The sequence below is a fragment of the Leisingera sp. G5_S3_59_S7 genome, assembly GCF_054968485.1.
In genome coordinates this window covers 165082-220280 of the sequence record NZ_JBQKUH010000002.1, presented here as the reverse complement: position 1 = coordinate 220280, position 55199 = coordinate 165082, and the positions used below count along the sequence as shown (strand labels likewise).

The 55199-nt window shown below is 61.4% G+C and carries 58 protein-coding genes and 1 tRNA gene (2 of these 59 only partly in view); 30 read left to right on the top strand and 29 right to left on the bottom strand.

What is annotated here, in order from left to right; genetic code table 11:
* Positions 1 to 335, bottom strand: partial view of a DUF1801 domain-containing protein gene (locus ACTRWG_RS02390; RefSeq protein ID WP_027235764.1) — the 5' portion only. Its footprint begins 88 nt before the window's first position; the window shows 335 of its 423 coding nt (coding positions 1–335); its start codon is at positions 333 to 335; its stop codon lies beyond the left edge, outside the window.
* On the bottom strand, positions 332 to 1030 hold the full coding sequence (locus ACTRWG_RS02385; RefSeq protein WP_027235765.1) for a glutathione S-transferase family protein: 699 nt from the start codon (positions 1028 to 1030) through the stop codon (positions 332 to 334). The genes ACTRWG_RS02390 and ACTRWG_RS02385 overlap by 4 nt, the downstream gene beginning before the upstream one ends.
* A gap of 84 nt (positions 1031 to 1114) precedes the next feature.
* Between ACTRWG_RS02385 and ACTRWG_RS02380 the strand changes: the two genes are divergently transcribed.
* Entirely contained in the window at positions 1115 to 1828 is a 714-nt protein-coding gene (locus ACTRWG_RS02380) for a helix-turn-helix transcriptional regulator (RefSeq protein ID WP_027235766.1), read from the top strand.
* 62 nt (positions 1829 to 1890) lie between these two features.
* Positions 1891 to 3222 carry a lytic murein transglycosylase gene (locus ACTRWG_RS02375; protein WP_027235767.1) on the top strand — a complete coding sequence of 444 codons (1332 nt, stop codon included), beginning with the start codon at positions 1891 to 1893 and terminating at the stop codon, positions 3220 to 3222.
* Positions 3223 to 3354: 132 nt separating this feature from the next.
* On the opposite strand, the gene ACTRWG_RS02370 is transcribed toward ACTRWG_RS02375, so the two are convergent.
* The 6 genes from ACTRWG_RS02370 to ACTRWG_RS02345 form a co-directional block, all read right to left on the bottom strand.
* On the bottom strand, positions 3355 to 4530 hold the full coding sequence (locus ACTRWG_RS02370; protein ID WP_027235768.1) for an ABC transporter permease: 1176 nt from the start codon (positions 4528 to 4530) through the stop codon (positions 3355 to 3357).
* Between the two features lie 5 nt (positions 4531 to 4535).
* Positions 4536 to 6164 (bottom strand): ABC transporter permease, encoded by a 1629-nt coding sequence (locus ACTRWG_RS02365; protein WP_462828888.1) that lies wholly within the window; start codon positions 6162 to 6164, stop codon positions 4536 to 4538.
* Between the two features lie 84 nt (positions 6165 to 6248).
* Positions 6249 to 7349 (bottom strand): extracellular solute-binding protein, encoded by a 1101-nt coding sequence (locus ACTRWG_RS02360; protein ID WP_027235770.1) that lies wholly within the window; start codon positions 7347 to 7349, stop codon positions 6249 to 6251.
* A gap of 77 nt (positions 7350 to 7426) precedes the next feature.
* Positions 7427 to 8527: an ABC transporter ATP-binding protein gene (locus tag ACTRWG_RS02355; protein ID WP_027235771.1), complete on the bottom strand. Its 1101-nt coding sequence runs from the start codon at positions 8525 to 8527 to the stop codon at positions 7427 to 7429.
* Positions 8528 to 8893: 366 nt separating this feature from the next.
* Positions 8894 to 10288, bottom strand: a complete 1395-nt coding sequence (locus ACTRWG_RS02350; protein ID WP_027235772.1) for an aspartate aminotransferase family protein — start codon at positions 10286 to 10288, stop codon at positions 8894 to 8896.
* A gap of 66 nt (positions 10289 to 10354) precedes the next feature.
* On the bottom strand, positions 10355 to 11041 hold the full coding sequence (locus ACTRWG_RS02345) for a GntR family transcriptional regulator (protein ID WP_027235773.1): 687 nt from the start codon (positions 11039 to 11041) through the stop codon (positions 10355 to 10357).
* A gap of 142 nt (positions 11042 to 11183) precedes the next feature.
* Here ACTRWG_RS02345 and ACTRWG_RS02340 point away from each other — a divergent pair, with 142 nt between their 5' ends.
* From ACTRWG_RS02340 to ACTRWG_RS02320, 5 genes are all read left to right on the top strand, one after another.
* Positions 11184 to 12272, top strand: coding sequence for a polyamine ABC transporter substrate-binding protein (locus ACTRWG_RS02340; RefSeq protein WP_027235774.1), 1089 nt, complete (start codon positions 11184 to 11186; stop codon positions 12270 to 12272).
* A gap of 116 nt (positions 12273 to 12388) precedes the next feature.
* Entirely contained in the window at positions 12389 to 13516 is a 1128-nt protein-coding gene (locus ACTRWG_RS02335) for an ABC transporter ATP-binding protein (RefSeq protein ID WP_027235775.1), read from the top strand.
* Positions 13516 to 14397: an ABC transporter permease subunit gene (locus ACTRWG_RS02330; RefSeq protein WP_027235776.1), complete on the top strand. Its 882-nt coding sequence runs from the start codon at positions 13516 to 13518 to the stop codon at positions 14395 to 14397. The genes ACTRWG_RS02335 and ACTRWG_RS02330 overlap by 1 nt, the downstream gene beginning before the upstream one ends.
* A complete protein-coding gene (locus ACTRWG_RS02325; RefSeq protein ID WP_027235777.1) occupies positions 14394 to 15209 on the top strand; it encodes an ABC transporter permease in 816 nt (271 codons plus the stop codon). Before ACTRWG_RS02330 ends, ACTRWG_RS02325 begins: the two co-directional genes overlap by 4 nt.
* Entirely contained in the window at positions 15209 to 16528 is a 1320-nt protein-coding gene (locus tag ACTRWG_RS02320; RefSeq protein ID WP_027235778.1) for an NAD(P)/FAD-dependent oxidoreductase, read from the top strand. The genes ACTRWG_RS02325 and ACTRWG_RS02320 overlap by 1 nt, the downstream gene beginning before the upstream one ends.
* Here ACTRWG_RS02320 and ACTRWG_RS02315 read toward each other — a convergent pair.
* From ACTRWG_RS02315 to fliK, 3 genes are all read right to left on the bottom strand, one after another.
* Complete coding sequence (locus tag ACTRWG_RS02315; RefSeq protein ID WP_084299532.1) at positions 16501 to 17277, bottom strand: aminoglycoside phosphotransferase family protein; 777 nt, start codon at positions 17275 to 17277, stop codon at positions 16501 to 16503. The genes ACTRWG_RS02320 and ACTRWG_RS02315 overlap by 28 nt on opposite strands.
* A gap of 148 nt (positions 17278 to 17425) precedes the next feature.
* Positions 17426 to 18103: a flagellar hook capping FlgD N-terminal domain-containing protein gene (locus ACTRWG_RS02310; protein WP_027235780.1), complete on the bottom strand. Its 678-nt coding sequence runs from the start codon at positions 18101 to 18103 to the stop codon at positions 17426 to 17428.
* Between the two features lie 4 nt (positions 18104 to 18107).
* A complete protein-coding gene (gene fliK, locus ACTRWG_RS02305) occupies positions 18108 to 20078 on the bottom strand; it encodes a flagellar hook-length control protein FliK (RefSeq protein WP_084299534.1) in 1971 nt (656 codons plus the stop codon).
* A gap of 127 nt (positions 20079 to 20205) precedes the next feature.
* Between fliK and ACTRWG_RS02300 the strand changes: the two genes are divergently transcribed.
* The 7 genes from ACTRWG_RS02300 to ACTRWG_RS02270 all read left to right on the top strand — a co-directional run bounded on the left by ACTRWG_RS02300 (position 20206) and on the right by ACTRWG_RS02270 (position 23550).
* Positions 20206 to 20499, top strand: coding sequence for a rod-binding protein (locus ACTRWG_RS02300; protein ID WP_027235783.1), 294 nt, complete (start codon positions 20206 to 20208; stop codon positions 20497 to 20499).
* Positions 20492 to 20851 carry a flagellar biosynthesis protein FlgN gene (locus ACTRWG_RS02295; protein ID WP_027235784.1) on the top strand — a complete coding sequence of 120 codons (360 nt, stop codon included), beginning with the start codon at positions 20492 to 20494 and terminating at the stop codon, positions 20849 to 20851. The genes ACTRWG_RS02300 and ACTRWG_RS02295 overlap by 8 nt, the downstream gene beginning before the upstream one ends.
* A gap of 202 nt (positions 20852 to 21053) precedes the next feature.
* Positions 21054 to 21863 (top strand): flagellin, encoded by an 810-nt coding sequence (locus tag ACTRWG_RS02290; RefSeq protein ID WP_027235785.1) that lies wholly within the window; start codon positions 21054 to 21056, stop codon positions 21861 to 21863.
* A 77-nt stretch (positions 21864 to 21940) separates the two neighbouring features.
* Entirely contained in the window at positions 21941 to 22312 is a 372-nt protein-coding gene (flaF, locus tag ACTRWG_RS02285; RefSeq protein ID WP_027235786.1) for a flagellar biosynthesis regulator FlaF, read from the top strand.
* Positions 22313 to 22314: 2 nt separating this feature from the next.
* Complete coding sequence (gene flbT / locus ACTRWG_RS02280) at positions 22315 to 22719, top strand: flagellar biosynthesis repressor FlbT (RefSeq protein ID WP_027235787.1); 405 nt, start codon at positions 22315 to 22317, stop codon at positions 22717 to 22719.
* A gap of 236 nt (positions 22720 to 22955) precedes the next feature.
* On the top strand, positions 22956 to 23378 hold the full coding sequence (locus ACTRWG_RS02275; protein ID WP_154667775.1) for a DUF1217 domain-containing protein: 423 nt from the start codon (positions 22956 to 22958) through the stop codon (positions 23376 to 23378).
* Positions 23379 to 23406: 28 nt separating this feature from the next.
* On the top strand, positions 23407 to 23550 hold the full coding sequence (locus tag ACTRWG_RS02270) for a hypothetical protein (RefSeq protein WP_154667776.1): 144 nt from the start codon (positions 23407 to 23409) through the stop codon (positions 23548 to 23550).
* Between the two features lie 49 nt (positions 23551 to 23599).
* Here ACTRWG_RS02270 and ACTRWG_RS02265 read toward each other — a convergent pair whose 3' ends face one another.
* Entirely contained in the window at positions 23600 to 24928 is a 1329-nt protein-coding gene (locus ACTRWG_RS02265) for a FliI/YscN family ATPase (protein WP_027235788.1), read from the bottom strand.
* A gap of 88 nt (positions 24929 to 25016) precedes the next feature.
* On the opposite strand from ACTRWG_RS02265, the gene ACTRWG_RS02260 reads away from it, so the two are divergent.
* From ACTRWG_RS02260 to ACTRWG_RS02220, 9 genes are read left to right on the top strand one after another with little or no spacing between them, the layout of a single operon-like run.
* Complete coding sequence (locus ACTRWG_RS02260) at positions 25017 to 25406, top strand: FlgB family protein (protein ID WP_027235789.1); 390 nt, start codon at positions 25017 to 25019, stop codon at positions 25404 to 25406.
* Between the two features lie 13 nt (positions 25407 to 25419).
* On the top strand, positions 25420 to 25812 hold the full coding sequence (gene flgC / locus ACTRWG_RS02255) for a flagellar basal body rod protein FlgC (protein WP_027235790.1): 393 nt from the start codon (positions 25420 to 25422) through the stop codon (positions 25810 to 25812).
* A gap of 22 nt (positions 25813 to 25834) precedes the next feature.
* Positions 25835 to 26131, top strand: coding sequence for a flagellar hook-basal body complex protein FliE (gene fliE, locus ACTRWG_RS02250; RefSeq protein ID WP_027235791.1), 297 nt, complete (start codon positions 25835 to 25837; stop codon positions 26129 to 26131).
* Positions 26132 to 26134: 3 nt separating this feature from the next.
* A complete protein-coding gene (locus ACTRWG_RS02245; protein WP_027235792.1) occupies positions 26135 to 26407 on the top strand; it encodes a flagellar biosynthetic protein FliQ in 273 nt (90 codons plus the stop codon).
* On the top strand, positions 26407 to 27123 hold the full coding sequence (locus ACTRWG_RS02240) for a flagellar hook-basal body complex protein (protein ID WP_027235793.1): 717 nt from the start codon (positions 26407 to 26409) through the stop codon (positions 27121 to 27123). The genes ACTRWG_RS02245 and ACTRWG_RS02240 overlap by 1 nt, the downstream gene beginning before the upstream one ends.
* Before the next feature lie 10 nt (positions 27124 to 27133).
* Complete coding sequence (gene flgG / locus ACTRWG_RS02235) at positions 27134 to 27919, top strand: flagellar basal-body rod protein FlgG (protein ID WP_027235794.1); 786 nt, start codon at positions 27134 to 27136, stop codon at positions 27917 to 27919.
* Positions 27919 to 28341 carry a flagellar basal body P-ring formation chaperone FlgA gene (gene flgA, locus ACTRWG_RS02230; RefSeq protein ID WP_027235795.1) on the top strand — a complete coding sequence of 141 codons (423 nt, stop codon included), beginning with the start codon at positions 27919 to 27921 and terminating at the stop codon, positions 28339 to 28341. The genes flgG and flgA overlap by 1 nt, the downstream gene beginning before the upstream one ends.
* The gene (gene flgH, locus ACTRWG_RS02225; protein ID WP_027235796.1) at positions 28341 to 29081 is read left to right on the top strand and encodes a flagellar basal body L-ring protein FlgH; all 741 of its coding nucleotides are present in this window, start codon (positions 28341 to 28343) and stop codon (positions 29079 to 29081) included. The genes flgA and flgH overlap by 1 nt, the downstream gene beginning before the upstream one ends.
* Before the next feature lie 8 nt (positions 29082 to 29089).
* On the top strand, positions 29090 to 29587 hold the full coding sequence (locus ACTRWG_RS02220) for a flagellar basal body-associated FliL family protein (protein ID WP_027235797.1): 498 nt from the start codon (positions 29090 to 29092) through the stop codon (positions 29585 to 29587).
* A gap of 78 nt (positions 29588 to 29665) precedes the next feature.
* Here the strand turns inward: ACTRWG_RS02220 and ACTRWG_RS02215 are convergent, their stop codons facing one another.
* From ACTRWG_RS02215 to ACTRWG_RS02175, 9 genes are all read right to left on the bottom strand, one after another.
* Positions 29666 to 30064 (bottom strand): hypothetical protein, encoded by a 399-nt coding sequence (locus ACTRWG_RS02215; protein ID WP_027235798.1) that lies wholly within the window; start codon positions 30062 to 30064, stop codon positions 29666 to 29668.
* The gene (locus ACTRWG_RS02210) at positions 30061 to 31149 is read right to left on the bottom strand and encodes an EscU/YscU/HrcU family type III secretion system export apparatus switch protein (RefSeq protein WP_027235799.1); all 1089 of its coding nucleotides are present in this window, start codon (positions 31147 to 31149) and stop codon (positions 30061 to 30063) included. Before ACTRWG_RS02210 ends, ACTRWG_RS02215 begins: the two co-directional genes overlap by 4 nt.
* Complete coding sequence (locus ACTRWG_RS02205; protein WP_027235800.1) at positions 31146 to 31925, bottom strand: flagellar biosynthetic protein FliR; 780 nt, start codon at positions 31923 to 31925, stop codon at positions 31146 to 31148. The genes ACTRWG_RS02210 and ACTRWG_RS02205 overlap by 4 nt, the downstream gene beginning before the upstream one ends.
* Positions 31922 to 34042: a flagellar biosynthesis protein FlhA gene (flhA, locus tag ACTRWG_RS02200; protein ID WP_462828887.1), complete on the bottom strand. Its 2121-nt coding sequence runs from the start codon at positions 34040 to 34042 to the stop codon at positions 31922 to 31924. Before flhA ends, ACTRWG_RS02205 begins: the two co-directional genes overlap by 4 nt.
* Before the next feature lie 407 nt (positions 34043 to 34449).
* Positions 34450 to 36906, bottom strand: a complete 2457-nt coding sequence (locus ACTRWG_RS02195; RefSeq protein ID WP_027235803.1) for a hypothetical protein — start codon at positions 36904 to 36906, stop codon at positions 34450 to 34452.
* Positions 36903 to 37772: a flagellar motor stator protein MotA gene (motA, locus tag ACTRWG_RS02190; RefSeq protein ID WP_008553318.1), complete on the bottom strand. Its 870-nt coding sequence runs from the start codon at positions 37770 to 37772 to the stop codon at positions 36903 to 36905. Before motA ends, ACTRWG_RS02195 begins: the two co-directional genes overlap by 4 nt.
* A gap of 78 nt (positions 37773 to 37850) precedes the next feature.
* On the bottom strand, positions 37851 to 38465 hold the full coding sequence (locus tag ACTRWG_RS02185; RefSeq protein WP_027235804.1) for a MotE family protein: 615 nt from the start codon (positions 38463 to 38465) through the stop codon (positions 37851 to 37853).
* Complete coding sequence (locus tag ACTRWG_RS02180) at positions 38465 to 38911, bottom strand: hypothetical protein (RefSeq protein ID WP_027235805.1); 447 nt, start codon at positions 38909 to 38911, stop codon at positions 38465 to 38467. Before ACTRWG_RS02180 ends, ACTRWG_RS02185 begins: the two co-directional genes overlap by 1 nt.
* 9 nt (positions 38912 to 38920) lie before the next feature.
* Positions 38921 to 39445 carry a flagellar basal body-associated FliL family protein gene (locus ACTRWG_RS02175; RefSeq protein ID WP_027235806.1) on the bottom strand — a complete coding sequence of 175 codons (525 nt, stop codon included), beginning with the start codon at positions 39443 to 39445 and terminating at the stop codon, positions 38921 to 38923.
* A 119-nt stretch (positions 39446 to 39564) separates the two neighbouring features.
* Here ACTRWG_RS02175 and fliF point away from each other — a divergent pair, with 119 nt between their 5' ends.
* Genes fliF through fliP form a run of 4 tightly spaced genes read left to right on the top strand, consistent with a single transcriptional unit; the run spans position 39565 to position 42863 of the window.
* Positions 39565 to 41235 carry a flagellar basal-body MS-ring/collar protein FliF gene (gene fliF / locus ACTRWG_RS02170; RefSeq protein WP_027235807.1) on the top strand — a complete coding sequence of 557 codons (1671 nt, stop codon included), beginning with the start codon at positions 39565 to 39567 and terminating at the stop codon, positions 41233 to 41235.
* Positions 41235 to 41834 carry a FliH/SctL family protein gene (locus ACTRWG_RS02165; protein ID WP_027235808.1) on the top strand — a complete coding sequence of 200 codons (600 nt, stop codon included), beginning with the start codon at positions 41235 to 41237 and terminating at the stop codon, positions 41832 to 41834. The genes fliF and ACTRWG_RS02165 overlap by 1 nt, the downstream gene beginning before the upstream one ends.
* Positions 41827 to 42123, top strand: a complete 297-nt coding sequence (locus ACTRWG_RS02160; RefSeq protein ID WP_027235809.1) for a FliM/FliN family flagellar motor switch protein — start codon at positions 41827 to 41829, stop codon at positions 42121 to 42123. Before ACTRWG_RS02165 ends, ACTRWG_RS02160 begins: the two co-directional genes overlap by 8 nt.
* Positions 42120 to 42863 carry a flagellar type III secretion system pore protein FliP gene (gene fliP / locus ACTRWG_RS02155; protein ID WP_027235810.1) on the top strand — a complete coding sequence of 248 codons (744 nt, stop codon included), beginning with the start codon at positions 42120 to 42122 and terminating at the stop codon, positions 42861 to 42863. Before ACTRWG_RS02160 ends, fliP begins: the two co-directional genes overlap by 4 nt.
* Positions 42864 to 43333: 470 nt before the next feature.
* Here the strand turns inward: fliP and ACTRWG_RS02150 are convergent, their stop codons facing one another.
* The 5 genes from ACTRWG_RS02150 to ACTRWG_RS02130 all read right to left on the bottom strand — a co-directional run bounded on the left by ACTRWG_RS02150 (position 43334) and on the right by ACTRWG_RS02130 (position 49211).
* On the bottom strand, positions 43334 to 44440 hold the full coding sequence (locus ACTRWG_RS02150) for a flagellar basal body P-ring protein FlgI (RefSeq protein ID WP_027235811.1): 1107 nt from the start codon (positions 44438 to 44440) through the stop codon (positions 43334 to 43336).
* Positions 44437 to 45444 (bottom strand): flagellin, encoded by a 1008-nt coding sequence (locus ACTRWG_RS02145; RefSeq protein WP_027235812.1) that lies wholly within the window; start codon positions 45442 to 45444, stop codon positions 44437 to 44439. The genes ACTRWG_RS02150 and ACTRWG_RS02145 overlap by 4 nt, the downstream gene beginning before the upstream one ends.
* A gap of 3 nt (positions 45445 to 45447) precedes the next feature.
* A complete protein-coding gene (gene flgK / locus ACTRWG_RS02140; RefSeq protein ID WP_027235813.1) occupies positions 45448 to 46896 on the bottom strand; it encodes a flagellar hook-associated protein FlgK in 1449 nt (482 codons plus the stop codon).
* Positions 46897 to 46942: 46 nt separating this feature from the next.
* A complete protein-coding gene (locus ACTRWG_RS02135; RefSeq protein ID WP_027235814.1) occupies positions 46943 to 48250 on the bottom strand; it encodes a flagellar hook protein FlgE in 1308 nt (435 codons plus the stop codon).
* A 124-nt stretch (positions 48251 to 48374) separates the two neighbouring features.
* Complete coding sequence (locus tag ACTRWG_RS02130) at positions 48375 to 49211, bottom strand: flagellar motor protein MotB (protein WP_462828886.1); 837 nt, start codon at positions 49209 to 49211, stop codon at positions 48375 to 48377.
* A gap of 259 nt (positions 49212 to 49470) precedes the next feature.
* Between ACTRWG_RS02130 and nirK the strand changes: the two genes are divergently transcribed.
* Together nirK and ACTRWG_RS02120 are read left to right on the top strand one after the other, a co-directional pair.
* A complete protein-coding gene (nirK, locus tag ACTRWG_RS02125) occupies positions 49471 to 50595 on the top strand; it encodes a copper-containing nitrite reductase (protein ID WP_027235816.1) in 1125 nt (374 codons plus the stop codon).
* A 76-nt stretch (positions 50596 to 50671) separates the two neighbouring features.
* The gene (locus ACTRWG_RS02120; RefSeq protein WP_259971371.1) at positions 50672 to 51466 is read left to right on the top strand and encodes a formylglycine-generating enzyme family protein; all 795 of its coding nucleotides are present in this window, start codon (positions 50672 to 50674) and stop codon (positions 51464 to 51466) included.
* Between the two features lie 336 nt (positions 51467 to 51802).
* On the opposite strand, the gene hemN is transcribed toward ACTRWG_RS02120, so the two are convergent.
* On the bottom strand, positions 51803 to 53158 hold the full coding sequence (hemN, locus tag ACTRWG_RS02115; protein ID WP_462828885.1) for an oxygen-independent coproporphyrinogen III oxidase: 1356 nt from the start codon (positions 53156 to 53158) through the stop codon (positions 51803 to 51805).
* A 217-nt stretch (positions 53159 to 53375) separates the two neighbouring features.
* On the opposite strand from hemN, the gene ACTRWG_RS02110 reads away from it, so the two are divergent.
* Positions 53376 to 53462, top strand: a tRNA-Leu gene (locus tag ACTRWG_RS02110).
* A 97-nt stretch (positions 53463 to 53559) separates the two neighbouring features.
* On the opposite strand, the gene ACTRWG_RS02105 is transcribed toward ACTRWG_RS02110, so the two are convergent.
* Positions 53560 to 55047 (bottom strand): flavin-containing monooxygenase, encoded by a 1488-nt coding sequence (locus tag ACTRWG_RS02105; protein ID WP_027235819.1) that lies wholly within the window; start codon positions 55045 to 55047, stop codon positions 53560 to 53562.
* Positions 55048 to 55058: 11 nt separating this feature from the next.
* Positions 55059 to 55199 carry the end of a cupin domain-containing protein gene (locus ACTRWG_RS02100; RefSeq protein ID WP_027235820.1) on the bottom strand. The gene runs 303 nt beyond the window's last position, so only the last 141 of its 444 coding nucleotides appear in the window; its start codon lies off the right edge, out of view; its stop codon occupies positions 55059 to 55061.

Sequence of the window (55199 nt, the reverse complement as noted above, 5' to 3'; positions counted from 1 at the left end):
GGGTGGTTGAAGAGTACTGCGCGGGTGCCCTCGAACCGGTCCCAGGCCGGGAAAGCCGCAGCGAATTCCGGGATCAGCCGGCTTTGGCAATGCACAAACAGGGCAAAGCGCGCGCCCTTGGGTATACCCAGCCGGATCGTGGAGCCGGCCTTGGTTTCCGGTGTGAGGTAAGAAGGCTGGCCCCAGCGCAAGGCTTCTTCGATCCTCCCGGCCTCCGGCGTTTGCGCGGCGGTGTCAAAGATCAGTTGCCGCAGCACCAGCAGGCCAACCCGGGCCTGACTGTCCGGCACATCAAACGCGGCTTCGATTTCGGGACTGGCAAAGGGCGGGATCATGGCAGCGGCACCGTTTCAAACACGCGTTTAACATAAGGCTTGAGCACCGTATCGTCGAGAATGCGGGCCACCAGATCTGTGCGGACCGGGGTTGTCCCCATCGCCTGCAGCATTGAGGCGACGCTGAAATCGGCGCTGGAGATCTGCGGCCCGAACAGGAAGTCCTGCCCCTTCAGCAAAGCGGTGATAGCCTGCAGGTCCTGTTCAACACGCTGGTTCCGCTCGTCCTCGCTGAACCGCGCGGTGCCCTGGAACACCAGACCGTTATGCACCGAGCGGCGGATGGCGCCGGTGACCGGGCGGCGGATCAGGGCGGGAATTTCATGGAAGTACTTGTCGCGAATCGTGGGCCAGACCGCGTCATTGTCCCAGCGGTCGCGCACCACGTGGAAATAGAGCGTGTCCTCCGCCATCCGGATCAGCATCTGGGCCTGCGCCCGGTCCCGCGCACCGAGGGCGGCGTCAAAGTCGGTGCCCTGCTGCTCCAGCCAGGCGCGGATGGCGCTGCTGTCCGGCACCAGCCCGCCGGGCGTGCGCAGCACCGGCAGCTTGCGGTGCGGCATCCCGCGGGGGTCATTCAGGTCTTCACGGGTCCAGTTTTTGCCGGAGAATGTCAGCAACAAAGCCGCTTTGACGCAAAACGGGCTGAGGCTGAAAACGGCGCCGTTGCGGGGATAGGTCAGTAGGGTCAGCATGGGAGGCTCCTGTCGTGTCGGGTTGCGGGCAGACTAGATCCGCATGGTGACAAAAACTGTCATCAGGCGTAGAGAGAATAGGCTATGTCCCGCACTCACCGCCTCTTTCAGCTGATGCAGGCCCTGCGCCTGGGCCCCGGTCCGCATACCGCCGCGGAACTGGGCCGCGACCTGGGCGTTTCGGCCCGCAGCATACACCGCGACATTGCCACGCTGCGCGAGATGGGGGCGGTGATTGATGGCGAGGCGGGCTATGGCTTTACCCTGATCGAGGACAATGCGCTGCCGCCGATGGGCTTTCGCGACACTGAGCTGGAGGCGCTGGTGCTGGGACTGCGCGAGGTGGAGCTGATCGGCGATCCGGAACTGGCGACCGCGGCCTCGGAAGCATTGCGCAAGCTGCAGGCGCGGCTGCCGCCCCGGCAGGCGCACCGGCTGCGCCATGCGGTGCTGGCACCCTACCGGTTCGAGCGCCCGGTGCCGCCGGCGATTTCGGCACAGGACCTGCGGCAGGCGGCCTGGGACGAGGTGGAGGTGCGCTTTGGCTATACCGATGGCTATGGTGCGGTGACCGAGCGGCAGGTGAAACCGCTGAGCGTGGTCTATTTCGACCGCTCCACCGTGCTGATTGCCTGGTGCGGCCTGCGCGACGCCGTGCGGGTGTTCCGGCTGGACCGGATGCGGGAGCTGGAAGTGACAGACCAGAGCTTCCGCCCGCACCGGGTGCCCATGCTGCGGGATGCACTGGAGCAAATGCGCGAGGAACGGCAGGCGGCAGCCCGCACATGCAAGGACTGACCTCTTTACCCGGGCCCCGCCGCCGCTAGACTGGAGGCGAGCAGTGTATAATGAGGTGCATCATGCGCAGATGGGTTGCAGCGTCCCTGGTGGCAGGCGGAGCAATGGCGGCAGAAGCCGCGCCGGACAATTCCCTTAGGCCCGCTCAGCGGCCGGAAGCGGTCAAACAGGAGGCGCAGGATGAGAGCTATCAGCTTGCATCGGCGGCCACGGCCATGAGGCCCGCGGCGCGACCAGCGGCCCCCAAAGCGGTGCAGCCGGAGCCGGCTGCGGCAGAGCTGAACTTCCAAGGCTGGATCAATGGGTTCCACGACCGCGCCCTGGCCCAGGGCATCAGCGCGCCGGTGCTGGAGAGCGCCTTTTCCGGGGTCCGCTATGATCCGGAAGTGATCCGGCGTGATCGCAACCAGTCGGAATTCACCAAAACGATCTGGGAATACCTGGACAGCGCAGCCTCTGAGCTGCGGGTGAAGAACGGCAAGGCGGCGCTGCGGCAGCACCAGGCGCGGCTTGAACAGATCGAGGCCAAGTACGGTGTCGAGAAAGAGATCGTAGTGGCGGTTTGGGGGCTGGAGAGCAGCTATGGCACCTTCCGCGGCAAGATGGATGTGATCCGCTCGCTGGCGACTTTGGCCTTTGACGGGCGGCGCGGCGCGTTTTTCGAGAGCCAGCTGGTGGCAGCGCTGAAGATCCTGCAGGCGGGCGACGTTGCCGCCCGCAAGATGACCGGCAGTTGGGCCGGGGCCATGGGGCACACCCAGTTTATCCCGACGTCCTACCTGGATTACGCGGTGGACTTCACCGGCGACGGCAAGCGCGACATCTGGTCGGACAACCCGGCGGATGCGCTGGCCTCAACCGCGGCATACCTCAAGCAGTTCGGCTGGGTGAAGGGCCAGCCCTGGGGCGTGGAGGTGGCGCTGCCCAAGGGGTTTGACTACACCCTTGCCGACAGGGACATCGAGAAACTGCCCTCCGAATGGGCGGCCCTTGGCATCAAGGGACTGGACGGGCGCGCGGTGCGCGATCACGGCAAAGCCTCCATCCTGCTGCCGGCGGGCAGCGCGGGGGCGGCCTTTATGATCTTCCAGAATTTCGCCGTGCTGGAGCGCTACAATACTGCGGATGCCTATGTGATCGGGGTCGGGCATCTGGCCGACCGGATCAAGGGCGGCGCGCCGATCCAGGGCAGCTGGCCGCGCAGCGACCGGGCCCTGACCCGGTCGGAGCGGGAGGAATTGCAGCAGCGACTGACCTCTGCCGGTTTTGATACCGAGGGGGTCGACGGGCGGATTGGGCCGAAGACGATCGGTGCGGTGCGAGCCTATCAAGTGGCCAATGAGTTGACACCGGATGGATATGCCTCACCCCGGCTGTTGCAGCTGTTGCGGTAAGGGGGGCGCGGAGGGGGCCAGCCCCCTCTTGGCCTAGCGGCCAATTCACCCCCGGGATATTTTCAGCCAGATGAACAAGGGAAAGGCCCCGCTTGGCGGGGCCTTTTAGGTTTTTCATCCTGTGGTTGGCGATTAACTGGGCGACATACCACGCAGGCGTTCAGAGCGGCGGCGCAGCATCTCGACCGTGGTCAGAAGCGCAATGGAAATCACCACCAGGATCGTTGCCACCGCAAGGATGGTGGGCGATATCTGCTCGCGCAGGCCGATGAACATCTGCCAGGGCAGCGTCTTTTGCCCGGCCGAGCCGACGAAGAGCACCACCACCACCTCGTCAAAGGAGGTGATGAAGGCAAAAAGGCCGCCGGAGATCACGCCCGGCAGGATCAGCGGCATCTGCACCCGGAAGAAGGTGGTGACAGGCCCTGCGCCCATGTTCGCCGCCGCGCGAGTCAGCGAGCGGTCGAAGCCCACCAGGGTGGCCGTGACGGTGATGATCACGAAGGGGATGCCCAGCGCGGCGTGTGCCAGTACCACGCCGAGATAGGTGCCTTGCAGGCCGATCCGGCTGTAGAAGAAATACATGCCCGCAGCGGAGATGATCAGCGGCACGATCATCGGCGAGATCAGGATCGCCATGATCGCGCGGCGGAACGGCACATGCGGCTGGCTGAGGCCGATGGCCGCCAGGGTGCCGAAGCCCACCGACAGGAGTGTCGCCATCGGCGCGATCCTCACCGAATTCCACAGCGCCTGCTGCCAGTCGTCGTTGGTGAAGAAGTCGCGGTAGTGCTTGAGCGAATAGCCTTCGGGGTCGAAGCGCAGCATCTCCGGGGTGAAGGTGAAGAAGTCCTGAGCGTTGAAGCTGAGCGGCATCACCACCAGGATCGGCGTGATCAGGAAGACAAAGATCACCCCACAGATCACCCTGAAGGTATAGTGCCACAGCACCTGCCCCGGGGTGAGATACGGCGCCAGATGGGCGCGGTAGCGGGAGGTTGCGATCCAGAACACGAACCAGCCGGCGAACCAGCCGAACAGCGCGCCGATCACCGCGGCAACAAAGCCGCCAAGAACGAAACCTGCTGCCGCGAAGACCGCAATCAGCAGCCAGCGCAGCGGGGTTTCCTTGTCCGTCATGCTGGCAAAAACGAAGCCGATCACGCCCAGCAGCGCTGCGCCGATCAGCACCCCCATAAGGCCGGAGCCCTGGGCGGTGCCGACGAAGAGGCCGAAGAAGGCCCCCGCGGCGGCGGCAGTGGCCGCAGTGAAGCCGGGGGTTTGGTTTTCAACAGGTGTCAAAGCCATTTCGGTTATCCCAGTTTCACGTTGTCGATGCCGACGATCTTGTCATAGGCCCAGTAGAGCGCCAGGACGATCACCAGCAGGATGGTGCCGAGCGCGGCCGCAAGACCCCAGTTCAGCGACTGCGAGATATGGTAGGCGATCCGGTTGGAGATGAAGACACCTTTGGTGCCGCCGACCAGTTCCGGCGTGATGTAGTAGCCGATCGCCAGGATGAAGACGAGGATCGAGCCCGCGCCGATGCCCGGCACCGACTGCGGGAAGTAAACCCGCCAGAAGGCCGTCCAGTTGGTCGCGCCCAGCGATTTCGCTGCCCGCAGGTAGGAGGGGTTGATGGTCTGCATTACCGAATACATCGGCAGGATCATGAACGGCAGCAGGATGTGGGTCATCGCTACAATGGTGCCGAACTGGTTGTTGATCATAACCAGCCGGTCGCTGTCGCCCACCAGGCCCAGCCAGACGAGGGTGTCGTTAATCACGCCCTGCTGCTGCAGCATCACTTTCCACGCCGAGGTCCGCACCAGAAGCGAGGTCCAGAATGGCAGCAGCACCAGGATCATCAGCAGGTTCGCAGTGCGCGACGGCAGGTTGGCCAAGATCCAGGCCACAGGGTAGCCAAGCACAATGCAGCTGCAGGTGATCGCCAGCGACATGATCAGCGTGCGCATGAACAGGGTGCCGTAAATGCGCTCGTCCTCGGGGCGCAATTCGGGGCCGTCCGGGCTTTTCTGCAGGTCGGCGGCGTTCAGGAAATAGCCATTGGTGTATTTGCCCGCATAGGTCTTGAGCGTGCGCCAGACCTCGGGATCGGCCCAGTCCTTGTCCATTTTGACGAAGGCGTCACGGGCGGATTCGGTTTCCATCTGGCCGGATTCGATCAGGGCCGCGGCTTCCTGCAGCAGACGCTGTGCGTCGCCGCTGAAGGCCTGTGCCGCCTGCGGGTTGGCCGCCAGATCGGAATGAAGCGCCATATAGACCGGTGCCCAGGGCTCTTCCTCGGTGGGGCTGTCGTTGTCCTCTTCCTGGATAGTGCGCGCAAAGCTCAGATAGGTATCGCTGGCCTTGGGCAGCGCTTCACGGGCACTGTCAGACAGCTGGAACGGCGGTTCGGTTTCGCCGTCCGCGCGGCTGGCCAGCCACTCCGGGTCGGCAAAGACCGACATAAAGGTCTGCGGCTCCTCCCAGGCGGGGTCAAGTGCTTCGAATTGTTTCAAATAGCCCTCGCCGACGTCGTCGACGCGGCGGCCCGCCTTGCGGAACAGCGAGGAGATGCCGGGTGTTTCGTAATTCAGACGGGTGCCGACGCGGGTATGCCGCTTGCGTTCGGCCGCCACGACGAGGTCATAGGCCAGCGCCTCGAAAACCGCCTCAGGAGGCGTTTCGCCGCTGTCTGCGTCCCAGTCCTGCACCGCCACCACGGTCTGCGGAAGGGTGTCCTGCACGATGCGGTTCTCGACCGAACGGAACAGCATGTCCGCGATCGGGAGAATGAAGGTCAGCAGGACAAAGAGCAGAAGCGGCGCGATCAGCATCAGCGCGCGGATCTTCTGCATCCGGAGGGCCCGGGCGAGGCTGCGCTTCAGCGGCGTGCCGTCGGCGGCCAATACCGGACCGGATTGGGTGATGTCACTCATGGGGTTCCCCGTCGGGTCTTTTATTTTGTGGGGCGGGGGCCTGCGCATGGCGGCCCCCGCCGGGCCTCTCATCAGGAGGTCAGATTACTTGGCCAGCCATGCCTGGAACTTGGCGTTCAGGTCATCGCGGTTGTCTGCCCACCATTCGTAGTCATAGACGTGGACATTGGCGGAGTTCGCCGGGTCTGTCGGCATGTGCGGCGCCATGTCGATGCCCAGTTCGGCGTGCTTACCAACCAGCGCTGCCGAAGAGGCACGGGCCGGACCGTAGGAAATGTAGGCAGCCTGGTCAGCCAGACGCTGGGTGTCGGTGGCGAACTTCAGGAAGTCCATCACACGGGCCTTGCGGTCTGCGGGCAGGCCTGCCGGGATCACCCAGCCGTCGAGGTCAAAGGACTGCATGTCCCAGAGCATTCCGATCGGCTGGCCCTGCTCGGCGATTGCCGAGAACAGACGGCCGTTGAAGGTCGAGCCCATTACAACTTCGCCATCGGCCAGCAGCTGCGGGGTTTCGGCGCCTGCGGTCCACCAGACCACCTGGTCCTTGATGGTGTCGAGCTTGGCCAGCGCCTGGTCAACACCTTCATCGGTGCCCAGCACGTCATAGATCTCGTCCTTGGCCACGCCGTCGCAGTACAGAGCCCATTCCATGTTGTCGATCGGGCGCTTCTGCAGCGAGCGCTTGCCCGGATATTTTTCGGTGTCGAAGATCGCGCAGACCGAATCTGGCTGGTCGATCAGGTCCGTGCGGTAGCCGAAGGTGGTCGAATAGACGATCTGCGGCACGAAGCAGTCGCTGACGATCAGGTCGCCGAAATCTTCGGAGGCCGGGGTGCCGTCGGGCGCTTCTGCCAGAACCTCGTCATGATCAATTTCTTCCGCCAGGCCTTCGTCGCACAGGCGCATGGAGTCGGAGGCCACGGCATCCACCAGGTCCCAGGTCACATTGCCGGCTTCGTTCATCGCACGGATTTTGGCCACGGCTTCGGCCGAGCTTTCATCCCAGATGATTTTCACGTCGGGGTTCTGCGCCAGGTAAGGCTCGACATAGGCCTTGTGCTGGCTGGCCTGATAGGCTCCGCCCCAGGATACCAAAGTCAGCTCATTGGCCATTTCTTCGGCAAAGGCCGAAGGGGCGCAAAGGGCGGTGGTCACCGCCAGTGCAGACAGTTTGCTGATTTTCATAGAGAGTCTCTCCTTGTTGAATTTCACAAATGTGAAGCCCCCGGTCGTTCTTCTGCCGGGGGTTCGGCGCGCGCGGATCAGGCGTCCAGCGCGCGGCAGTCTTCCGGCAGCCAGCCGATTTCGATCTGCTGACCGGGCTGCAGCCGGACTTGGTCCGGGGCATTCCGGGTCTTGATGATGAATTCATCATTGCCGGCCACCCGCAGACGGGTACGGAAGATGTCGCCCATATAAATGAACTCCAGCACTTCCGCCTTAAGTGTATGGACGCCTTCCTGCAGGCGGTCCTTGTTGTATTCCACCCGTTCGGGACGGATCGACACGCGGGTGCGCTCGCCAGGTTGCGAGACGTTGACCGGCTTGCAGTCGATCAGCTCGCCATCGTCCAGCTGCACCAGTGCAATGCCGTTGTTGATTTCCTTGACGGTGCCTTCCAGCGTGTTGTTTTCACCGATGAACTGAGCAACGAAGCTGTTTTCCGGGCTTTCGTACAGCTGGTCCGGCGGCGCAATCTGTTGAATGCGGCCATCATCGAACACGGCGACGCGGTCCGACATGGTCAGCGCTTCGGTCTGGTCGTGGGTCACGTAGACCACCGTAATGCCCAGGCGGTGCGCCAGATGGGTGATCTCAAACTGCATCTTCTCGCGCAACTGCTTGTCGAGCGCGCCCAGCGGTTCGTCCATCAGCACCAGCTCCGGTTCGAACACCAGGGCGCGGGCCAGGGCGATCCGCTGCTGCTGGCCGCCGGACAGCTGGGCCGGGCGGCGGCCGCCAAAGGCCCCCATTTCCACCATGTCCAACGCCCGCTTCACCTTTTCCTCGCGCTCGGACTTGCCCATGTTGCGGACTTCCAGCGGGAAGGAGAGGTTTTCCGCAATCGTCATATGCGGAAACAGGGCGTAGTTCTGGAACACCATACCGATGCCGCGCTTGTGCGGCGGGATGTTGTTGATCGAGGTCCCGTCCAGGCGGATGTCGCCATGGGTCGCGGTTTCAAAACCGGCCAGCATCATCAGGCAGGTGGTTTTCCCAGACCCGGACGGGCCAAGCATTGTCAGAAATTCGCCCTTGGGCATTGTGAGGTTGAGATCTTTGACAACGAGATTTTCGCCATCGTAGCTCTTTTGGACGCGTTCGAATTCAACGAACGCATCAACGTTTGACGCATCAGCCAAAGCAGGCTCCCCGTAGTTTTGTCATCCGGCAGATTTTCTCTGCGCTTGTTCGAAGTTAATCACACCAAAGCTACCAAGCGCTAGGTATGAAAAAAATATTCTTTCAGAGGCCGGGGTACGAATTTCATACTTCGGTCCCATCCCCGTGCGGAAAAGAATATCCTTACGGAACCCTAGTCCGGTTGCACAAGGTCAGATCGGACATTTTGCGACACCCTTCAGACATTTTGCGCCGCATCACTCAAATCAATAGCCGGAAAACGACGCTTCCCAAGCTTTCACCGAAAAAAAGGCCCGGCAGACAGGCTGCCGGGCCGCAATGAGTCGCAAGCTGAACCGGAGCGGTTGCGGCTGCGGACAGGGGAATCAGGCGCTGTGCAGCAGATCCTGCGCCTTCAGCTCGGCATAGCATTCATCCAGCGATTTGGCGGCACGCTCAATCAGCACGTCAATCTGCTCCGGGGTGATCACCAGCGGCGGCGAGATGATCATCCGGTCGCCCACATGGCGCATCACAAGATTGTTGGCAAAACAGCGCTCGCGACAGATGTACCCGACGGTGCCCGCATCAGACGCAAAGGCCGCACGGGTTTCCTTGTTCGGTGTCAGCGCTATCGAGCCCATCATGCCGACGATCTTGGCCTCGCCCACCAGCGGGTGGTCGATCAGCGCTTCCCATTTCTGTTTCAGATAGGGGGCCGCAACGTCGCGCACATGACCCAGGATGTTCTCCTCCTCCAGGATGCGCAGGTTTTCCAGAGCCACGGCCGCCGCCACAGGGTGGCCGGAGTAGGTATAGCCGTGGTTGAACTCATCACCCGCAATCACGGAGGCGATCTCATCGCTGACGATGGAGCCGCCGATGGGCGCATAGCCGGAGCTGAGGCCCTTGGCGATGGTCATTATGTCGGGGCGGATATTCAGGGTCTGGCTGCCGAACCAGTTGCCGGTGCGCCCGAAGCCGCAGATCACCTCATCCGCAATCAGCAGGATTTCATACTTGTCACAGATGCGCTGGATTTCCGGCCAGTAGCTGTCCGGCGGCACGATGACGCCGCCCGCCCCTTGCACCGGCTCCGCAATGAATGCGGCGACGCGGTCTTCGCCCAGTTCCAGAATTGCCTCTTCCAGCTCACGCGCACGCTGCAGGCCGAATTCCTCCGGCGGCATGTCGCCGCCCTCGGCCCACCAGTTGGGCTGGTTGATGTGGTGGATGTCCGGGATCGGCATGCCGCCTTGCGCGTGCATGCCGCTCATGCCGCCCAGGGATCCGCTGCCGACGGAGGAGCCGTGGTAGGCGTTCTTGCGGCTGATGATGACGGACTTTGACGGCTTGCCCTTCAGCGCCCAGTAATGGCGCACCATGCGGATGTTCGTGTCGTTGGCCTCGGAACCGGAGCCGGCAAAAAACACATTGTTCAGATCGCCCGGCGCCAGTTCGGCGATCTTGGCAGCCAGCGCGATGGCAGGCACGTGTGTGGTCTGGAAGAAGGTGTTGTAATAGGGCAGCTCGCGCATCTGACGGGCCGCAACTTCGGCCAGCTCGTCACGGCCATAGCCGATGTTGACGCACCACAGGCCCGCCATCGCATCGAGGATCTGATGACCCTCGCTGTCGGTCAGATGCACACCGTCAGCGCGGGTAATGATGCGCGCGCCCTTCTGCGACAGCTCGCCGTTGGCGGTGAACGGGTGCATGTGATGGGCCGCGTCCAGCGCCTGCAGCTCGGCCGTCGGCATGTGGTTGGTGATCACGGTCATGGGACTCGCTCCTGAGAAAGACTGATTGGACCCAGAATATGATCAAATTCTCAGGTGTCAATCGAATCAGTTGGCGCCCTGCAGCCCCTGAACCACATGCTCCATGCCCTCGTAGACGTCCCGCTCCATCGCCAATGCCGCCATTTCCGGGTCCTGCCGCCGCAGCGCGTCGAGGATGTCCTTGTGCCGGTCCGGAAAGCTTTGCGTGCCGAGACGCCCGCTGACCACCCGCAGCGAGGGCCCGAAGCGCAGCCACAGACGGTCGGCAATGTCGCTGAGAATAGGCGCATTGGCATGCGCATAGAGTGCCGAGTGAAAGCTGTAGTTCTGCACGAGGTAGCCCGCCACATCACCGGTCGCGATGGCCTTGTCGAGCGCATTGTCGATGGCCACGAGCTCCTCTATATCCGCCGGGCCGACCTGCTGTGTAGCCCGGCGCGCAAGCTCGCATTCTATTGTTTTTCTGGCAAAAATAAGCTCTTCCAGATCTTCTGGCCCCAGCAGCGGAACGGACACGCGGCGGTTGCCCTGGAACATCAGCGCCCCGTCTGAGATCAGCCGCCGGATCGCCTCGCGCACCGGGGTCATGCCGGCCTCCAGCGTCTCCACCAAACCTTGGATTGTCACCGCCTGGCCGGGCACCAGTTCGCCGAACAGTATCTGCGCCCTGAGCTTCTGGTAAACGATCTCATGTGCGGGCAGTTTCGCCTGGTTTTCCTGCGCCGTTTCGGCTGGCGAAGTCGTCTCTGTCACCTGGGGGTTTCCTCCTCGATTTTGGCCAGCTTGCACCATCCTGAGCCAAGTGAAAACATAAAGAGTATTGCCGAACGCGGCAAAACTTGATCAAATCCTTTTACAGCCGGACCCCGAAACCGGCACGCACAGGGAGAAATTCATGACACTGAAAACGATGACCATGACCGCCGTCGTTGCCCTCGGCACGGCTGCCGCGGCCGCGGCGGAAGAGGTTCGCGTCTACAATTGGTCCGACTACATTGACGAAAGCCTGCTGGAAAAGTTCGAGCAGGAAACCGGCATCGACCTGATCTACGACGTCTTCGACAGCAACGAGGTTCTTGAGACCAAGATGCTGGCGGGCGGCTCGGGCTATGATGTGGTGGTGCCGACCGGCTCCTTTTTGGCACGTCAGATCCAGGCCGGCGCTTTCCAGAAGCTGGATCCCGCCAAGCTGCCCAACAAGGAAAACATGTGGGACGCGATCGAAGAGCGCACCGCGCGCTATGATCCCGGCAACGAGTTTTCCATCAACTACATGTGGGGCACCACCGGCATCGGCGTGAATACCGCCAAGGTCAAGGAAGTGCTGGGCGAAGATGCCCCGATCGACTCGCTGGAGCTGGTGTTCAACCCGGAGAACATGGAAAAGCTGGCAAGCTGCGGCGTGCATTTCCTGGACGCCCCGGACGAGATGATCCCGGCGGCCCTGAAATATATCGGCGAAGACCCCAACAGCATGGATGCTGATGTTGTGGCCAAAGCCGAGCCGGTGCTGATGGCCGTGCGCCCCTATGTCACCAAGTTCCACAGCTCCGAATACATCAACGCCCTGGCCAATGGCGATATCTGCGTGGCCTTCGGCTGGTCCGGCGACATCCTGCAGGCGCGCGACCGCGCGGCCGAAGCGGATAACGGCGTCGATATTGAGTTCAACGCTCCCAAGGAAGGCGCACTCATGTGGTTTGACCAGATGGCGATTCCGGTCGATGCCCCGAACCCTGAAGGCGCCCACAAGTTCCTGAACTTCATCATGGACGCACAGAACATGGCAACGGCGTCCAACTACGTCTATTACGCCAATGGCAACAAGGCGTCCCAGGAACTTCTGGAAGAGGATGTGATCGGCGATCCAGCAATCTATCCCAACGAAGAAACCGTCAAAAACCTGTACATCAAAGAAGGCTACCCGCCGAAAGTACAGCGCAAGGCCACCCGCATGTGGACCAAGATCAAGTCCGGCACCTGATCTGCCGCACATGACCCGCGGGGCGCATATGCCGCCCCGCACCCCCTCACGCGCCTGGCTGTGCCTCGCGCGGCCAACCAATACATCCGCGCGACACTTCGCAGAAGAGGCCCGGCTTGACTGCTTCCGTATTCGAACCCTGGAACGATCCTGAGGCTAAGCCCTTGATCCACTTCCAGAACGTCACCAAACGCTTTGGTGAGTTCACCGCCATCGACAATCTGACCATCGACATCTACGAGCGGGAATTCTACGCCCTGCTGGGCCCCTCTGGCTGCGGCAAGACCACGCTGATGCGGATGCTCGCCGGGTTCGAAACCCCGACCGAGGGCAAGATCTTCCTGGCCGGGCAGGATATTGCCCCGGTGCCCCCCAACAAGCGCGCCGTGAACATGATGTTCCAGTCCTATGCGCTGTTCCCGCACCTGTCGATCTGGGAGAACATCGCCTTTGGCCTGAAGCGCGAGGGGATGCCCAAGCACGATATCAACGACCGGGTCGAGGAAATGCTGCGGCTGACCCGGCTGGAGAAGTTCGCCCGCCGCAAACCGCATCAGATCTCCGGCGGCCAGCGGCAGCGGGTGGCGCTGGCGCGGTCGCTGGCCAAGGCGCCAAAGCTGCTGCTGCTGGACGAGCCGCTGGGCGCGCTCGACAAAAAGCTGCGCCAGGACACCCAGTTTGAACTGATGGACATCCAGGAAAAGACCGGCACCACCTTTGTGATCGTGACCCACGATCAGGAAGAGGCCATGACGGTCGCTTCCCGTGTGGCGGTGATGGATCACGGCAAGATCGTTCAGGTGGCGACACCGGACCGGATCTATGAAACACCCAATTCAGTTTACGTTGCAGACTTCATTGGCGATGTGAACCTGATCGAAGGCACCGCCAAACCCAACGGCAGCGGCACCTATGCGATGTCCTGGCACGAAGGCCAGCCGCCACTCAGCATACAGTCCGCCAACGGCTTCTCCGACGGCCAGAAATGCCACTTGGCAATCCGCCCGGAGAAAGTCTCAATCAGCGCTGAAAAACCGGCGGCGGCGGACAATGCCGTGCAGGGCCGTATCCTCGACATCGCCTATCTCGGCAATATCTCCACCTACCACGTCGAACTGCCGACCGGCGCGTTGATCAAGGCGCAAGCCGCAAACACCCGCCGCATCGCCCGCCGCGATTTCACTTGGGAAGACACTGTCTGGCTGTCCTGGACCGCCACGGCAGGCGTTCTGCTGGCAGAATGATGCGCCGCTTTGTTCTAATTGCCGTCCCCTATGCCTGGCTTCTGGCGCTGTTCCTGGTGCCCTTTGCCATTGTCCTGAAAATCTCGCTGTCGGATTACGCGGTCTCAATCCCGCCGTACGTTCCGCAATTCGATTGGGCTGAGGGTATCTCTGCCTTCCTGGCGGAGCTGGATTTTGAAAATTTCGTCTGGCTGACGGAGGATGATCTCTACTGGAAGGCTTATCTCAGCTCCTTGAAGATCGCCGCCGCCTCCACCTTGCTGACCCTTCTTGCGGGCTACCCGATTGCCTATGGCATGGCCCGCGCGCCTGCCGAGTGGCGGCCGACGCTCATGATGCTGGTAATCCTGCCGTTCTGGACGTCCTTCCTGATCCGCGTCTATGCGTGGATGGGCATCCTGTCCAACGAAGGCTTCCTCAACCAGTTTCTGATGTGGACCGGCGTGATCTCCGAACCGCTGACCATCCTCAACACCAATTCCGCTGTCTACATCGGTATCGTCTACACCTACCTGCCCTTCATGATCCTGCCGGTTTATTCGGCTCTGGAACGTCTGGACGGCTCGCTGATCGAAGCGGCAGAGGACCTGGGCTGCTCGCGCCTCACGGCCTTTTGGCTGGTCACCATTCCCCTGTCTAAAAACGGCATCATTGCCGGCAGCTTCCTGGTCTTCATTCCGGTCTTGGGTGAATTCGTGATCCCGTCCCTGCTGGGCGGGTCGGACACCCTGATGATCGGCAAGGTTCTGTGGGAGGAGTTCTTCTCGAACCGCGACTGGCCGGTGGCATCCGCTGTGGCGGTGGTTCTGCTGCTGTTGCTCATCATCCCGATCGTGCTGTTCCAGCGCAATCAGCAGAAACAGCAGGAGGCCGAGCAATGAACCGCCTGAGCTGGTTTAACGCCGTATCGCTGACCCTCGGCTTTGCTTTCCTCTACATCCCGATGGTGATCCTGGTGATCTTCAGCTTCAACGAAAGCAAGCTGGTCACCGTCTGGGCGGGTTTCTCGACAAAATGGTACGGGGAACTGCTGCAAAACGACGCCTTTCTGAACGCCGCTTGGGTGACGCTGAAAGTGGCCGTGTTCTCCTCCACCATAGCGACTGTCCTGGGCACCATCGCGGCCTATGTGCTGGTGCGCGGCGGGCGGTTCATGGGGCGGACACTGTTTTCCGGCATGATCTATGCGCCGCTGGTGATGCCAGAGGTGATCACCGGCCTGTCGCTGCTTCTACTGTTCATCGGCATCGGCCTGGACCGCGGCGTGTTTACCATCGTGCTGGCCCACACCACATTCTCCATGTGTTATGTGTCGGTGGTGGTGTCCTCCCGCCTTGTGAGCTTTGACCGCTCGCTGGAGGAGGCGGCGCTGGATCTGGGCTGCTCCCCGGCGGAGGCCTTCCGCCTGGTAACCCTGCCGATCATTGCGCCCGCGGTAATTTCCGGCTGGCTCCTGGCCTTTACCCTGTCGCTCGATGACCTGGTGATCGCCTCCTTTACCGCCGGTCCGTCAGCCACCACCCTGCCGATCAAGATCTTCTCTGCCGTGCGCCTGGGCGTCAGCCCCGAGATAAACGCGCTGTCGACGATCATGATCAGCATTGTCACCGTCGGAGTTATCACCGCCTCGCTGGTGACCAAGCATCAGGTGGCGCGTCAGAAACGGGAGGAACAGGCCGCGGTGCGCGCCTGATGCGCCGGATTTTCTCTGCCTACGCCTATGGTCCCGGCCCGCGCAGCAACTGCTGGTGGGACGAGACCATCGCGGCACCGGACTGGCCGATGCTGCAGGGGGAGGTGTCCGCCGATGTGGCAATCATCGGGGGCGGCTTTACCGGGGTGTCGGCGGCGCTGCATCTGGCGGAAAGCGGGGTGTCCGTCGCGGTGCTGGAGGCCGAAACCCCGGGCTGGGGCGCTTCTGGCCGCAACGGCGGGTTTTGCTGCCTTGGCGGGTCCAAGCTTTCTGGCTCCGCCATGCGCCGCCTTTATGGAAAACAGGCTGCAGACACCTATGACGCCGGCGAGGAAGCCGCGGTGCATCTGGTGCGGGATCTGCTGAACGTCCATGGCATCGACGCCGACACCCACTCGGACGGGGAAACCCAGCTGGCGCATAGCGAAAAGGCCGCGCGCCGCCTGCGGGCGCAAGCCGACACCATACGCGCCGCAGGTGGGGATCCGGGCTTCCTGACCCGGGACCAGCTGGCGGAGAACGGTCTGAACGGCTCTTTCCATGCGGCGCTGACAACGCCGGTTGGCTTTGCCCTGAACCCGCGCAAATACCTGATCGGCCTGGCCAAGACCGCCCAAGGTGCCGGGGCCAACCTTTATCAGCGCAGTGCTGCCCAGTCGGTACGTCAAGACCGCGGCGGTTACAGAATTGCGACTAATCAGGGCGTTTTGCGGGCTTCTAAAGTCATCATCGCCACCAATGGCTACTCATCCGAGGACCTGCCGGGCTGGCTGGCCGGGCGTTACATGCCTGCGCAGTCCACCGTCATGGTGACCCGCCCGCTGACGGAGGCCGAGCTGCAGGCGCAAGGCTGGTATTCGCATCAGATGGCCTATGATACCCGCAACCTGCTGCACTATTTCCGGCTAATGCCGGACAAGCGGTTTTTGTTCGGAATGCGCGGCGGGCTGCAGGCCTCGCCGCGGGCCGAGGCCGCAATCCGGCGCAAGCTGCGGCAGGATTTTGAGATGATGTTCCCGGCCTGGCATACTGTCGAGACCACCCATTGCTGGTCCGGCATGGTGTGCCTGTCCCGGAATCTGGTCCCCTTCGTGGCGCCGGTCCCGGAGATGCCGGGCCTCTATGCCGGTCTCTGCTACCACGGCAACGGAGTCGCCATGGGCAGCTATGCCGGGCGGCTGCTGAGCGATCTGGTCCAGGGCCGGACGCCTGACCTGCCCTACTCTCCCGTAATGCAGAAAATGGCGCGGTTCCCGTTTGGCCGCGCCCGCCGGGTCCTGATGCCGCCAGCCTATGCGCTGCTTGGTCTGATGGACTGAAGCGCCGCGCGCTCCAGCTCAAACGCCTCCCGGTCCCTGGCGCTGCCGCGCTCAGCCCGCCACAGGCAATAGGCCGCCATGCGCCAGTGGAACCAGGGCTTGAGCGCCAGCACCCGGCCGGCAATCCGCGGGTCGGGATAGGCGGCGAGAAACGCGTCCTCCTCCGGCTTCGACAGCGGCGCCCCCCGGTACATCAGCTGCATTGCAGGCGACAGAAACAGCGCGAGATCCTCCGCCGGATCACCGATCTGCGGACATTGCCAGTCAATCAGCGTCAGGGTGCCATCATGCGCCAGCAGATTACCGGGCACAGGATCGCCGTGGATTAGAACCGGTTGCGGCAGCGGAGGAACCTGCCCAAGCGGGCGCAAGGCCGCCAGCTGATCCCGATCATGGCAGCTTTTCAGAATCTCAAAGGTTTGGACCTCAAGCGCGGCGCTGCCGTTCACGCCCTCCGGCAAGCCCGGCGGCGGTGCCAGATCGTGCAGCCGCCCCAGAAGCTGGGCGACATGGCCGGTGTCCTGCTGCCAGGGACTGCCGTTGACGTGGGCATAGGCCAGCCACCTGCGGCCCTCGAACACCCCGGTTTGGACCAGCGACGGCACCATCCCAGTGCCGGACAGAACGGTCAGCACCGCAATTTCCCGCGCCGGGTCATTGGCGAACAGCGGGTTGTTTCCATCCGCGGCATACAGTTTGATCACCAGCCCGCCTGCCCGCCAGACATGGTTTGAACGCCCCCCGGTCAGTCGCCGGGGCGCGGGAACATACAGGCCCGTCGCGGATAGATGCGCAAAGAAACGGGCTTCGAACTGGTCAGGCAGCGTTTGCAGGGTGGTCTCCGGTATTATGCCGCCCTGTTCTTAGACAGTTTTTCCGCCTGCGGATACTGCCGGATCAGCTTTGCGGATCGCGAAGCGCGCTGACGGCAGAGGCCAAGACTACCGAACCGCCTTCTGTGATCAGTCCCACATCGCCGCCCTGCATCCGGGTCTCGTTCACCTTGAAATAAATCTCGGCGTATTCCTGCAGCAAAAGCTCGTCACCCTTTCTGCTTTCGATGACGAACTTGTACTCCCCCGTTTCCAGCGGATTGCCGTCATCATCCAGACCCGTCCACTGGTAAGGTTCAGCCGAGACCGGCAGGGTTACGCGCTGCACTTCGGCGCCCTTGGTGTCCTGTACGACCAAAGTCACCGAATCCGCGGCAGCCGCCGGGTTAGGCGCAATGGTAATTTCGCCGCTGCCGTCAAAATAGCCCGGAGCCACGCCTCGCGCCTCCATCCCGACCCAGCCGGACAGTGCCGCCATATTTGCAAGGCCAAGCTGTGATTGCAGGCCTTCGAGCAAAGTGTTGCTCTTGGTCTGCTGCTCCACCATTGAGAATTGAGCCAGCTGTGCCGCGTATTCGGTCGAATCAAGCGGCTCCAGCGGATCTTGGTTCGTTGCTTGCGCTGTCAGCATTTTCACGAAGGTTTCGAAGTCGGATGTCAGCCCGGATGTTTTCTGGGAGGCCGCCGGCTGCAAAGTGGTTTGTGCCGCAGGGGTTCCCGCGGAAGTGACTGCTGTTGTCATTTGATCAGACCCTCATGTCCACGCCGGTTTCACCCAGCCGGAGGTTTTGCGTTACTGGTTCAGTGGTATCCGCCGCATCGGCGCTGCGCGATCCTGCGCCCCCGGAAGAGGATCCTGCGCCGCCATCCGCATCATTCGCGGATTGCCCGCCTGTCTGGCCGCCGCTGAATTCAAAGGAGATGTCCTCATACCCCATGCGGCGGAATTCTTCGGCCAATTCGTGAATATGGCGGCGCATAAGATCGCCGGTTTCCGGCCGTTCCGTTTGAATAATCATTGTGATGCCCGTTTCACCGGCCACTACGCGCATCCTCACGTGGCCCAGCTCCTGCGGATTCAGCGAAACCTCAACTTTCTGCTCGCCCTTGGCCGCAAATGCCTCGGCCAGTTGTGCCGCAACCATGCGCGGCGTCTCGGGTCTGTGCACCGTGCCTGTGCCAATGGAGGCCTCAGCCAGAAGCTGTGTCAGTCCAGGCACCTCGCCGGACAGGCCAAATGCGCCCGGCAGCAAGTCATCGGATCCAGACAGCAGTTCTGCACCCGGCGAACCCGCGGCAAGCCCGCCGGCCATCAACGGCTGAAGTATGGCAGTGGCGGGCTGAAGCGGTTGCGGTGCGGACGCTGCCGCGGCGGTACGGATTTCCCCGGCCTTGAGCACGCCGGAAATCAACCTGCCGGTTTCAACTGCCTCAGCGTCTGCCGGAGCATCGCTGCTAAGCACCGTTGTTGCAGCGTCGGCTCTATGTCCTGGCCCCTTTGGCGCGGCTTGGCCAGTGGTAAGCGCCTGAACCATGCCTGGTGCGGCTGGTACTCTGGATTGTACCGCGCCCTCGGGCGGCGTAACCGCCTGCTGGGCGTCCGCCTGCATAAGTGGAGAATTGGAGGTCACAGATGCGGGGGCCGCTGCGTGAATGGAGGCGGCAGGCGCTTGCCCGGAAACCGCAATACCCTTGTCTCCCTGCCCCGCAGCGGTGCTGGATTGCCGCCGTCCTGCCGGCGGTTGCGCATCGGCAATTGCGGCCGCCTTTACTGACATTTCCGGAGCCACGCGGGCGGTAGCGTTGGCCTCCTTTGCTTCGGACGCCTGCGGATTCGCGCTTATGTCCGACAGCTTCGCTGCGTCACGGCTGGGGGCAGCCTCTGCCTGATCTTGTCCAGCTGCCTGAGTTCGAGAGGATTCCTCGATTGTTACGGTCTGGCCGCTGACTGCGTCTGCCTGGTTCTGTTCCCTGGCCCGGCCGACTGCCTGTTCTGGGCCGTCTGAGGCGGCTGCAGCCGACTGCACTTCAAAACCGTTTCCGCGGGAGGGCATTCCGGCACCGGACGCACGACCGCTTTCACTCCGCTGTTCTCCGCCGTCTGGACGGTCTGTAGAGACCGGAGGCATTTGCTTGCGCTCAGTGTCAGGATCAGAAGCGGAGCGCTCCTGTCCTGCCGCAATTGCGGCTTCTGAAACGGTATGACCAGAAGTGCTGCCCAACGGCTCTTCATCCGTTTCGGCCTCAGCGAGTCCGACTTCGGCATCAGGATGCTTGGCTGCAGTCCCCGCAAGCCCTGCGTCTGCCTCATTAAGTTTGGCTACACCCTCAGGCGTTCCGGTTCCGGCCCCGGTCACTCCTGCTCCTGTCTCGGTCATTCCCGGTCCGGTCTCGGTCACTCCCGGTCCGGCCTCGGTCATTCCCGGTCCGGCCTGGGTCGTTCCTGCTCCGGCCGCAGCCATTGCGGCTCCGGGCTTATCTTTTTCAGTTCCGGCCCCCTCGGCCTCAAGTCCGTCTGATTCGGTTCCGGCTTCCGGCTCTGCCGGGTCTCTCTCACCTGAAACCGCATCAGAAGCTGCTCTTTCACGGCCAGATTGAGCCGCGACAAGATCAGCAAAATCACTGGAACTGTTAGATTTTTTGGATGACTCCCCGGTCACGGCCGGCACCTTGCCAACAGAACCGGCTTCAAAGCCAAGGATCGAATTCATCATCATGATCGTCTTCCAGACATTCTATCTCGACCCGGACAGACTTATCCAAAAGCGGTTACGGCAATTTTAACCGGTTCCGGCGCAGTTTCAGAAAATCGATGAAATTCGACATTCAACCGGAGAACCGGACATGCCAGATCTACTGCCCAACACGCTGCAGACTGTATCTGCAGTTCCCCCCGCACGGCCTGCAGGCAGCGACCCGCTGCGCGAGGCCGCTATTGAGCTGGAAGCCTCTTTTCTTGCGCAAATGCTGAAATCCGCAGGCCTTGGCGAATCCCGAGAAGGTTTTGGCGGCGGCGCAGGCGAAGACCAGTTTTCCAGCTTTCTTATCCGCGAACAGGCCAATCAGATTGCCCGCTCTGGCGGCATTGGCCTGGCCGAATCACTTTATCACGCATTGAAGGAGACCCAAGGTGAGTGACCTGAAACCGCAAAAGCTCATTGATGAGCTGGACCAAATCCTCGACCGCGAGCGTACTGCCCTGATGGCTGGCGACCTTGGCAAGCTGGAAGAGCTTCTTGCCAAAAAGGAGAGAGTGATCGGCAAGCTGAACTCTGTGTCAGAGCTGGAACGCGAGTCTCTGGCGCAGGTTCAGACCAAAGTGTCCCGTAATCAGCAGCTGCTGGACAGCGCCATGGACGGTATCCGCTCCGTCGCGGCGCGCATGGCCGAACTGCGCCGTATCCGGAAGGGGCTGGACGTGTATGACCAGGCCGGACGCAGGAACCGGTACGGCACCCGCAGCGGCGCCAAGCTGGAAAAACGCGCCTGATGCAATTTTGGGAAAATTCTAAAAATCCAAATCCCGGCATTAGCACTCCCTTAGCAACTCCTGCGCCAAAGTCGCCTTGCACCTCATGAGGGGTGGCGCGGAAGCCAGACGGCGGAACGCACAGTCAGAAAGACGTCAACCAACGCCCCGCCGGGGCACAGAATAAAGGGGCCAAAGCGCCCCGCAGCTAAAGGAAAAAGCTATGACCAGCATTCTGACAAATAACGGCGCAATGGTTGCTTTGCAGACTCTGAAGACTGTGAACAACAACCTGGAAGAAACCCAGAACCAGATCTCGACCGGTAAAGAGGTCGGCAAAGCCAAGGACAACTCCGCTGTCTGGGCAATCTCCAAGTCGATGGAATCGGACATTCAAGCGTTTGAAGCCGTCTCCGATGCTCTGGATTTCGGTGAGGCTACCGTCGCTGTTGCCTCCTCTGGCATGGAGCAGATCGTGGAAACGCTGAAGGAAATGCGCGAGCTGACCGTTGCAGGTGTTTCCCAGAACGTGGACCACAACAAGATCGCAAACGACTTGGCCAAGAAAAAGGAACAGATCGACTCGATCATCTCTTCGGCGTCCTTCAACGGTGCCAACCTGCTGGACGTTTCGGGTGCGACCCAACTGCAAGTTCAGGGCGGTCTCGAAGCAGGTACCGACGTGATCGCAGTTGCCCACATCGATGCGACAACCTCGATCAGCGACATTCTGGCCACCACCCTCGACTCGACCAACGCGGCAACCGTTCTGACTGAAATCGAAGCGGCCCTGTCCTTTGCAATCGACTCCGCAGCTCAGCTGGGTGCCGACGCCAACCGCCTGACCGACCAGAACGATTTCGTCTCGAAACTGACGGACTCGCTGAAATCGGGCGTTAGCACCATGAGCGACACCAACATGGAAGAGGCGTCTGCGCGACTGAAAGCCTTGCAGACCCAGCAGCAGCTGGCGGTGCAGTCACTGACCATCGCGAACCAGGCGCCATCGACCCTGCAGCAGCTGTTCCGTTAACAGCCTGACCCGGGGCGCTGATAGCGCCCCGGTCTTCCCTCTCAGAGAACCTGAAGAATAATACGTTAGGAAAACACGTGAATGCCCTTCTGAAGGCGAAGAGTGCCTACTCGGCGGCAAAGTCCCCGACCCGGACAGCTAAGAATTTCGAGTATGAGGTGGTCGCCCGCGTCACGCGCCAGCTGATCACGGCGGCGCAGAAAGGCCGCGGCGGGTTCAATGAACTTGCAGTTGCATTGAATGATAACCGAAAGCTTTGGTCCATTTTCACTGCGGATCTCGCGTCCAAAGGCAACGCTCTGCCGGATGATCTCAAGCTGAATCTGTTTGAACTGGCGGAATTCACGAGACAGCACACCAGCAAAGTGCTTCAGCGCAAGGCCAATGTTCGGCCCCTGGTGGAAATCAATACGGCCATCATGCGTGGCCTCCGCAGCGGAGCTTCCTGAATATGAGCGGACTTGTCCTGAAACTTGCCCCCAAGGAGCGTGTCCTTGTGAATGGCGCGGTGATTGAAAACGGCGACCGCCGCAGCCGCCTCTCCATTGTAACCCCGGATGCCAACATTCTGCGCCTGCGCGATGCCATTCATCCCGAAGAAGCCAATACACCGGTGCGCCGGGTCTGCTATGCCGCGCAGCTGATTCTGTCCGGCGATGCCGACCCCGAGGAAGAGCGCCTGCCGATGCTGCGCCGGATCGAGGAGCTGAGCCAAGTGTTCACCGACCCCGACAGCCGCGCCTCGCTGGCAGAAGCAACGGACGCCTTGATCGGCAACAACCACTACCGGTGCCTGAAAGCGCTGCGCACCTTGCTGGCGCGCGAAGACCGTCTGTTTGCCGTCCGGCCGTCATGAGCTTCCAGCCCCTCTCGCCGACAGGGGGAATTGCGGGCTGGAAACTACTGCACGCCGCCTGAGATAAACCTTGCGAAGTTCTCACCCGGAATTCAGCGCTGAAGTGTGCGCGGGTGTGACTTCTTGGAAACATCATCAGCGCTAGAGAAGGCCGGGGATCTGATCAGCGATCCCCGGTTTTTTTTGGGCGTGGCGCCCGGCGCTTTACGTATGGAGGAGGATAACTCCAAGAGGGCTTGTTAAAGCGGGCCCTCCAAGAAGGAGACCAAGCCGGTAACGCTCTGACCAACCGCCTTGGCGATGGCCGCACAGCGCAATTCAGTGAGGTTTTAAGGTTTGGCCCGCGACGGCCGCTCGAGGCTAGCGACGCCTGGGTAATGCGAGATTTGGCCGGCACCAAGCAGGTGCAATCCCTCAGAAACACCGGTGGCGAGCCGCCCCAATCCTTGAGGGCTTCATTGTTGCGTAGACGTGACAGGCCCATCTTTGCAGAGATCGGCACCTCAGCAGTCAGCAAGTGGGCCGACGGGCCTGAACAGCCCACTTTGAACGAGCTGTTCGCAACTGCAAAGGGTCTGCCGTCTCCTCCGTACCAGATCGGCCTGCCTGGCGAATGGACAAATTCAATCACGGCCTCATGCGATAACCGGCAGCCATAACATCGCTATTTTCCGCGGCTTGGTGGGGATGGGCGAACGGGTCAGCAGCAATCTGGTCCGGGGCAAGAGCCGCTGGATTCGAGCTCAGCAGCCCCTCAGTCATAATACCTTTTCTGCTGCCAAGCTGATCAGTACGATCCGCGAAACCGGCCGTCTGAAAACGGCGCTGTAAGCCTTGGCCAGCGCCGATTATCACATTCTTTGTATAATCAAGCCGCGCCTCAGCGCCCCGCCTTGGCGCGGCGCAACAGCAGAAGCAGGCGGTTGAAACTGCTGGTGATGCCTTCCGGGTCTTCGCGGCCGAAGAAGGCGTCCAGCTCGGGCCAAAGCTTTACAGCCTGGTCCAGCACAGCGTCATTGCCTTCAGCATACAGTCCGGCCCGGATCATCACCTCGGATTGCTCATAGGCGCCTAAGTATTTGCGCACGTCCTGGATCGCAGCGTTTTCATCGGCCGTGGCCGCGGCAGGCAGGCTGCGCGACACCGATCGCGACACGTCGATCGCCGGGAACCTGCCGCGTTCTGCAATTTCCCGGCTCAACACGATATGCCCGTCCAGCACGCCGCGCAGGATATCGGCAATCGGCTCATCCATATCGGAGCCGGCCACGAGCACGCTGAAAACAGCGGTGATGTCGCCCTGCCCATCGCCGCCAGGACCAGCCCGTTCGCACAGCCCGGTAATCAGCGGCGTCACCGAAGGCGGGTAGCCGCGCAGCGCAGGCGCCTCTCCCGAGGCCGCAGAGATTTCCCGGTGCGCCTCGGCAAAGCGGGTCACCGAGTCTGCCAAAAACAGCACATTCTTGCCTTGGTCGCGAAAATGTTCCGCCACGGTCATGGCGGCCCAAGCGCAGCGGCGCCGGACCAGCGCCGACTGATCAGATGTCGCCGCCACCACCACAGCGCGGCGCATGCCCTCGGGCCCAAGGACCTCTTCGACAAAGTGGTTCACCTCGCGGCCGCGTTCGCCGATCAGAGCCATCACCACCACATCCGCTTCCATGGCTTTCGCCAGTTTGGCCAGCAGTGAGGACTTCCCCACCCCGGAGCCTGCAAAAAGACCCACGCGCTGGCCGCGCACAATTGGGAGAATCGTATTCAGCAAGGCCTGTCCGGTGGGCAGCCGTTCCCCCATGCCGCGCCGTCCTGCGGCCTTGGGCGGGGCCGCCATCAGATCCCGTGGTACGGAACCCGGGAGCATCGGGCGGCCGTCAAGCGGTTCGCCGAACGGGTCGATCACCCGGCCGATCCAATGATCGCTGGGCGCAAACTCCGGCGACGGATGCAGCAGAACCGCATCGCCGATTGCGGCGCCATCCGGGGCCCGGTCAGGCAACATGCTGATATTATTACCGCTGATCTTAAGGACTTCGCCGTGCAGCTCATCGTTCGAACCGCGGCGCAACACCAGCCGGTCACCAATCCGGGCAGCCGAAGCAAGCCCGCCGATTTCGATCTCCCCGCCCGAGATTCCAGTCACCCGGCCCATCTGCGTCGCCAAGCGCTTGCTGGCAATTTGACGGGTCAGTGCTTGCAGCTCTGCTTTCATGGCGGCGCTCTCCATTGGTGTCCTGAAAACAATTTCTAAAGGAATCGGGGTTAAGCCTTGATTGAAATCGATCAAGGGAGAAGCCCTGGTGTTCACAGAATTGAACGTATTCAAGATTGCCTATTCCATGGCGACCCATGCCGGCAAGCGCCAGGCACTGGTATCCCAGAATATCGCCAACGCCGATACGCCCGGTTACCACGCCAAAGATATCAAGCCCTTCAAGGAAGTCTTTGCTGCAGGCGCCCGCCCAAACAGCATGATCGCAACCCGCGGCAGCCATTTGAACGGCAACGCAGGCAGCCAGATGGACTGGGCGGTCATTTCCGACGAAACCGGCAGCGATCCCAATGGCAACTCAGTTTCCGTCGAAGCGGAGCTGCTGAAAGGCGTTGATACGGAACGCCAGCACAAGCGTGCCATGGCCATTTACAAATCCTCCATGAATATCCTGCGCGCCAGCCTGGGCAAAACCTGAGGAGGCATGAGAGATGAGTGAATTTTCCAAAGCCCTTTCCGTCACTGCCAGCGGTCTCAAGGCGCAAGCCGCGCGCCTGCGCCATGTGTCGGAGAACATTTCAAACGCCGACACGCCGGGATACCGCCGCAAGGCAGTGCCTTTCGAATCGGTGCGCGAACTTCGGACAGATGTGGAGCATGTGCGCACCGGCCGGGTCACCCTGGACCGCAGCGAGCTGCAAAAAGTCTATGACCCGTCGCATCCGCTGGCTGACGAAAGCGGTCATTTCGAAGGCTCCAACGTGGATCTGATGATCGAGATCGCCGACGCCCGCGAAGCCCAGCGCAGCTATGAGGCTAACCTGAAAATGTTCGAGCAGACCCGGTCTATGTCTGCCTCGCTGATGGAACTTTTGAGACGCTAACTGAAATTTTTGGAGATCCAGAATGGATATTCGCAGCCTTTCCGCCGCCAGCGGCTATGCCGCCGCCCGCCCTGCCACCAAAGCTGACCCGAATCATGAAAGCACCGGTGCCGGCGCCCAACTGAAGCAGAGCTTTGAAAACTTTACTGCGGCCCTGCAGAACAGCGAGCAAGTCTCGGTGCAGGCGATGACGTCGCAAGCTGATCCGCATGCGCTTGTGCAGGCGCTGGCGCAGACCGAACTGGCGGTCGAAACCGCTGTCACCGTGCGCAACAAGGTCGTCGAGGCCTATCAGGAAATCCTGAGGATGCCGGTCTAAGCCATGATGAGTGAAAGCCTCTTCTATGACACGCTGCGCCAGGCGCTTTGGGCCGCTGTCACCATGGCGACGCCAATCCTGGTCGTCGCGCTGGTGGTCGGTCTGGCCATTGGCCTGTTTCAGGCGCTGACCTCGGTGCAGGAAATGACGCTGACTTTCGTGCCCAAGCTGACTGCGATCCTGGTCGTGTTCTGGATGACAATGGGCTTCATGACACAAACTCTGGTGGCCTTTTTCGACGGCCACGTTGTTCCAATGATTGCCGGAGGCTCGTAATGGGAAACGCAGGTTACGCCACCATTTCACGCCAGTCAGGCCTGATGCGGGAAATGCGCGTCATTGCCAACAACATCGCAAACTCCGCGACGACCGGATACCGCCAGGAAGGGCTGATCTTCTCGGAATTCGTGCAATCCTCGCCCGGCCAGCCGTCCTTGTCGATGTCGCGTGCCAATATCTTCAACACTTCGATGCAGCAGGGGCAGCTGACGAATACCGGCGGTACCTTCGATTTTGCTATCGAAGGGGATGGCTTCTTTATGGTCGAAACCCCCCAGGGGGAGCGGCTGACGCGCTCCGGCGCCTTCTCCCCGAATGCAGACGGTGATCTGGTGACAATGGACGGCTACCGGGTGCTGGATGCAGGCCGCGCGCCGGTCTTTGTACCGCCGGATGCCGGCAAGATCGAAGTGGGCGCGGACGGCTCGCTGAGCGCAAACGGCCGCCTTCTGGGGCAGCTCGGCCTGTTCAAACCGGTCGAGAAACACACGCTTGTGCGCGAGGACGGTGTGATGTTCCGCGTCGAGGGCGACATTGAGGAGAACTTCGACTCGAAGGTCCTGCAGGGCTTTCTTGAAGGCTCCAACGTCAATGCGATTTCCGAAGTCAGCCGGATGATCGAAGTGCAGCGCGCCTATGAGATGGGCCAGAGCTTTCTGCAAGCAGAAGACGAGCGCATCCGCAATGCCATCAAAAACCTGATCAAGTCCTAGGAGAATCCAGATGCGTGCCCTCAAGATCGCAGCAACCGGCATGAGCGCCCAGCAGTTGCGGGTGGAGACTATCTCCAACAACCTCGCCAACATGAACACCACCGCCTACAACGCCCGCCGCGCCGAGTTCGCAGATCTGCACTACCAGCAGATTTCGCGCGCAGGAACTGTGAATGCTTCGGACGGCACCGTGCTGCCGACCGGCGTGCAGGTTGGCCTTGGTGTGCGCCCGGCCGCTGTGTCCGTGCATCTGTCACAGGGGGCGCTGCAGCAGACCAACAACGACTTGGATATCGCCATCGACGGCAAGGGCTACTTGGAGGTGACCCTGCCCTCCGGCCAGACCGCTTATACCCGCGACGGCGCGCTGAAACGCTCGGCCGAAGGGCTGATCGTGACCTCGGACGGTTTCGCAGTGTCGCCGGAAGTCACCATTCCTGACGATGCCACCAGCATTTCGATCAATGCCGAGGGCGAAGTCTACGGGTACTTCGCGGATTCTCCCGAGGGCCAGCTGCTGGGTCAGTTCACCCTGGCCGGCTTCACCAACCCCAAGGGGCTTGAGGCAATCGGCAGCAACCTGTTCACCGAAACAGAAGCCTCGGGCGCAGCCACTGTATCCACCGCTGGCGAAGACGGGCTCGGCACCCTGCGCCAGGGCTATTTGGAAGGCAGCTCGGTCGATGCAGTGCGCGAGGTGACGGAGCTGATCGAAGCCCAGCGCGGTTATGAAATGAACGCCAAGGTCATCTCGGCTGTCGACCAGATGATGGGTGCAACTACACAGGTGCGCTGATGAAACTTGCTCTTGCCTGCCTCACTGCCGCTGCTTTGTGCGCTCCGCCTGCCTGGGCGGACTACCTGATCCCGCTGCGGACAATCCGCGCCAAGGAAATCGTGAACCCCGAAGACCTGGCGCTCAAAAAGGGCGAGATCCTCGGGGCGCTATCGGACCCGGCAGAAGTTACAGGCATGGAAGCACGTGTCTCTCTCTACGCCGGGCGGCCCTTGCGGCCCGGCGATATCGGCCCGCCGGCCATTGTTGAACGTAACGACCTGGTCACCCTGATCTTCCGTCAGGGCGTGCTGACCATTGCCGCGGAAGGGCGTGCCCTGGGCCGCGGTGCCGCTGGTGAAGCTGTCCGGGTCATGAATCTCTCTTCCCGCACCACCGTCACCGGACGGGTCAAGGAAGACGGCTCCGTCGAGGTAAACTGATGACTATGAAATTCTCCCCCGTCAAACCGCTGCTTTTCGGGCTGGCCTTTCTAGGCGCCTGCGGCCGGATGGACCACCTGGGCAAGCCGCCCTCCTTCACCCCTGCCAATGAAAGCCAGGAGCATGTGGCGATGCTGTACCAAGGGCTGCCCGCGCAGACCCAAAACCGGCGCACCGTTGACGGCTCCTCGCTGTGGAGCGGCTCGCAGCAATCGCTGCTCGGCGACCGCCGCGCGATCAAGCGGGGGGATATCCTGACGGTGGTGATCGAGATCGACGAAGAAGCAGAGATCTCCAACGACACCCAGCGTTCGCGGTCGGGGTCCGAAAGCCTGAACATGCCTCAGCTTCTGGGCTTGCCGCAGCGGCTGGACAGAAAATTGCCGGAAGGCGCCACTTCGGCAGACGCTGTGGAGCTTGGCAGCTCCAGTTCCGCCGGCGGCAAGGGTTCCGTGAAACGCAGCGAGAAATTGGAGTTGCGGGTGGCGGCCACCGTTGTCGACGTTCTGCCCAACGGCGTACTGGCGATCAGCGGCACCCAGGAGCTGCGGGTGAACTTCGAACTGCGCGAACTGCTTGTGACCGGGTATGTCCGGCCCCAGGACATCAGCCGCCAGAATGAAATCACCTATGACAAGATTGCTTCGGCGCGCGTTTCTTACGGCGGCCGCGGCCAGATCACCGATGTCCAGCAGCCGCGCTACGGCCAGCAGCTGCTTGACGCTGTCCTGCCGTTCTGAGGGTTGCTATGCTGTCGAAACTCCTGCCAGTCATCCTGCTGATCCTCGGAACCGGAGGCGGCATAGGTGCCGGTATTATGCTGATGCCCGCACCTGAAGAAAAGCATGCTGCCGAACCCGGCAGCGCTGCGAAGCCCGCCGAGGAAACCGCAGAGGAAATCGCTGAAGACGGCGAAGAGAACCAGCGCGAATACATCAAGATCAGCAATCAGTTTGTCGTGCCTGTTGTGGAGCGTGATCAACTGACCTCGCTGGTAGTGCTGTCGCTGAGCCTGGAGGCCAAGCAAGGCACCGGTGAGAAAGTCCGCACCTTAGAGCCAAAACTGCGCGATGTCTTCCTGCAAGTCCTCTTCGACCACGCCAACATGGGCGGCTTCCGCGGCGCTTTCACCCGGTCTGATGTGCTGGAGCCGCTGCGCACCGCCCTGCGCGAGGCTGCGCAGAAACACATCGGCAAGGGTGTGTATGATGTGCTGATCATGGAGATTTCCCGGCAGGACGTCTGACTGCAGCACACCGGTTCAAACTAAAAAAGCCGGCCTCTTGAGGCCGGCTTCTTGCTGCCAGGTACGGATGTCTGCACCTCAGCCTTCCAGCAGCCGGGCCATCTGGGCCTTGGCCAGCTCTGCCTTGTGCCGCTTGCGTTCAGCTGCGGCCATCGTTTCAACCGCATGTTTGCGGCCGAAGGCCTTGCGCAGCTGGTCCATGCTCCGCAGTTTTTGCGCAGTTGCCTTGGCCAGCTCCTGGTTCAGCTGCCGCCGGGTGCGCGTATGCCAGCCCTGCCATAGCAGATCCGCTCCCAGAGCCTTCATCGCATGATCGCCATCGGTCTGCTCGCGCGCAGCCTGCACCTGCACGTTCAGTTTGGTCAGCTGGCCGCGCAGCTCCGCTTCCCGGGCCAGCACGGGCTGAATTTTGGCGTGCTCCTGCATATATTTCGCCGCGGTCACCGCTGCCATCTGATCCAGCATCTTTTGCTTCATGTCACCTTCCCTTTGGCACGCAGGCGCATTTCCTCGGCAAAACGGATTGCCGCAGCCACCGGCGCGTAATGCTCTTCCAAAATTTCATCGCCGATTTCGATCGCCGCGTGCAACGCCCGAGCAGTCGGCGGATCGCTGTGGATCGGAATCCCGTGTTCATTGGCAACCCGCCGGATCGCCGCGGCAATTTCATCGACGCCCTTCGCAACACAGACCGGGGCAGCGCCGGGCTCGCGGCTCCACTGCAGGGCAACCGCATAGTGCGTCGGGTTGACGACCACCACATCCGCCTTGGGCACATCCGCCAGCATCTGTCCCATCGCGATCTGCTGGCCGCGCTGGCGCCGCTGGTTCTTCATATGCGGGTCGCCTTCTGCATCCTTCATTTCGTCCTGGATTTCCTTGCGCGACATCATGTTCTTCCGGCGGTGCTCGGCGTGCTGGAAGGCAGCGTCGACGATCCCGATTGCAAGCGCGATGATGAGCGCCAGAAACAGGAACTCCATCGAAAGCTGCGCCAGCATCAGGACCACCGATTGCGGGCCGGTTCCGGAAGAGGCGATCATCTCGGGCAACCTGTGGGACAGATAGACCCCCAGGCACACTGAATAGAGCGTCAGTTTCACGAAGCTCTTGAAAAACTCGAACAAGCCGGCGCGTCCGAACTTGTTTTTGGCATTCGAGATGATCGAGATGCGCGACAGTTTCGGCTCCAGTTTGGTTGGCGCAAAGACCATCGCCCGCTGCCCGACAATCGACAGCAGAACAATCGCAAAGGGGACAAGAAACCAAGGCAGTACCGGGCGGAACGCGCTTCCGATGAACTCGCCCACCGGCGCTGCGGCGGAGCCTTCAAAAAACAGCGGCGCCAGCCGGTCCGGCTGGTCCAGGTAGGTCATCAGCGCAGTGCCGATCCCCTCAACGCTGCCGCTGCCCGCGGTGTAGAACGCAATGATCAGGCCCAGATAAGCCGCTGCCACCGACAGGTCGGTGGATTTGGCAACTTCGCCTTTTTCCCGGGCCTTGCGGAGTTTCTGTTCCGTTGGCTCAAATGACTTGTCTGAGTCGTCGTCCTGGCCGCTCATGGCATGCCGCCCCCTGGATTTGCAAAGAAGGTCATCAAGGCACGGGACCAGACATCCAGGATCACCGGGCTGCCGACCATCAGGATGAACAGCCCCATGAGCGTGATCACCGGTGCGCCGACCATCGCCACCATAAGCTGAGGCATTGCACGGTTAATCACCCCAAGGGTCAAGTTATAGATCACCGCGGTAATCACAAACGGAGCTGCCAGCGTGAACGCCAGCGAAAAGCTTTGCGAAACCCGGAAAACACCCCACTCTGTCAGTCCGGCAGCAACCGGGAACTGGCCTGCCGGAAACATCCGGTAAGAGCTGATCAGCAGTTCCGCAACCCGCACATGCAGCCCCATCATAGTGGCGAGGGTCACGCCGGAGATCATTAGAACGGCGCCAAGAGCCGGCATCGGCTCTGCTCCGATGCCGCCCAGAACCTGCGACAGCGAAGTGGCTTGCGCCGCCATCGTGCCAGCGGTCTGCAACGCCAGCACAAAGATCCGGACGCCGATGCCCAAGGCCAGGCCGATTATGGCTTCGGTCACCGCAAAGCGGGCGTAGGCCAGCACGTTGTCCGGTTCAGGAAATGCAGGCAGAGCCGGTGCCACGACGAATGTAAAGGCTGCGGCCACTGCCAGCTTAACCCGCGCAGGCACATAAAGCTCCCCCATTGCAGGCAACACCGACACCATCGCTGCCACTCTCAGGAACACAATGGCGGCGTGCCAGAACCCTGCCCCCAGCATCAGAACCAGCTCTGGCGGCAGGAAGTCCAGGTTCATGCCTGCACCATGCCAACAAGCGCAGGCCGTGCTTCCAGGCCGATTTCTTCGAAGGACAGCACTGGATTGGTGATGCCGCGGGATTTTAGAATCGTCCTCAGATAGCGGCGGCGGCGGGTCGAGGTCACCACCGCGGCAAACACACCTTGATCGGTGATCGTCGAAAGCTTGTCGCTCAGCCCGTCAGCAAGACGGTTGAACAGATCCGGCGGCAGCGCGATGTCCAGCCCCGCACCTTGCGCATCGACTTGATAGGTTGAGAACTTGTCCTCCCATTCCGGCGCTAGCTGGATCAGCGGAATGGTCCCATCCTCACGTTTCATCTCAGCCACCAGCTGGAACCCAAGGCGCTGGCGCACGTGCTCGCAGATCAGCTCAGGCTGCGTGGTGTGCAGACGTGCCTCTGCAATCGATTCCAGGATCAAAGGCATGTTGCGGATAGACACCCGCTCCTCCAGCAGCAGCCGCAGGACAGCGTGCAGCGTGTCCATCGGCACCTTGTCGGGCACCAGCGCATCCAGCAGCTTGCGGTTTGCCTCGGCTCGGAAGCTGTCGGAGAGCTGCGTCATTTCATCCAGCAGGCGGCGCAACGACTTGAGCGTCAGCAAGCGGCTGAAGTTCTGCTTGATAATCTCCAGCAAATGGGTCGCCAGGATTTCCGGCGGCGTGACCACAGTAGCGCCAGCCAGCGCCGCCTGTTCCTGTGCCTTGGCCGAAATCCAGCGCGCCGGCGCGCCATAGACCGGCTCGGTCACATCAGTGCCAGGCGGCAGCGCATCATGGTTGTCGGGCATCAACGCCAGAACCATATCGGGGTGCAGAGTGCCGCGAACCTGTTCGACGCCCTGCACCTTGATCACATACGTTCCCCGCTCCAGATCGTGCTGATCGGTCAGCCGGATCTCCGGCAGGATCAGGCCGAATGTCGTTGCGATGTGGGACCGCATATTCGCGATCCGCGCGTCCAGGCCGGTGCCTTCATCCAGCACCATGCTGACCAGATCGGGCGCAAACTCCAGATGCAGATCGTCGAGATCCAGAATGTCGCCCAGCGGCCGCGAGGCAGACGGATCGGCGGCTTCCTCGATCTTTTCCTCGATCTCGGCTTCTGCATCGTCCTTCTTCTTCTTGGCCACCCGGAAAGCGGAATAGCCCAGAACCCCGCCGCCGATCACGAAGGGAATAAAAGGCAGGCCCGGCACCAGCGCAAACAGCACCATCAGCACCGCAACTGTGGTCAACGCTGCCGGGTGGCGGCCGAACTGGTCGAACAGAGCGATATCGGTGGCGCCAGTGGTGCCGCCGCGCGCCAGCAGCAGTGCTGCCGCAATGGAAATGATCACCGAGGGGATCTGCGAGACCAGGCCGTCGCCGACCGTCAGAATGGCATAGGTCTCAAACGCGCTGCCAACAGGCATCCCGTGGACCAGCACCCCCATGATCAGCCCCATGACGAGGTTCAGCAAAGTGATAAGGAGACCAGCGATTGCGTCCCCCTTGACGAACTTCGACGCACCGTCCAGCGAGCCGAAGAAGGTCGTTTCCTGCTGGTCACGCTCGCGCCGTTCCTTGGCAGTCTGGTGGTCGATGGCGCCCGCGGACATGTCCGCGTCGATCGCCAGCTGCTTGCCTGGCATCCCGTCCAGTGCAAAGCGCGCGCCCACTTCGGCCATCCGCGCCGCGCCTTTGGTGATCACCATGAAGTTGACGATCAAAAGCACCCCGAAAACAACCAGGCCGAGGAACACACTGCCCCCCATGACGAACTGGGCGAATCCTTCGATCACATTGCCGGCCGCATCGGTGCCCGAATGGCCTTGGCCGATAATCAGCTTGGTGGAGGAGACGTTCAGTGACAGGCGCAGCATCAGCGACGCCAGCAGAACCGTTGGAAAAGACGAAAAATCCAGCGGTCTTTCAATGAACAGGGTGATGGTGAAAATCAGGATGGCAAGCGCAAAGGAGGCTGCCAGCCCGACGTCCAGCACCCAGGCCGGCATTGGCAGGATCATCATCACGATGATCGCCATCAGCGCCAGCGCCAGCAGGACAGTAGGGCTGAAAACTTGTTCCGTCGTTAGCTTAGGCACAGTACAGGCCCCATTTCTTGAATGCATTCAATTGATTGATAGACGGGAAGTCCGCCAGGGACTGGCTGCCCAAGGCCCTCCGGTGCCGCAGCGGCAGCACCAAAAGCAGCCATCCGGCTGCCGGCCTGTCAGCAGGCCCGCCCGCAACGGCCAGCGTCGTGGCAGCATCTGGCGGCGCAGGCCGGTGGGTAGCGTCTTTGAAGAGAAATGTGAAAAGGGCACTGGCGATGGCCATAGCCCCGCGTGCAGCGTGCGTTGCGCGCGAACGCAGCCCTTGCGGGCAAAGTATCGAGTTGTTTTCCGGCATTCTGCCCGTTCCAGATCAGGATTCACCCGCCTAACAGGTTACCAGCAGCCAGTTGACAAAGTGTTATCAGCGAATAGCAAAGGCCGCCCCGGGCGGGGCGGCCGGAACGCAGCAAAAAAGTTCCGGATCACCGTTCTTCTTCAGGAGCGTCCTGTGCCGTGCCGATCTGGTTGAGCAAATCGGCGATACCGCCCCGCGTCCCTTCGCTGCTCTCCACCAGCGCCCGCGCATAAGCCAGCGGCGGCAAACTGTCCGGATCCTTGACGGTTTCGCCGATTTTGGTTGTGACAGAGGCGACTGTGCCGAATTGCGCCCCTTCCTCCGGCTCGATTTCTTCTATCGCCCCCAGGTCTTCCGAGTGCCAGAAGCCGCGGGCGGCTGCGTCTTTCTCATCCTCTGCCAGCAGATACTCCCCGGCGCGGCCATATTCGCCGTTGCGCCACAAAGCCTCGGCGCGCAGGCGGTTGGCCCTGGAGCCGTCCAGCCCCATTAGTTCAACCAGCGCCCGGTGCGGCTTGTCCAGGGCGAGCGCGGCTTCGGCCATCATTAAGCGGCGGGTTTCATCCTGCGGGGCCAGGGACAGCTTGTTGAGCAGTTCCTGAGCGTAGTCGGCAAATCCGAGATCCAGCAGCCGGCGGGCCACTGGCACGGCGACAGGAGCCGCCTCAGCCGCCGTTGCCTGTCCGGCGAACACCAGTCCGTACTGCAGGAAAGTCACATCATCCGCGCGTTCTGCCAGCAGTACCATCAACGGCTCCAGCGCCGCAGCCCGCGCACTTGGGCCATCCCGCTCCGTCAGCCCCTTAAGTTCCTGAAACGCTTCGTGAAACTGTCCCATCAGCGCAAGCGACGAAACCTGAGCCCTGCGCAGTTCGACGCCAAGCTCCGTGTCACGGTTTTCAAGCTCGTAGGAGGCAATCAGGTCCGGCACATCAGGCGACAACGCCTTGCGCTCTTTCACACTGAGAGCAACCAAGTCAATCAGCGCAGCCGGTGCATTCCCCGTGCGCTCCGCAACTTCGCTGGTCAGCTCTTCAGCCACTTTCTCTGTGTCGCCCGCAAGTTCGGCAATCGCCGCCTCGGCAAGGTTGATCTCCGGCACTTCTTCAATTCCGGTCCGGTCCACAGCCCGCAGCACCGCTTCTGCGACATGATGCTCACCGGCTTCGGCAAACATTTTACTGACCCGCGGACCCAAATGCACTCTGAGGTGCGTGGGCAACTTGGAAAACGCCTGTTGTATAGCATCGGTGTTCGCGTTTTTCTTCACCGCACCGTCAGCCAGCGCGCCCCAGAACGCGCTGTTGCTTTCGCACGCTTGCTGTCCCGAAAACGGGTGTTGGGGCGGAAGATCCGTGCCATCCATCAGCACTGCCATCGCGTCCAGCAAGGCCGCATCCTGGCTGGCCTGCTCCGCGGGCGGCAGCATCGCCAGCATAGAACGGGCTTCCGCCCCAAAGCCGAAATAGAGATAGATCCGGGCTAGAGCGTAAACTCCAGCTGGGTTGACGTCGTCGAATTCCCTGACCAGCGCGCTGCGCAGCGGTCCGATCTGATCGGCAAACGGACTCTCATTGCCCCAATGGTGGATCGCCACGTCCCTGTCCGGAATACAGTGCAGGGCTTCATTGCTGCCGTCGCTCAGGGCCGCCATCAAACCGGTTTCACGGTCGATTGCAGAAGTAACGGAGATGTGGTCCAGCGGATTCAAGGGCCGGTCCGTACGGCCCAGAGGATCGAGGCCGGCAGCCGTGCCGGCGCCTGGCGGCCCATCCGCCGCCACGCTCACCAGTCCCTGGTTTGCTGCCCGACCGATTTGCTGCAGCAACCGCTGCTCGGATTCCTTGACCACCGCAGCGCGTTCAGTCTCCTCCATACTAAGAAGCAATCCGGCGTCCGTAAGCTCCGGCAGCATCCCTTGGGCAGCGCCTTCGTCTGCTGAAGGGACGCTGCTGCGATCCAACGGCAGAACAATATCCTCTGCCGCCTGTTCCTCCGCCCCAGAAGGCGCAGCTTCCGGGTTCGGCACCAGGGTGCTGTCCTGTGGCCTGACTGTGCGTCCCGGTTCTGACTGCCCGGCAACCGCGGCAGCCATTTCAAGCGCCATCCGTGCGTCCGCCGCGGCGGACTGGGAAAAACCGAAACGGTAGCCCCCGCCTGTATCCGGTGTGGTTATCGGAAGAATGCTGCTAGCCGTAGTGTATTGCGGCTGCGGTGCGGGTTTACCGCCATCCCGGATATCCACCACAAGGTAGCCATCCTCCTGCACATAGGAGGTGACCGTGCACTCGCAGCCCAGTTGCAGCCGCAGCGGCTGGCCGGGGCCGTTCTGCCCCAATGATTGCAACCGGGTGCGGGGAATCAGGTTGAAGACCCGGGATGTGTCAAAGACCACCTCAGGGGCGTCAATGTTGATAGTTGCCGTATATCCGCTTTGGGTCAGCGACCAGTCCGCGCCGTTTGGCAGGCGCATCACCAAACGCGTGAACCCCTTGTGCTCACCCGAGCGGGTCACGACTGTCTGCGCCTGGACAGTGCCGGCCGTCAAAAGAACGGCCGCCGTGGCAAGTGCTCGCCAGATCATGCTGCGTCCTGTTTCACCGATTTGAGGGCTTCTTCCAGCTCCGAGAAGCCGGGACGGAAATGCGACGGCGTATTCTGACGGCCCACCTCAATGCAAATCGCGGCTGCGTGGTTATGCAGGTTGGCCACCAGCACCTCGCGGATCAGCTGGTAGAAATGAGCGTCTTCTTCGACGACGGCTTTGACCTTGCCCGCGAAGGGCGCAACGAGGCCATAGGACAGAAACACGCCAAGGAATGTCCCGACCAGCGCGCCGCCGATCAGTTTGCCCAGAACCTCAGGCGGCTGATCGATCGAGCCCATGGTCTTGATCACACCCAGAACCGCCGCAACGATCCCAAGGGCGGGCAGGCCGTCGGCCATAGTCTGCAGCGCATGGCTGGAGTGCAGCGCGTGGTGCAGGTTGGCTTCCATCCGCTTTTCCAGCACTTCTTCAACCTGGTGCGGATCGTCATAATTCATCGACGCCGAGCGCATGGTATCGCAGATCAGGTTCACGGCTTCCTTGTCCCCCAGAATCTTGGGGTATTTATTGAAAACCGAGGAATTTTCCGGGTCTTCGATATGCTGTTCCACTTCAACCGGATTGGCCCGCGCGATTCGGATCAGTGCAAACAGTAGACAGAGGAGGTCGCGGTAGTCGTCAGGCTTCCACTTGGGGCCCTTGAACACCTTTCCGATGTCCTTGAGCGTGTGCTTGACGCCGCCCATGTCATTGGCAATCAGAAACGCCCCAACAGCGGCGCCGCCGATCATCATCATCTCAAACGGCAGAGACTTCAGAATGATCGCCATCTTGCCGCCGGCCAGAAGGTATCCGCCGAACACCATGGCAAAGATCACCACTATGCCTACAATCCCGATCATAGGTCCACTCCGAATTCCGTTGGTTTTTATTAGCTTAAGCGAGTCTTCCTAAGGAAAGACTAAGCTTGCGCGCCCAAGTCACTCCTTGGGCACTGCACCGTTGCGCCCGGCCAGGACGACGCTGATGGTATAGGCGGCTTCCGGGCTAAGGCCCGCCATGATTCCCGCCGCGGCCTCCGGCTGCATCCGGGCGAGAAAACCAGCCGCAAATGCCGGATCCATTTCCTCGAACAGGGCCGCAGCTTCCTTTGGCTTCATCTGTTCATAGACGGAGGTCAGGCGGGTCACGTCCTCCTCAGTTGCGCCATCGGCGAGGGCGAGAGTCGCGCGCAGCTTCTCCTCTGCCTGCTCCAGCGCCGCCAGCTTCCTGTCGATAGCCTGATCAGCAATTTCCAGCGCCTTCATCCGGTCTTGGATCTCCGCTTCGCGGGCGGCCAGTGCCTGCTCCCGCTCCTGGAAGGCCGCCAGCATTGTCTGCAGCTCAGCCGAGGTTGGCATTGATTCGCGCTGCGGCTCTCCCTTGTGGGCCGGCTCTTCGATGCCCGGCTCCTTCAGGCTGGCCACTTCGCGGGCGATCGCAGGCCCGGCTTCCAAGCCCAGCCGCACTGCGGCAGAGCCCATCAGCAGAACCGCCAGCATCATCAGCGTGCCGCCACGCCGCAAGCGCTTGGATTTAGTTGCCGTCTTCGCCATTACGCCACCCGGTTCTGGCTGCGGTTATGGCGGACAAACATCAGGCCCGAGGGCTTAGCCTCTTCCTGATCTGCCGCGGCCGGCTTCGAGTCGGCCTCATAGGCGGCGGCCATCGCTTCATCTTCCGCAGCGGGTTCCGCTTGCGGGGCCGCAGTTCCGGCCTCGGGGATGTCATGCATGGACGCCATCATCAGCTCCAGCCGCTGAGCCACCGACTCGGCGCGGCCCGTCAGCTGCTGCAGCGCCTTGCTGGAGCCGTCAGACACCTGCTGCGCCGATTGCAGCGACTTATTCAAGTCATCCACCTGTGCAGACAGTACGGCAACCGCGCCGCCCACGCCCTTTTCAAGGTCATTGAACCGCTTCAGCCTGCGTGACAGCACCAGACAATAGAATCCGGCGCCCAGCGCTCCGGCCGCAAGCAGGATATCAGCAATAATGTCCATCCTGTCCTCCTAGTTCAGTACGAAATCCATGATCAGCAGATCGCGCACCCGGCCCTGGCCGGTGGCAATATTGATCCGCCGCAGCATCTGCGCTCTCAGTTTCGGCAGAGCCATCGGATCAGTCAGATCCTCAAGCTCCAGTGCTCTCAGGTAGCTGTTCAGGACATCGATAACCCGCGGCAGGATTTTCTCGACCTCGGCCTGGTGCGCCAGGTCGACCTCAAGTTGCGCGCGGAACCGCAAGTGCTTGATACCGCTGGCTTTGCGCAGGGTAATCACAATCGGGTCCATTTCGATAAAGGCGAGATTGGCGATATCCTCCGCCGTCTCACCAGTGTCCACGCCTTCTGGCGCCTCTTCGGCCGCATGCGCCGGTTCTGGCGCTGCTTTCTGACCAAAGGGAAGAAGGCCTGACTGAACGGCAAAGAATCCGCCGCCCGCCCCCGCCAGAGCCAGCACCACCCCGATGATCAGGGGCAGTTTGCTTTTCTTGGCCGGGGCTTCTGCTTCTGTATCTACTGCAGCGTCTGTCATGGCTATCCCTAAAACGTCGTGCAGCTTCTTCATAACCTGCGAGGAACTAACCGAATGTTAAGGCCGATCCGTCAAAAGGGTTGCACGCCGGACAGAATGCCGGTGCGACGGAGGTTAATGTGCAGCAGATCAAGAATGTCTGGGCAGAAATGGACATGCGGAAGCGTCTGATTGCCGTGGGTGCCACGGTAATCATGATTCTCAGCGTCATTGCGATGTCCCATGTGGCTAGCAAGCCATCAATGACACTGCTTTATGCCGGGCTGGAAAGCGGCTCGGCCGGAGATGTGGTGCGGTCGCTGGAACAGCGCGGCACCCAATATGAAGTGCGTGGCGGCTCAATCTACGTGCCGTCGACGCAGCGTGACGAACTGCGGATGACTTTGGCCAGCGAGGGCCTGCCGGCCAACGGCGGTAAAGGGTATGAGCTGCTCGATTCGCTCAGCGGTTTCGGCACCACCTCGCAGATGTTCGACGCCGCCTACTGGCGCGCCAAAGAAGGCGAACTGGCCCGAACCATTGTCGCAAGCCCGCATGTAAGCCAGGCGCGGGTGCATATTGCGAACACCGGTTCAAATCCCTTCCAGCGCACGGTTGAACCCACCGCATCGGTATCCATCGTGCCGATGGGATCGCCGATCACGCCTGCGCAAGCCAATGCGATCCGCTTCCTGGTGTCCTCTGCTGTGACCGGTCTTGCGGTGGAAAACGTAGCCGTGATCGACGCCAATGGCGCTCTGATCGGGTCTGCGGATGCCACCGCTGCAGCCGGCGCCGGCACAGATGACCGTTCGCAGACACTTCGCGAGCGGGTGATGCGTCTTGTCGAGGCCCGCGTCGGCCAGGGCAATGCCGTGGTCGAGGTCAGTGTTGAAACCGTAACCGACACCGAATCGATCCGGGAAAAGCGCGTAGACCCGAAAAGCCGTGTCGCCGTCAGCACAGATGTCGAGGAGCGCGCCGATTCTTCGACCAACCAGGCGGGTGAAGTCACCGTTGCCTCCAATATTCCGGATGGTGATGCAGCCTCAGGCCAGGGATCCAAGGCCAACACCAGCGCAACCCGCGAGCGGATCAACTATGAAATCTCCGAAACCGAAAAAGAGATCCTCAGGGGGCCCGGTGCCATCAAGCGCCTGACGGTCGCGGTTCTGGTCAACGGCACCGCCGTGACCAACGATGCCGGGGAAAGCGTTTTCCAGCCACGGCCGGAGGACGAACTGGCCGCCATGCGGGAGCTGATTTCCGCCGCCGTCGGCTTTGACGCGGAGCGAGGCGACGTTATTACCCTCAAGTCCATGGAGCTGCCGGCGGTAGAGCCGAAGGGCACGGTGGCCACCGCCTCCTTCTTCGACAACCTCTACTTTGACGCAATGTCGCTGATCCAGATTGCCGCGCTGGCCCTTGTCAGCCTGATCCTGGGCCTTTTCGTAGTGCGCCCGATCCTCTCGAACCAGGCCGCTCCGGTCGCTGCCCTGCCAGGCCCGGATGGCGGTGACCTTCCCGGGTTGCCCGGGGTAGGCGGCGACGGCTTCATGACTGCGCCGGACCTTGGAGCGGGACTCGCGCTCGACGGTGAAATCGAAAACAACGAAACCGGGCAATTCGAACCGATGGGCGGCCTGCCGGCCATGGGCACGGGCGACATGATGGGCGCCGCCGGACTGCCGGCTTTGGGCGGCGGCATGGACGACCCCGTCGACCGCCTGCGCAGCATGATTGGGGAACGGCAGGAGGAAACCGTTCAGATTCTGCGCGGCTGGCTGGAAGAAAATAAGGAGCAAGCTTGATGACGATTGCGCATTTGCTTGAGGACTTCGGATTTGAAACGCCCGCTGAACCTGCGGTGGCAGCGGTCTCCGAAGAAGTCATAGAAGAACAGCGGCTGGCCTCCTTTGAAAAAGGTTACAGCGCCGGCTGGGATGATGCAGTGACAGCCAAGGATCAGGAAACCATCCGGATCTCGGCCGAATTGGCCAATTCGCTGGAAGACCTGAGCTTTACCTATCACGAAGCGCAGACACAGCTGCTCGATTCGCTGGATCCGATGTTTAAGGTTCTGACCAGCGCAATATTGCCGGATGCGATGGCAGCCTCCTTCGGCCATCACATTGTTGACCAGCTTGCCGGAATGGCAAAAGGACAGACAGACCAGCCGATGCAAATCGTGGTGTCTCCCGGCGAAGGGGCACCGGTGCGCAGCCTCCTGCCGCAGAATTTTTCCGTCCCGGTTACGGTACGGGAAGACAGCACGCTGTCCTCCGGCCAGGCCTATCTGAGCGTTGGCAGCACCGAATGCGAAATCAATTGCAACGCCCTTCTCGAATCGATCGAAGATTCGATTGAAGCCTTCACCTATCACGCGAAAGAGGACAGCCAATATGGATGACGCCGCCGATCTGAACATGAAAGCCGCTGACGCAAGCAACCCTTTTGTTTCGGTTCCCGTCGAAGTGGTTGTATCGGTCGGCAAGGCCCGGCCGCTGATCCGCGATTTGGTCAGCCTTGGGGAAAATGCGATCCTGACGCTCGACAAGCGGGTTGAAGATCCGGTCGACCTCTATGTCGGGGACCGGCTGGTCGCCCGTGGCCAGCTGGAAGAACTGGAAGGAGAGCAGGCCGGACAGCTGGCCGTGCGCCTGACGGAAATTGCCGATCTGCAAAGCGGTTTGGGATGACACACACGACCTTTGTGCGGGCGGCCTTGGTTTCAGCGCTTCTGCTGGCCTTGCCGCAGACCGCCCTGGCTCAAGAACTGAGCCTTTCGCTGGCAGACGGCGAGTCGATTTCAGCCCGCTCGATCCAGCTGATTCTGCTGATTACCGTGCTCAGCCTGGCCCCCGGCCTGCTGATCATGATCACCTGCTTTCCGTTCCTGGTGACTGTCCTGTCGATCCTGCGTCAGGGCATCGGACTGCAGCAGGCGCCGCCGAACATGCTTATCATCAGCCTGGCGCTGTTTCTGACATACTTCGTGATGGAGCCGGTCTTTACCGACGCCTGGAACAGCGGGATCAGCCCGCTGCTGCAGGAGCAGCTAGAGCCGGGCGAGGCCATCTCGCGCAGCCTGGAGCCGTTCCGGGCCTTCATGGCCAACCGGCTGGATCCGGACACGTTTTACGCAATTGCGGATCTCAGGCCGGAAACACAGGGCATGGACCCGGTGCCGGAGGCGCCGCTGTCCGCACTCGTGCCAAGCTTCCTGCTGTCGGAAATTGCGCGCGCCTTTCAGATCGGGTTTCTGGTCTTTCTGCCGTTCCTGGTGATCGATCTGGTGGTCGCCGCGATACTGATGTCGATGGGTATGATGATGGTGCCCCCGGCCATCGTGTCCCTGCCGTTCAAACTGGCGTTTTTTGTCGTTGCCGACGGCTGGAGCCTGATCGCCACTGCCCTTGTGCGCAGCTACTACCCCTGACTTTCCAATACGCGAACAAGCAAAGAGCCCGGGCACAATGTGTGACCCGGGCTTTTTGCTGTGCGAGCACTCCGGCCTCCGGCAGCAGTCGTATTCGTGGATATCCGCAGGAAGCAGGCTGGAGTTGCATGATGTCCGGCATGGCCCCGGCCGGCTTCTCTGACCTCTGGCTCAGACCGTGGCCAGCGGCGGGGCGTTACCGGCCCCGTATTGCGCAACCGCACAGGTGAGCCCAAGTGCGAGAAAGCTGTCTCTCGGACCAGTCAAAACCCTTAACGCTCCAAACACTTAAAGAGGCTATCCCTGTCCGTGCAGCGCTTCGCAGGGTTTGCAAGCAAAGACCAAGCACACTGCCTATTCTGCAGGGGCAGCCTAGTGAAAGCCGGGACCAATTGGTTAGCAGCCAGAAAAAAATTGCCCGGCTTCAGCAGTTGAAGCCGGGCTGTTTCCTGCCAGGATTGCCGAACCTGTCAGCGAACAACAAATTCCGCATGCAAGGCCCCAGCGGCCTTCAGGCTTTTCAGAATGTCGATCATGTCCCGTGGCGACACTCCGAGGGCATTCAAGCCTGCCACGACTTCCGAAAGCGAGGTCGTCTCCGGCACTTCTGCAAGTTGGATTCCCTCCTCTTCCTCAATGGCAGCACCGGTACGCGGCACGACAACCGTTTCGCCATCCGCAAACGGATTGGGCTGCACAACAAGCGGCGTCTCTTCGATCCGCAGGGTGAGGTTGCCTTGAGCGACCGCCACACGGGAAATGCGCACGTCGCTGCCCATCACGATAGTGCCGGAGCGCTGGTCGACCACTACCCGTGCCTTGCGCTGAGGCTCGACCAGGATATTCTCGATCCGGCCCACCGCGTGCGCAGTTGAGCGGGTATTGGTGCGGCGGATATCGACTTCGACGGTTCCGGAATCCCGCATCAGGGCAACATTACCGCCAAACTCGTTGTTGATCGCACGTTCGATCCGGCCAGCGGTGGTGAAATCCGGCTCCCGCAGCGCCAGCCGCATGGAACTCAGCGAGGCCAGGTCGAAATCGATCTCCCGCTCGACACGGGCGCCAGACGGAATAACACCTGCCGTCGGCACCCCTTGAGTAACCGTGGCAGCTTCGCCTTCGGCCACCGTGCCGCCAGCCAGGATCGTCCCCTGGGCGACGGCATAAATCTGGCCGTCCGCGGCGTTCAGGGGGGTCATGATTAATGTTCCGCCCATCAGGCTCTTGGAATCGCCGATGGCCGAAACGGTCACGTCAATTGTGCTGCCGACGCGGGCAAAGGGCGGAAGGGTGGCAGTCACAAAGACCGCCGCCACGTTCTTGGGCCGGAACTGCTCGCCGGTCACATTGACGCCAAGACGTTCCAGAATGTTGGACATGATCTCTTCGGTGAACGGAGAATTGCGCAATCCGTCACCGGTGCCGTCCAGGCCGACAACCAGGCCGTAGCCGACCAGGTCATTGCCGCGAACGCCGTCGAATTCCACCAGATCTTTGAGCCGGATGGTATTTGCCTGCGCCACCGCGGGCAGCAGAAACAGGCACGCAAAGAAGAGACGCAGAAAAAACATCATGAGATATACTTCAGCAGGGACAGCTGAGAGCTGCGGGCGGTGATGGTATAAAGTCCCTCGAGCTGCGTCTGTGCTTCCTGAAGCCTGGTGTAGGTTTCATACGGATCGGCAGAGACCAGGTTGTTTTTGACGATGCTCAGGCTGGTTTTCGAGGCTTCGTTGCGGGTATTGACCGCCTCAAGCTGCCCCTCGATGAAACCAACATCAGCCTGCAGATCCACCAGCCGGTCATCACTTTCAGACAGCTCGCTGCTGGCCTGGATTACCAGATCTATTTGCACGTCATCGGTCAGGCCGAGGCTGGGCTCATCCGCCAAAGCGGTAATGACATAACTTTGCAGGGTGTGCTTGAGGTTGTCATCATCGGCGCGGATACCCAAAGTCACCTGCTCCCCTTCTCCGACAGTAACCGGCTGCAGCGACGTCGTGGAGCCGCGGTACATGACCGCGTCGAAACCGGCCGGGTCGTCGAACCAGTCCTTGACGGCCTGAATGATGTCATTGCTGGTTGTCAGCCCCGACACTTCCGCAAGGATGGCCGTCATCAGCGTGCCGGAGTCGTTCAGCGGCTTGGTATCCGTCGCAGTGCCCGCAAAGATCGTCCGCCCCCCAACTGAGGTGTTCATCAGGTTAATAGCACTGGACATCCTCTTCTTGGCCTGGCTGCCAAACTGCTCCGCGTTTTCCACATCCACGGCCGGCGACAGTCTCAGGATGTCATTGCGCATCGCCTGCACTTGGCTGTTCACTTTTTCAAGGCTGCCCTGCGTGGCGGTGGCAAACAACTGCACCTCGCCATTGGCAACCATATAACTGTCGATCCGGTTCAGCGAGCTTTCCAGATCTGCCAGATAGGTGAAATCGCCGCCCAGCCGTTCGGTCAGATTAGCCGATTTTCCGGTCGCAAATTCTTCGGACAGAGTGGTGACGTTTTCCTTCAGCTCCGTGTTGCGGCTGCGAAGAAAGAGGTGCTGCGCCATATCGCCGTATGAATTCAAAATCATGGGTCAGATCCTCAAAAGTGTTTCCATAAGTTCATCGACAACGCTGAGCACACGGGCATTGGCGGCATAGTACTTCTCAACCAGCATCAGGTTCTGCAGCTCGGCGTCGGTATCGACGCCCAGGGCCAGTTCCGCCTGGCTCAGCTCATTGAAACTGGTGGCGGCGAAAGTCGAGGCACGCGCTGCGGTTTCATTGTCTTGGGCAAACCTGGACAACAGGTTCGCACTCAGCGTTGCAGCCGTCATGTCTGCGGTGCCAAGCCCGACCGAGGAGACCGTGCGGGTGGTGTTCAATGCGTCGGAGTAGGCCTGCAGCAGGCTTGAATCGCCCGGGTCCCCAGGGCCCGCGGCGTAAAGGCCATCGCGGAACCGCCAGGTCTCACCTGTGCCGTCCAAAGCCACCAGGTCATTCAGCTCGATCCGGTTGGATATGCCAACAGTGTTCACCGGATCGAAGAAAGAACCATCATCGGTGAAAATTCCCGCATCTGCGGCCCCGATCGTGGCATCCAGCGCCGGGTCCTGGAACCGTTCGATTAGATCGGCAGCCATGGCGTCCAGATCCTCCTGGGCCTCCACCGCTGTGACATCGCGGATTTCAAACTGCGCGGTCAGTGTGCCGCCGCGCAGCGGACCGCCCGGACTGGTGTCGATTGTTTTGCCATTCACCTGGAGACCGGAAATCATGCCGTTACCCAAGGTCATATGCGGCATGATATCCCGCGACGGCGTAAAGCTCAGCTCAGATGCCTTGTGATCCAGCAGCATCACCCCGCCAGTGGAATAAAGCGTGACCTGGCCATTGCCGCGGCGGACAGCATTGACCGGAATGATCCCGTTCACCTGATCGATCAGCTGGTCACGCTGGTCTTGCATTGCAACGGCGTCCATGCCGCCGGCCTCCACCACCATGATACGGGCGTTGAGCTTTTCAATTTCCTTCAGAGCCTGGTTCACTGTGTCAACCTGGCTGCTGATCGCGCTGTCCGCATTGATCCGCAGGTCCCGCAACCCTTCGGCCGTGCGCGAGATTGAGTCCGCCAGGGTGTTCGCCTTCACTGCCAGATCATTCAGACGGGGCTGCGAATCCGGTCGCGAAACCGCTTCGATCAGCGACGACTCGAAATCCGAAAGCTGTGACGCCAGCGACATCTCATCATCAACCGTGCCCACCAGATCGGACATCCGGCTGAAGAAATCGGCCTCCGCCTTGGCGGCCCCGTATTCTGCTTCGGCAACCCGGCGGTTGGAGATCAGCACGGGATCATTCATGCGCTGGACATTGCCGACCTGAACGCCGGGAACACCGGCGCCGGGGCTGTTCAGATCCAGAACCCGGCGCGTGTACCCCGGTGTCAGCGCATTGGCCAGATTTTCTGAGACCACTTGCGAGGATCGGCCGGCCGCGCTCAGACCGCTCATGGCGCTGTTAAGGGCGGAATAAATAGACATGTTCAGCCTGCTTTCGTGAAGCCAATGTCAGGGAGCATCAAGCGCGTCAGCGCTTGATGTTGGTGGTTTCCTGCAGCATCTCGTCAACGGTCTGGATGACCTTGGCGTTGGACGAATAGGCACGCTGGGTCTGGATCATGTCGGTCAGCTCGGTGGCGACATCAACCGCCGATTCCTCTTGGGCGTATCCCAGGATTTCGCCGGTCGGGCCATCGCCGGCATCCCACAGGTAGAAGTCACCGGATTCGTCGGTGGGCATGTAGGTCTGCGAATCAAGGGCGCGCATGCCGTTGATGTTGGAGACATCGGCCAGCGGCACCTTGTAGATCACCTTCTGGTCGCCGGAATCATACTCTGCGATGACTTCTCCCGCTTCGTTGATTTCGATTGCAACAAACGATCCGACCGCAGTGCCGTCCTTCTCAGTAGTGCCCGGCACGAATTCCTCGCCAAGCTGGCTCATCCCGCTCTGCTCGCCGATGACACCGATGTTGATCTCCACAGGCCCGCCGGCAACATTGATGGTGATCGAGCCGGCGGTGGCGTCATAGGCGCCGCCCGTGACAGTAGCGACACTTTGCAGCGTGCCGGCCGTGGAACTGGCGTCATCGAAAGTGAGGGTGTACTCGCCGATAACCGTCGCGCCGGTCGCGGAATCGACAATCTCCATTGTCCATTCGTTGCTGCCGGTGGTTGCCGGCGGCGTAGCTACGCTTGGCGTATAGGTGATCGTCAGCTCTTCGGAGCGGCCCATATTGTCGTAGTACTGAACAACCTGTTCAACCGGGTCGCCGGAGGCGCCGAGATCGGTTTCGGAGGCAGGCAGGTTCGCTGTCAGGCTGATTTCGGTCGTCGGTTCCGCAGAGAGCCGGTTCAGGTCAACGCGGATCGGCTCCAAGGCATCGGCGGTATCCCGCGCCACGTCCGGCACTGTGCCGTCAGCCTGCGCAGGCCAGCCCATCAGAACCAGGCCGGACTCCGTTGTCAGATACCCGCTGGAATCGGTCCGGAACGACCCGGTGCTGGTCAGCATCATGGAGGGGCTGCTGCCTGCCTCCACCTCTGTGATCGAGGCAACGGGCAGCATGCCGCGGCCGCGCACCGCCAGGTCTGTGGCGTTATTGGTCGAAACCAGCGGGCCGCGCTCGTCGATCAGCCGGACATTGGTCGTGCGCACACCGCCTGCCGAATAAGTGCCTCCGGAACCGGACAAAACCATGGAATGGAAATCAGTTTGCACCCGTTTGTAGCCGCGGGTCGAGGAGTTGGCGATATTGTCGGAAATGGAGGCCAACCGGCTGGCGTTGGCGCTCAATCCTGAAACGCCCGCATTCAGCGACGAAGAAATGGTCATAGCACGCCTTTCTGCTGCATCTAATCATTCTGGATGCAACAGCTAGCGCAGGAGCGATTAACGGGCGGCTAACAGATAAAATATGACTCATCTGCCAGCCGCCAGCCCTAATGTTTTCAGCGGTTTACTCGCGCAGAAAGATGATTTCGATCCGGTCGTTGCGGGCGGCCATCGGGTTTCCGGCAGCCAGCTTACGGTCGGCATGGCCGGTTACCCTGTGAACCCGGCTCGCGTTCAGTCCGCCCGATTCGAGCAGCGTGCGGGTTTTATCCGCACGAGCATGAGACAGTTCCCAAACCGGATTCTTCGCCAAAACAACCGGATGAGAGCGGATATGGCCGCCGATCGCGACATTGCTGGTCACACCTTCCGAGACCCGCGCAATCATCCTGACCAGATCCCGGAACAGCGGCTTCGGCTCCGCCTGGCCCTCTTCAAAGAGCGGCATATCCTCGGTGGCAAAAAGCTCGATGATCAGTCCCTCGTCGGTGACCCGCGTCAGGATATGACGGGCCATGGCGACCGACACCATGCTCTCCCCGCCGCGCCCGGACAGCTGTTCCTCGATTGCGCGGAACTTGGAATCCTGCTCCTCGCGATTCTCGTCGGACTCGACCCCGGTTTCACCCTGTGCCTTCCGGGCATCCATCGGATTGATATCCGTGGCCCCGGTCCCGGATTGAGGCTGAATGTCCTCGGTGAACATGCTGTCACCCTGGAAGGCGCCATTGCCGCCGCCGGACACCCGGCTCAGCGGAATTGACGGCGAGAAGTAATCCGCCAGCCCTTTGCGTTGTTTTTCTGTCGTCGCGTTCAGCAGCCACATCAGCATAAAGAAGGCCATCATCGCGGTCACGAAGTCAGCATAAGCCACTTTCCACGCGCCACCGTGGTGGCCATCGCCACCACTGACTTTTTTCTTCTTGATGATAATGGGCGCCACATTGCTCTGTGCGCTCATATCCACCACCACTATTTTCACCCACCCCCGGAATAGCAGGCTGCGCGTTAAACGGGCCTTAACAATTAAACTTGCCGGCAGTTCGCGCGCTTGGCCGCGCACCCGGCACCATAGTTCCGGGAGAAATCATGCATCTTAAAAACCAGTTATCTCGACATCAAACAACCTTATCGAAGTTTGATCGGGAACAACCAATCGCGCCGCACCGGACGCTAGGGTCCCCCCAACACAGCACATGGGACACTGAAAGGAGATCATCATGCTGACCCGAAGAGCCGCACTGATGGGGGCAGCCGGAGCAGCAGCGCTGCCTGTACTGGCCAAGGCCGCCAAGGCTGAAAGCACCTCTGTTCACGAAGCCGCCGCGCCTGCCGACCTGTCGAGCCTCCAGCGCATCAAGCGCGAGCTGGTCGCCCCGCCCTTCGTGCATGACCACGAACAGGTTGCTCCGGGCGGACCGCGCATCGTCGAATTCGAGATGAAGATCATCGAGAAGGAAATCGAGGTCGATCAAGGCGCCTACCTGCAAGGCATGACCTTTGACGGCTCCATCCCGGGCCCGATGATGGTGGTGCATGAGGGCGACTATGTTGAACTCACCCTGATCAACCCGCCGGAAAACATGCTGCAGCACAACATCGATTTCCACGCAGCCACCGGCGCCTTGGGCGGCGGCGCGCTGACCCTGGTAAACCCGGGCGAGAAGACCGTGCTGCGCTTCAAGGCAACACGCCCCGGCACCTTTGTCTATCACTGCGCCCCGGGCGGCCCCATGATCCCCTGGCACGTGGCCTCGGGCATGGCCGGCACCATCATGGTTCTGCCGCGCGGGGGTCTGTCAGACCACAACGGCGATCCGGTGAAATACGACCGCGTCTACTACATCGGCGAAAACGAATTCTACATTCCGAAGGACGAGAACGGCGATTACCTCCGCTATGAGGACGTCGGGGAAAGCTATCCGGACACGCTGGAAGTCATGAACGGGCTGATCCCCAGTCACGTTGTGTTCAACGGCGCGGTTGGCGCTCTGACTGGCGAGAACGCCATGAAGGCGAAACAGGGCGAGAAAGTACTGTTCGTGCACAGCCAGGCCAACCGCGACACCCGCCCGCACCTGATCGGCGGCCACGGCGACCTGGTCTGGGAAGCCGGAAAGTTCAACAACGTGCCGGACCGCGACCTGGAAACCTGGTTCATCCGAGGCGGTTCTGCCGGGGCGGCGCTCTATGAGTTCTTGCAGCCAGGCGTCTATGCCTATGTGAACCACAATCTGATTGAGGCGGTGAACCTCGGCGCAACGGCCCACGTGGTGGTCGAAGGCGAGTGGAACAACGACCTGATGGAACAGGTGGTCGCCCCGACCGAATACTCCGGCGCCTGACCTTTCGCCGGATAAGGAACTGGACAGGGCGGCCGCAGCACGCGGCCGCCCGTTTTTGCCTTGAGGGGACGCTGACATGAAAGCTGAGCTGATTGCCGCCGGGCTTGCCGCCGCCATTGGCCTTCCCGGCCTTTGGTTTTCCGCGGCCAGGGATCCGGCACCGCTGGCCGAAACCGTATTCATAAAGGCGGACACGATTGCCTACCGCCCCATCGGAAACTTTCACCGCAATGGTAAAAGCGTGGTGCCCCCGGAACAGCAGCGCCATGTGGGTGCCTTTGAGATTATGAAGCGTCAGGTCTCTGGCGCAGAATACGCAGCCTGTGTGGCGGCGGGCGCCTGCAAGGCGGCGGACAGTACCCCGGCAGAAGGCAATCAGCCGCAAACTCTTGTCAGCTGGCATGACGCGACGGCCTATGCTGAATGGTATTCCAAGGAGACCGGCCATAGCTGGCGCCTGCCGGACGAAGCCGAATGGCAGCTGGCCGCAGCGGAAATCTTTGGCGACGAGGCGGTTGAAACCGATGGCGGCGACCCCGCCCAGCGCTGGCTGCGCCAATACGCCCGCGGTGTCACCCTGCGCGGCCTGCCGGGGCCGGCACAGGACCCGAAAAGCGAGCCCGGCGCCAACAGTAACGGGTTAACCGGACTTGGCGGCAACATCTGGGAATGGACTAGCGGCTGCATGCAAAACGGTGAGGTCACCAAGGATGGCAGCCTCGAATTCGGCGATCCCTACTGCAGCGCCCGCATTACCGGCGGACGGCACCGTGCGGTGGTAATCGACTTCATCCGCGACGCCAGCGTCGGCGGCTGTGCCGTCGGCCTGCCGCCGGATTACCTGGGCTTCCGCTTGGTAAAGGACGGCTGACACAACCGCAGCCGTGGCACTCCCGCGCCCGCAGGTGCCCCGGCTGCGCCGGCGCCCCTTGGCCGCCTTGGGCCCGGCAGCTGCGCTGCCTGCCCCGTCAAAAGCCGTTCAAAGAAACACCTGCCTTGAACAGCCCTTCCCACTGTTGACTTCCCATCCGCGCCTCTAAGCTAAACCGCACCAAGCCGCCGCCGCACCCGCAGTCCTTGACCCGGTGCTAGCGAGCGGCGTTCGGTGGAGAGGATGACCGCGCTGTGCGCCAGCACAGTGCCACGCCCAACTGTGAAGGGCCTCCGGCAGGAGGCTCTGAACAGGCGGGAGCTGCCCGCTCCAGAGTCAGGACGCCCGGCTGTAACGCACCCCTTCCGGCACATGGGCATCAAAGCTGCTGGCAATGATCCGGGTCAGCGGGCGGCCCTCGGGGAGGATTTCCAGCGCTTCCGCGTCCAAGTTCACCAGATCCCCAAAGCGGGCTGCGATCTGCGCCAGGTCTGCATCCAGACTTGCTGCCAGATCTCCAAAGCGTTGCCGCAGCTCTGTCCGGTCCAACCGGAACTCACACATCAGCATCTCGATTGCACGGCCGCGCAGCAAATCCTCCTGGCTCATCACATGGCCGCGCGCGCCGGTCAGCTGGCCGGCCTCAACCCGCTGCACATAAGCTGGCGTGGCCGCGGCGTTCTGGATGTAGCCGCCGGCAAAGCGGGAGATCGACGATGCACCAAAGCCGATCAGCGTCGGGCAGGTGTCATCGGTGTAGCCCTGGAAATTCCGGCGCAAATGGCCGGTGCGGGCAGCCACCTCCAGCCCGTCGCCGGGTTTGGCGAAATGGTCGATACCAATCGCGGCAAAACCCGCCGCCGCGAATTTCTCCGCCGCCAGCCCGGCCAGATGGTAGCGCGCCAGATCGTCCGGCAGCGTCTCTTCCTTGATCAGCTTCTGCCGCTTGGCCACCCAAGGCACATGCGCGTAACCGAACAGCGCCAGCCGGTCAGGGTCCAGGCTCAGCACCTTCTCCACCGTGTCCGCCATCCGCGCCTGCGTCTGATGCGGCAGGCCGTAGACCAGATCGGCATTCAGGGAATTGATCCCCGCTACCCGCAGATCCTCGACGCAGGCCTTAGTCACCTCAAACGGCTGCGCCCGGCCGATTGCCTGCTGCACCAGCGGATCGAAGTCCTGGATGCCGATGCTGGCACGGTTCATGCCTTCCTCTGCCAGCGCCGCGATTTTGTCCCGGTCGACCATGGTCGGGTCGATCTCCACCGAGAACTCCCAGTCTTCAGTCTGTGGAAAAACCGCTTTCACTGCCTGCGCCAGCCGGTGAATCAAGGCGGGCGGCAAAATGGTCGGCGTGCCGCCGCCCCAATGCATCCGCCCCATCCGCAGACCTTTGGGCAGAAGCGGCGCCACCAGCTTCAGCTCCTGCTCCAGCGTGCCGATATAGCTCTCGACCGGACTCAGCGTCTGGGTTCCTTGCGTCCGGCAGGCGCAGAACCAGCACAGCCGCTCGCAGAACGGGATATGCAGGTAGACCGAAACCGGCACATCCGGATCCAGCGCCTGCAGCTCGCGGGCCTGCTCCGCAGCGCCAACGGCTGCAGAAAACACCGGCGCGGTCGGATAAGAGGTGTAGCGGGGCACCCGGCTGTCAAACAGCCCAAGGGATTGGAGGCGGTCAATCTGTTTCATGACTTTCCTATGCCCCTTTTACGAATCCGCCACTTTGCGCAGGATCAAACCGGCACCCGGAATTCCTGAAGAGTGGATCTCTGGCCCTTCCCGGCAACACACTGGAATTAATCGGGAAAACGGTCCTCGGACATAATTTCAGGAAAATCGCCAGGGACGCACATTTTCCATTTGACGCTGCCTGCGACTCCGCTTATACGCCCTCCTCACGACACCTGCCCAGGTGGCGGAATTGGTAGACGCGCTAGCTTCAGGTGCTAGTGTCCGTATGGACGTGGAGGTTCGAGTCCTCTCCTGGGCACCATTCCCCTCTAATCTAAAATCTGCACGCAGAATCGCGGTCTTCGCGCGATACTGAAAGTATGAGCGCCCGCCGTTTCCGGCAGGCGCAGGGGCAGACCTCAGGCCGCCCGATATTGCGGTGCCGTTGCCAGGAACCGGCCATAGGCACTGGCGTCCGGCGGCGCGAATTGCTCCACTAACGGATTCGGCCGCTTCCACTGCGTTGCCCCCATATCCATCAGCAGCTCATCGAAGTGCTTGAAATGGAACGGCGCAGAGCACAGCCCGCCATAGATTTGCGCCGCCGGACGCTCCTTGCGGCGCCAATCGAGCATCATCTGGATGTTGTCCTCCATTTGCTCCCGCGTGGGCTGCCGCGCCAGCTGGCCGTCTGCATAGCGGACCAGCCAGTTTGCCACCATCTCCGCCGACAGAATCGTGCAGAAGCTGGAATTGAAACCGACAAATCCCATCTCCGGCAGGTCAGGGTTCACCGCCAGACGGTAGGTCCGGTACTGGCCGTCCGCCTCGATCAGCTTGTCCAGGTGCTGCTGCGCCAGATAGGGAATACCCAGCTTCCAGCCGACCGCCGAGATCACCAAATCAGCGCCGATTCTCTCACCGTTTTCCAGCACGATTTCATCACCCTCATACCGCGAGAAGGTGGTGTGGTGCGGAATGATTGAACCGTCCTTGAAGCCCTCAAACAGGCCCGGTGTCACGATCGGGACCGAGCAGGAGACGTCTTTCTCGATCGGCACATCGGGAACCATGTCCCATTTCTTCAGCCCCAGCTGCATCTTCAACAGCGCCTCGAGACCGCGGAAATTGGCCCAGATCAGCGGCTTGGCGAGGCCATAGAAGGCCTTGTGCAGCCAGCTGCGGCCCCAGCCGTTGAACTGCACCTCCTGCGCCCGCATGTAGAGCAGCTTCTTGAAGTTGATGCCGCCGACAAAATACGGCACCCGCCAGACATTCTGCCGGTAAACGAGATGCACCTGTTTGGCGCCGTTCTGCGCCGCGTTCACCGCCACATCGGTGGCAGATTTGGAGCCGCCCAGCACCACCACCCGCTTACCGCGCGCGTGTTCCGGGTCCAGATATTCAGAGGAGTGCATCACCTCCCCGCCCTGCGCGGTGAAGACCTCCTGCCCCGGATGGGTCAGGATGTTCTTCTCGGAAAACTGCCCGGTGCAAACCACGGCAAAATCCACGTCCTGCACCCGGGTCTCGCCGCCTGTCTCTATCACCAGCCGCCAGCCCGGCTGCCCGTCCGGGCGCCGGTCCATCTCCAGCACATTGGTGTTCAGCTGGAACAGCCGGTGCAGATCATGCTTGTCCGCATAGGAATGCAGATAGGCATGCACTTGCGGCCCCTTGGGCCATTCCGGGTAATCTTCCGGCATCGGGTGATCTGTATAACAGTACAGTTCCTTGGGAGATTGCGTCTGCACCCCCGGATAAGAGCGCGAAAGCTCCCACACGCCGCCCAAGTCATGGCTGCGCTCATAGCCTAGAACCTGATGCCCCTTTTCGGCAAAGGCCTTGGCCGCGGCCAGCCCGCTTACGCCGCCGCCAATTACGGCGACCGTCTTGCGTTTTACCATGTCCGCCTCCCTTATTCCGACGGGGGCGGCAGGAATTCCACCTCATGCAGCGCCGACAGCCGAACCAATTCTTCCGGGTCGGTCACCCCATCCAGCGCGCCGAACAGATCGAACAGCTTGCGCGACGGCGCCACCCCGAACACGCAGGTGGC

Excerpts from the sequence above, each read along its gene's own strand:
- ACTRWG_RS02385 (WP_027235765.1), bottom strand. The coding sequence starts at position 1,030 with ATGCTGACCCTACTGACCTATCCCCGCAACGGCGCCGTTTTCAGCCTC.
- ACTRWG_RS02380 (WP_027235766.1), top strand. The coding sequence starts at position 1,115 with ATGTCCCGCACTCACCGCCTCTTTCAGCTGATGCAGGCCCTGCGCCTG.
- ACTRWG_RS02375 (WP_027235767.1), top strand. The coding sequence starts at position 1,891 with ATGCGCAGATGGGTTGCAGCGTCCCTGGTGGCAGGCGGAGCAATGGCG.
- ACTRWG_RS02370 (WP_027235768.1), bottom strand. The coding sequence starts at position 4,530 with ATGGCTTTGACACCTGTTGAAAACCAAACCCCCGGCTTCACTGCGGCC.
- ACTRWG_RS02365 (WP_462828888.1), bottom strand. The coding sequence starts at position 6,164 with ATGAGTGACATCACCCAATCCGGTCCGGTATTGGCCGCCGACGGCACG.
- ACTRWG_RS02360 (WP_027235770.1), bottom strand. The coding sequence starts at position 7,349 with ATGAAAATCAGCAAACTGTCTGCACTGGCGGTGACCACCGCCCTTTGC.
- ACTRWG_RS02350 (WP_027235772.1), bottom strand. The coding sequence starts at position 10,288 with ATGACCGTGATCACCAACCACATGCCGACGGCCGAGCTGCAGGCGCTG.
- ACTRWG_RS02340 (WP_027235774.1), top strand. The coding sequence starts at position 11,184 with ATGACACTGAAAACGATGACCATGACCGCCGTCGTTGCCCTCGGCACG.
- ACTRWG_RS02330 (WP_027235776.1), top strand. The coding sequence starts at position 13,516 with ATGCGCCGCTTTGTTCTAATTGCCGTCCCCTATGCCTGGCTTCTGGCG.
- ACTRWG_RS02325 (WP_027235777.1), top strand. The coding sequence starts at position 14,394 with ATGAACCGCCTGAGCTGGTTTAACGCCGTATCGCTGACCCTCGGCTTT.
- ACTRWG_RS02320 (WP_027235778.1), top strand. The coding sequence starts at position 15,209 with ATGCGCCGGATTTTCTCTGCCTACGCCTATGGTCCCGGCCCGCGCAGC.
- ACTRWG_RS02310 (WP_027235780.1), bottom strand. The coding sequence starts at position 18,103 with ATGACAACAGCAGTCACTTCCGCGGGAACCCCTGCGGCACAAACCACT.
- fliK (WP_084299534.1), bottom strand. The coding sequence starts at position 20,078 with ATGATGATGAATTCGATCCTTGGCTTTGAAGCCGGTTCTGTTGGCAAG.
- ACTRWG_RS02300 (WP_027235783.1), top strand. The coding sequence starts at position 20,206 with ATGCCAGATCTACTGCCCAACACGCTGCAGACTGTATCTGCAGTTCCC.
- ACTRWG_RS02290 (WP_027235785.1), top strand. The coding sequence starts at position 21,054 with ATGACCAGCATTCTGACAAATAACGGCGCAATGGTTGCTTTGCAGACT.
- flbT (WP_027235787.1), top strand. The coding sequence starts at position 22,315 with ATGAGCGGACTTGTCCTGAAACTTGCCCCCAAGGAGCGTGTCCTTGTG.
- ACTRWG_RS02270 (WP_154667776.1), top strand. The coding sequence starts at position 23,407 with ATGGGCGAACGGGTCAGCAGCAATCTGGTCCGGGGCAAGAGCCGCTGG.
- ACTRWG_RS02265 (WP_027235788.1), bottom strand. The coding sequence starts at position 24,928 with ATGAAAGCAGAGCTGCAAGCACTGACCCGTCAAATTGCCAGCAAGCGC.
- flgC (WP_027235790.1), top strand. The coding sequence starts at position 25,420 with ATGAGTGAATTTTCCAAAGCCCTTTCCGTCACTGCCAGCGGTCTCAAG.
- fliE (WP_027235791.1), top strand. The coding sequence starts at position 25,835 with ATGGATATTCGCAGCCTTTCCGCCGCCAGCGGCTATGCCGCCGCCCGC.
- ACTRWG_RS02245 (WP_027235792.1), top strand. The coding sequence starts at position 26,135 with ATGATGAGTGAAAGCCTCTTCTATGACACGCTGCGCCAGGCGCTTTGG.
- ACTRWG_RS02240 (WP_027235793.1), top strand. The coding sequence starts at position 26,407 with ATGGGAAACGCAGGTTACGCCACCATTTCACGCCAGTCAGGCCTGATG.
- flgG (WP_027235794.1), top strand. The coding sequence starts at position 27,134 with ATGCGTGCCCTCAAGATCGCAGCAACCGGCATGAGCGCCCAGCAGTTG.
- flgA (WP_027235795.1), top strand. The coding sequence starts at position 27,919 with ATGAAACTTGCTCTTGCCTGCCTCACTGCCGCTGCTTTGTGCGCTCCG.
- flgH (WP_027235796.1), top strand. The coding sequence starts at position 28,341 with ATGACTATGAAATTCTCCCCCGTCAAACCGCTGCTTTTCGGGCTGGCC.
- ACTRWG_RS02220 (WP_027235797.1), top strand. The coding sequence starts at position 29,090 with ATGCTGTCGAAACTCCTGCCAGTCATCCTGCTGATCCTCGGAACCGGA.
- ACTRWG_RS02215 (WP_027235798.1), bottom strand. The coding sequence starts at position 30,064 with ATGAAGCAAAAGATGCTGGATCAGATGGCAGCGGTGACCGCGGCGAAA.
- ACTRWG_RS02210 (WP_027235799.1), bottom strand. The coding sequence starts at position 31,149 with ATGAGCGGCCAGGACGACGACTCAGACAAGTCATTTGAGCCAACGGAA.
- ACTRWG_RS02205 (WP_027235800.1), bottom strand. The coding sequence starts at position 31,925 with ATGAACCTGGACTTCCTGCCGCCAGAGCTGGTTCTGATGCTGGGGGCA.
- flhA (WP_462828887.1), bottom strand. The coding sequence starts at position 34,042 with ATGCATTCAAGAAATGGGGCCTGTACTGTGCCTAAGCTAACGACGGAA.
- ACTRWG_RS02195 (WP_027235803.1), bottom strand. The coding sequence starts at position 36,906 with ATGATCTGGCGAGCACTTGCCACGGCGGCCGTTCTTTTGACGGCCGGC.
- motA (WP_008553318.1), bottom strand. The coding sequence starts at position 37,772 with ATGATCGGGATTGTAGGCATAGTGGTGATCTTTGCCATGGTGTTCGGC.
- ACTRWG_RS02185 (WP_027235804.1), bottom strand. The coding sequence starts at position 38,465 with ATGGCGAAGACGGCAACTAAATCCAAGCGCTTGCGGCGTGGCGGCACG.
- ACTRWG_RS02180 (WP_027235805.1), bottom strand. The coding sequence starts at position 38,911 with ATGGACATTATTGCTGATATCCTGCTTGCGGCCGGAGCGCTGGGCGCC.
- ACTRWG_RS02175 (WP_027235806.1), bottom strand. The coding sequence starts at position 39,445 with ATGACAGACGCTGCAGTAGATACAGAAGCAGAAGCCCCGGCCAAGAAA.
- ACTRWG_RS02165 (WP_027235808.1), top strand. The coding sequence starts at position 41,235 with ATGACGATTGCGCATTTGCTTGAGGACTTCGGATTTGAAACGCCCGCT.
- ACTRWG_RS02160 (WP_027235809.1), top strand. The coding sequence starts at position 41,827 with ATGGATGACGCCGCCGATCTGAACATGAAAGCCGCTGACGCAAGCAAC.
- fliP (WP_027235810.1), top strand. The coding sequence starts at position 42,120 with ATGACACACACGACCTTTGTGCGGGCGGCCTTGGTTTCAGCGCTTCTG.
- ACTRWG_RS02150 (WP_027235811.1), bottom strand. The coding sequence starts at position 44,440 with ATGATGTTTTTTCTGCGTCTCTTCTTTGCGTGCCTGTTTCTGCTGCCC.
- ACTRWG_RS02145 (WP_027235812.1), bottom strand. The coding sequence starts at position 45,444 with ATGATTTTGAATTCATACGGCGATATGGCGCAGCACCTCTTTCTTCGC.
- flgK (WP_027235813.1), bottom strand. The coding sequence starts at position 46,896 with ATGTCTATTTATTCCGCCCTTAACAGCGCCATGAGCGGTCTGAGCGCG.
- ACTRWG_RS02135 (WP_027235814.1), bottom strand. The coding sequence starts at position 48,250 with ATGACCATTTCTTCGTCGCTGAATGCGGGCGTTTCAGGATTGAGCGCC.
- ACTRWG_RS02130 (WP_462828886.1), bottom strand. The coding sequence starts at position 49,211 with ATGAGCGCACAGAGCAATGTGGCGCCCATTATCATCAAGAAGAAAAAA.
- nirK (WP_027235816.1), top strand. The coding sequence starts at position 49,471 with ATGCTGACCCGAAGAGCCGCACTGATGGGGGCAGCCGGAGCAGCAGCG.
- ACTRWG_RS02120 (WP_259971371.1), top strand. The coding sequence starts at position 50,672 with ATGAAAGCTGAGCTGATTGCCGCCGGGCTTGCCGCCGCCATTGGCCTT.
- hemN (WP_462828885.1), bottom strand. The coding sequence starts at position 53,158 with ATGAAACAGATTGACCGCCTCCAATCCCTTGGGCTGTTTGACAGCCGG.
- ACTRWG_RS02105 (WP_027235819.1), bottom strand. The coding sequence starts at position 55,047 with ATGGTAAAACGCAAGACGGTCGCCGTAATTGGCGGCGGCGTAAGCGGG.